A 53,985-nucleotide genomic window follows, 5' to 3' on the forward strand; every position below is an offset into this window, starting at 1 on the left:
GCTGGCCATCATCGGGCGCGAGGACGGCAGCACCATCGAACTGACGCCCGAGGAACGCGGATGACCTTTGATTTTGATTTGTTCGTGATCGGCGGCGGCTCGGGCGGGGTGCGCGCGGCCCGCATCGCCGCATCGGAATATGGCGCCAAGGTCGGCCTTGCCGAGGAAAGCCGCATGGGCGGCACCTGCGTCATTCGCGGCTGCGTGCCGAAGAAGCTGATGCTGTTCGCCTCGACCGGCGGGGCCTCGGTGGCCGAAGCGCGGGGCTATGGCTGGACCCGGGCCGAGGCCGGGCCGTTCAACTGGACCATTTTCCGGCGCAAGCTCGATGCCGAACTGAACCGGCTTGAGGGGCTTTACCGGCAGGGGCTGAGCAATGCGGGCGTCACCATCCATGATCAGCGCGCGCGGATGATCGACCCCCATACGGTCGCGCTTGCCGACGGCACGCGCCTGACCTCTCGCTATATCCTGATCGCCACCGGCGGCCGGCCCACATTGCCGGATTTCGAGGGGGCGGAGCATGCGCTGATCTCGGACGATCTGTTTCTGCTCGACACGTTGCCGGGCAAGGTTCTGATCGTGGGCGGCGGCTTTATCGCCTGCGAATTCGCCACCATCCTTGCCGGTATGGGCGCGGCCGTCATGCAGGTTCATCGCGGCCCGCATGTCCTGCGCGGTTTCGACGAGATGGGGCGCGAACTGGTCGGCCAGCAACTGCGCGAGATCGGTGTCGATCTGCGCCTGTCCCAGACCATCGCCCGGATCGAGTTGCGGGGCCAGACCCGTCACGTCACCTTTGCCGATCGCAGCACCGGCGATTTCGACGCGGTCATCGTGGCCACCGGGCGGCATCCGAACACCGCCGGTCTGGGCGCGGCCGAGGCGGGCGTGACCCTGGGTCCGTTCGGTCAGATCCTTGTGGACGAATGGTCGCAAACCAACCTGCCCTCGGTCTATGCCGTCGGGGACGTGACCGATCGCGTCAACCTGACCCCGGTCGCGATACGTGAAGGGCACGGCTTTGCCGATACCGTCTTTGGCGCCAAACCCCGCAAGGTCGATCACCGGCTGGTGGCCAGCGCGGTCTATACCCGCCCGCATGAGCTTGGCTGCGTCGGACTGACCGAGGATGAGGCGGCGAAGCACCGGGCGGTCGATGTCTACGCCACCAGTTTCCGTCCGATGCGGTCGCTTTTCGCCGGCAGCGAGGCCAAGGCGGCGATGAAGCTGGTCGTGGACAGCGAAACTCGCAAGGTTCTGGGGGGCCAGATATTCGCCCCGGAAGCGGGCGAGATGGTCCAGCTTGTCGCGGTCGCGATGGGCATGGGGGCCACGAAAGAGGATTTCGACGCCACCATCGCCGTGCATCCCACCCTGGCCGAGGAACTGGTGACGATGCGCAATGTGACCCGTCGGGTCGGCCCGCACGAATCCGTGCCGGCGGCTTGACGGAATGACGGCTTAAATCCCGACTGCGACACCGGGGCTGGTTGACTTTCAACGCTCAGCCCCCAGTTTGCAGGATGGACAATTGGACGGAAAGGCGACGGATGGCTAATCAGGGCCCTTGGGGCGGCGGAAGTAACGACAAGGAACCGCAGGGCGGCAAGAAAGGCGAGGACCCCGGCAAGAACGGGGGCAACCAGCAGCCGCCACGTCCCTGGGGGGCGCCGCAGGACCCGGATGATCAGGATCGCCCGCCGCCGCGCGGTGGCCAGCGCCGTCCCGACCAGATCCCGGAAATCGAGGAGTTGATGCGCAAGGGGCAGGATCGCCTGCGCGTGCTGATGGGCGGCCGTGGCAGCGGGCCGCAGCCGCCGCGCCGGGGCGGTGGTCTTGGCGGCATGCTGCCAAGCCGCGGGGTTCTGGGCTTGATCGCGCTGGCGCTGGTGGCGCTGTGGGTCTACGCCAGTTTCTACACCGTCCGTCAGGAAGAACGCTCGGTCGAGTTCCTGTTCGGCCGTCCCGTCGGCACCGGCGGACCGGGTCTGAACTTCGCGCCCTGGCCGGTCGTCACCGCCGAAATCGTGCAGGTCACCGGCGAACGTGTGACCGAGATCGGCAGCGGCCGCTATGCCGAGCGCGGCAACACGAACTCGGGTGGTCCGCTGGTCACCGACAGCGGGCTGATGCTGACCCGTGACCAGAATATCGTGAACATGGAATATCAGGTGGTCTGGAATATCTCGGACCCCGAGAAATACCTGCTGATGCTGGCCGACCCGGGCGATACCGTGCGGGCCGTCGCCGAATCCGCGATGCGCGACATCATCGCGCGCACCGATTTTGCCCCGGTCCTGAACCGCGACCGTGGCGCCATCGGACAGGAACTCGCCACGGCGGTCCAGCAGACGCTGGACAGCTATCAATCCGGTATACATGTGGTGCGTGTGAACCTTGACCGGGCCGAGGCGCCGGATCAGGTCATCGACAGCTTCCGCGACGTGCAGGCCGCCCAGCAGGAGCGTGACCGGCTTGAGAAAGAGGCCGACGCCTATGCCAACCGCGTATTGGCCGAAGCACGCGGCCAGGTCGCCCAGCTTGGCGAAGAGGCCGAAGCCTATCGCGCCCAGGCCGTTAACGGCGCCGAGGGCGAGGCCGCGCGGTTCAACGCGATCTACGACGAATACGCGAAGGCGCCGGATGTGACCCGCCGCCGGATGTATCTTGAAACGATGGAAAAAGTCCTTGGCGGGGTGAACAAGGTCATCCTTGACGGCGTGCCGACGACCGGGGGGCAGGGATCGGGCGTGGTGCCCTATCTGCCGCTTGACCGCCTGACCGCACCAACCCCGCAGGGAGACAAGTAAGATGGCCAGTAACCCGAACTCTCCCAATCCCGGCCGTTTTGCCCGCCTTGGCGGATGGTTGCTGCCGATTCTCGTCCTCGTGGTCTTTGCGATCATGTCCTCGGTCTTTGTGGTCGACGCGCGCGAACGTGCGCTCGTCACCCGCTTCGGACAGGTGGTGCGGGTGATCAACGAACCCGGACTGGGCTTCAAATTCCCGGTCATCGAGCAGGTGCAATATTACGACAAGCGGATCCTGTCGCTGACCACGCGCCCGCTGGAGGTGACGCCGCTTGACGACCGCCGGCTGATCGTCGACGCCTTCGCGCGCTGGCGGATCACCGATACGGTCGAGTTCCGCGAGGCCGTCGGCCCCAGCGGCGTGCAGGGGGCGCAGGACCGTATCCAGCCGATCATCGTCAACGCCATCCGCGCCGTGCTCGGCTCGGTTCCGTCAACCACGGTGCTGTCGGATGACCGGACGCCCCTGATGAACCAGATCCGCGATCAGGCCCGCGCCAGCGCCGCCGCGCTTGGAGTCGAGGTGATCGACGTGCGCCTGACCCGCACCGACCTGCCGGATCAGAACCTCGAGGCGACATTTGCCCGGATGCGCGCCGAGCGTGAACGCGAAGCGGCGGATGAACGCGCCCGTGGCGGCGAGGCCGCGCAGCGGGTGCGGGCGGCGGCCGACCGCACCGTGGTCGAGCTGACCTCGGAAGCGCGGCGCAACGCCGAGATCATTCGCGGTCAGGCCGATGCCCGGCGGAACGCGGTCTTCGCCGAAGCTTATGGGCGCGACCCCGAGTTCTTCGCCTTCGTCCGCTCGATGCAGGCCTATGAGGCGTCGATGAAGGGCGAAAACTCGTCGATGGTGATCGCGCCGGAAGGTGAGTTCTTCAGCTATATGCAGGGCGATGGCGCCGAGAACGCGCAAACCCCCGCGCCGCCGGTACCGCAGCCCACCCCGACCACGCCGGATGCGGCCATGCCGCCGGAGGCGCCGGCGAATGGCGCGGACACGACGGGGGAAGGGGCGGTGCCCGATGCACCGGCCGGGGACACGGCGCCGGATGCGGCGCCGGACGCCGCTGGCACTTCGCCGGCCGCGGGCAGCACGGCGCCGGACGCAAGCGCGCCCCCGGCCTCTGGCGATGCTTCGACGACACCGGCCGCGCCGGATGCGGCCGCGCCCGACGCCGGCGCGCCCGATGGCGCCGCCCCCGCGTCCCCCGACGCGCAGCCGGCCGCGCCGACGGCCCCGGCAAACTGATCATCGGCGGCGCGCGGGGATCATTCCGCGCGCTGCCAACCCCCGCGAAGGCAAGTCACAATCAGTTCACCGAGTGAGAGCGTGATTTATTTGCAACTCCCGTTCAATTGGCCCTAATTCCAATCCGTTGCCGGCACGTTTCTTGGTGTCCGCAGAACTTGGAGATTATCCGCATGACGACGAAGACTTCCCCCGAGGGATCAGCAATCAAGTCCCGTGGCCGTTTCCTTGCGGTCTCGGTGCTGGCCCTGTCGCTAGGACTTGGCGCGGTGCCCGCCCTTCTCAGCGCGCAGGTCGCGACGCAGACCCAGGACGGCCAGACCGCTATCGTACCGCCGCCCGGTCAGCCGGTTCAGGCGGCCCCCTCGCAAGAGGCGCCGCCCAGCTTTGCCGATCTGGTCGAACGGGTCAGCCCGGCGGTGGTCAACATCACCACCACCTCGACCGTTGCCGCGCCGACCAACCCGATGTTCCCCGATGGCAGCCCCTTCGGCGATCTGTTCCGTGACTTCCGCGGCCCCGGCGGGCCGGATGACGGTCCGGGCGACGGCATGCCGAACGGGCCCTTCGGGCGCGGCGGCCCGCAGCGTTCGAACGCTTTGGGCTCGGGCTTTGTGGTGTCGGCCGACGGCTATATCGTCACCAACAACCACGTGATCGACGGCGCGGATGAGATCGAGATCGAGTTCTACTCGGGCAAGAAGCTGCCCGCCAAGGTGGTCGGCACCGACAAGCAGACCGACATCGCGCTGCTGAAGGTGGACACTGGGTCCGATCAATTGCCCTTCGTGAAGTTCGGCGATTCGGACGTGGCCCGCGTCGGCGACTGGGTGCTGGCGCTGGGTAACCCGCTGGGTCAGGGTTTCTCGGCCTCGACCGGGATCGTCTCGGCGCGTAACCGCGAATTGTCGGGAACCTATGACGACTATCTGCAAACCGATGCGGCCATTAACCGCGGCAACTCGGGCGGTCCGCTGTTCAACATGAACGGCGACGTGGTCGGCGTGAACACCGCGATCCTGTCGCCCAACGGCGGCTCGATCGGGATCGGCTTCTCGATGGCCTCGAACGTGGTGAACAAGGTCGTCCAGCAGTTGCGCGACTATGGCGAGACGCGGCGCGGCTGGCTGGGCGTCAAGATTCAGGATGTGACCCCCGACATGGCCGACGCGCTTGGCCTGCCCAAGCCCGAGGGCGCGATGGTGACGGATGTGCCGCAAGGCCCGGCTGCGGATGCGGGCATGCGGTCCGGTGACGTGATCACCAAATTCGCCGGCGGCGATATCACCAGTTCGCGCGATCTGGTACGCCGCGTGGCCGACGCCCCGGTGGGCGAGGCGGTCGATGTGGTCGTCATGCGCAACGGCAAGCCCGAGGATCTGAAGGTCACGCTGGGGCGCCGCGAACTGGCCGAGGGCACCTCGCAGCCCGGGTCCAGCGTGGACACGACCGGCGGAAGCGAAGAGGATCTGTTGGGCATGAAGGTCGAGCCGATGACCCCGGAAATCGCTGCCGAACTGGGCGTGGGCCGCGACAGCAAGGGTCTGGTGGTGAAATCGGTCGATCCCGAAGGCGTTGCCGCCGACAAGGGGCTGAACGCGGGCGACATCATCATCGAGGCCGGGCAGTCGCCGGTGAACTCGGTCACCGAACTGCACGACCAGATCACCCAGGCCAAGGAGGCGGGGCGGAAATCGGTCCTGCTGCTCTTGCGCCGGGCGGGCGAGCCGCGCTTTGTCGCGCTGCCGATCGAATAGGCGCCCGGACCTCGCGCCGGAATTCGGTGCGACACCGATATGATCCGGGGCGGCTTTCGGGCCGCCCCTTTTCATTGCGCGGTCGTTGACCTATCTGGAATGCCGAACAAAGGACGGGCCAGATGCCGAAGATCACCTATATCGAACACAATGGCACCAAGCATGAAATCGAGGTGCGCACCGGAATGACCGTGATGGAGGGCGCGCGCGATAACGGCGTCCCGGGGATCGAGGCCGATTGCGGCGGGGCTTGCGCCTGTTCGACCTGCCACGTCTATGTCGATCCCGCATGGGTGGACCGGCTGCCGCCGAAGGACCCGATGGAAGAGGACATGCTGGATTTCGCCTGGCAGCCCGATCCCGAACGCTCGCGCCTGACCTGCCAGTTGAAGGTCACGCCGGAGCTGGACGGGCTGGTCGTGAACATGCCCGAAAAGCAGATCTGATCACCGGAAGGCCACAGCACCGTCGCGGGTCGTAGTGGCCCGTAGTGGCCCGTAGTGACCCGTCATGGGCCGTGGCGGGTCGTCGTCGTGGGGCGCCGGTCCGGCGCGGGACCTCGCGCCACCATTTCACGCCAGCATTTACAGCGCGCGCCAGCCGATGTCGCGGCGATAGAAGCCCTCGGGCCAGTCGATGGCCTCGGCTAGCGCATAGGCCTCGGCCTGCGCCTGCGCCAGGCTGTCGCCGCGCGCGGTCGCGGCCAGAACCCGGCCGCCGGTGGCGATGATCCGGCCGTCGCGTTCGCCGGTCCCGGCGTGAAACACCATATGGCGGCTGTCCTGCGGCAGCGCGTCCAGCCCCCGGATCACGCTGCCCTTGTCATAGGCGCCGGGATAGCCGCGCGCCGCCAGAACCACGGTCAGCGCATGATCGGCGGCCCATTCGACGTTATAGCCCGCCAGCCGGCCCTCGGCGCAGGCAAGCAGCAGATCAAGGATCTGGCCGCCAAGCCGCATCATCAACACCTGACATTCCGGGTCGCCGAAGCGGACGTTGTATTCGACCAGCCGGGCGCGGCCGTCCTTGATCATCAGGCCGGCATAGAGCACGCCCTGAAACGGCGTGCCGCGCCGCGCCATCTCGGCCACGGTGGGGCGGATGATCTGTTCCATGACCTGTTCCTGCAACGCGGGCGACAGGACCGGGGCGGGCGAATAGGCGCCCATGCCGCCGGTATTCGGCCCGGTGTCGCCGTCGCCGACGCGCTTGTGATCCTGCGCCGTGCCGACGGGCAGGCAGTCGGTGCCGTCGCACAGGACGAAGAAGCTGGCTTCCTCGCCATCCATGAATTCCTCGATCACCACCTCGGCGCCGGCCGCGCCGAACTCGCCGCCGAACATCAGGTCGATGGCGTCCAGCGCCTCGGGCTCGGTCATGGCGACGGTGACGCCCTTGCCGGCCGCGAGCCCGTCGGCCTTGATCACGATCGGCGCGCCCTTTTCGGCGACATGGGCGCGGGCGGCGGCGGCATCGGTGAACCGCGCCCAGCCGGCGGTCGGCGCGCCGCTTGCGTCACAAACCTCTTTGGTGAAGGCCTTGGATGCCTCCAGCCGTGCCGCCGCGGCCGAGGGACCGAAGGTCCGCACCCCCGCCGCGCGCAGCGCATCGGCCACACCGGAGGCCAAGGGCGCCTCGGGGCCGATCACCACGAAGCCGATGGCGTTCTCGCCGCAGAAATCGACCACATCCGGCCCGGACAGGATGTCCAGCTTGGCGCATTCCGCGATTTCGGCGATACCCGCGTTGCCGGGCGCCACGATCAGCCGGTCGCATTTGGGGTTCTGCCGGATCGCCCATGCCAGCGCGTGTTCCCGCCCGCCGCCGCCCAGGATCAGGATATTCATTCGCCGCCCTTTCGCTGTGATCCGGGGCGTTCTACTGTGCCCCCGGAAAGGGAACAAGACACATGGATGATCTGATCGACGAACCCGCAGCGGGCGGCAACGCGCATGAATACACCGTGTCCGAGATTTCCGGCGCGGTGAAGCGCACGCTCGAGGATCAGTTCGGCCGTATCCGGGTGCGCGGCGAGATCGGGCGGGTGTCGCGCCCGGCCTCGGGGCATCTTTACTTTGACATGAAGGACGACCGCGCGCTGATCGCCTCGGTCTGCTGGAAGGGGCAGGTCGCGCGGCTGGTCCAGATGCCCGAGGAGGGGATGGAGGTGATCGCGACCGGCCGCATCACCACCTTCGCCGGGCAATCGAAATATCAGCTTATCGTCGATCAGATCGAGCCGGCGGGCGCGGGCGCGCTGATGGCGATGCTGGACAAGCGCCGCCGCATGCTGGAGGCCGAGGGGCTTTTCGCGGCCGGGCGCAAGAAGCCGCTGCCGTTTCTGCCGGATGTGATCGGGGTGATAACCTCGCCGTCGGGGGCGGTGATCCGCGACATCCTGCACCGGCTGCGCGACCGCTTTCCCAGCCGGGTGGTGATCTGGCCGGTGGCGGTGCAGGGGGCGAAATGCGCGCCCGAGGTCACGGCGGCGATTCGCGGCTTCAACGCGCTGCCCGCGACGGGCGGCCCGGTTCCGCGTCCCGACCTGCTGATCGTCGCGCGTGGCGGCGGCAGTCTGGAGGATCTTTGGGGTTTCAACGAGGAAATCGTGGTGCGCGCCGCCGCCGACAGCGCCATCCCGCTGATCTCGGCGGTGGGGCATGAAACCGACACCACGCTGATCGACTATGCCGCCGATCTGCGCGCGCCGACGCCGACCGCGGCGGCAGAGCTGGCGGTGCCGGTGCGGCTGGATCTGGCGCAGCGGCTGGACGAGCTGGCGGCGCGGATGCTGCGGGGCATGCGGATCCGCGTCGATCAGCCGCGCCAGCGCCTGCGCGATCTGGCCCGCGCCATGGGGCGCCCGCAGACGCTGACCGAGCCCGCGCGCCAACGCCTTGACCTGTGGGCCGAGCGGCTAGAGCCTGCCTTGCGCAGCTTTGTCGCCCGGCGCCGTGACATACTGAACAGCCGCCCGGTCCGCCCGGCGCTGCTGACCGGCTATCTGTCGAACCGCCGGCAGGCGGTGCGGGCGCTGGCCGCGCGGCTGCGCCCGGCGACCGACCGCCGGATCGAGCGGCGGCAGGACCAGTTTCAAAGCCTGGCCACCCGCCTGCATCCCGCGTTCCGGCGCAATCTGGACGATCTGACCCGCCATGCCCGCCGCGACGCCGAGCGTCTGGCCGGGCTGACCGCGCGCCTTTCCGCCGCAGGCGCCCGTATCACCCCGCCCCGCCAGCAAACGCTGGACCGTCTGGACCGTCTGCGCCGGACGCTGGGCTATCCCGAGACGCTGAAGCGTGGGTTTGCCGTGGTGCACGGGCCGAAGGGGCTGATCACCTCGGCCGAGGTGGCGGCCAAAACCCCGCGGATGGAGATCGAATTCGCCGATGGCCGCACAGCGGTGACACCCGTCACGCCCGAGCCAAAGCCGGCATCGGCGCCGCGCAAACCGCCACCGGGTCAGGGCAGCCTGTTCTGATGGCGGCATTCCCGCGCTGGTCCGGGCCACCCGAGATATGGGCCTTCGCGCTCGCCGCCCTTGCTCCCGCCGTGCTGATCCTGCTGGCGGCCGCTTTCGGCGGCTGGTGGGTGTGGCTCGCGTTGGTCTGGATCAGCCTCGCCAGCCCGTCGGCCGATACGATCATCGCCCGCGCCTTTCCCGACCCCGAGGAGGGCCGCGCGACCCCCGGTGCAAACGCCCTGTCGGTAACCCTTGTCGGCGCGCATTTCATCGTCCTTGCCGCGACGCTGAGCGCGTTGACGGATGCGTGGATGGGCGGCTGGGCGGGGCCGGGCATGGGGCAGGTCCTGGGGCCGTGGCACAAGCTGGGGTTGTTTCTTGCGGCGGGCATGTTCTTTGGTCAGGTTTCCAACTCGAACGCGCATGAATTGATCCACCGTTCCACGCGCGGGCTTTTCGCCCTTGGCGCGGCGGTGTTCGTCAGCCTGCTGTTCGGGCACCATACCTCCAGCCATCGGCTGGTGCACCATCTGCATGTCGCAACCGACCGCGACCCGAACTCGGCGCGGCTGGGCGAGGGGTTCTGGCGGTTTTTTCCCCGCGCATGGTTCGGATCGTTCCGTGACGGGCTTGCGGCGGAACGCGCGCTGTCGGCGCGGCGCGCGGCGACTGGCGGTGCAACTGGGGCGGCGGGGCAGGGGCGGCTGAACCCTTATGTGATCTGGGTGGGCGGCGCGGTCGCGTGCATGGTCGGGGTGGCGCTGATCTGGGGCGGATCCGGTCTGGCGTTTTATCTGGCTCTCAGCCTTTATGCGCAGATGCAGCTTATGATGTCGGATTATGTCCAGCATTACGGGTTGCGCCGTCGCCAGCGGGCCGATGGCCGGATCGAGCCCGTCGGCCCCGCCCATAGCTGGGACGCCGGGCATCCGCTGTCATCGCTGATGATGGTGAACGCGCCGCGCCATTCGGACCATCACGCCCATCCGGGCCGGGCCTATCCCGATCTGCGTCTGGCGCGCGGGACGCCGCCGCGCCCGGTGCTGCCCTATTCCCTGCCGCTGATGGCGGCGATCGCGCTTGTCCCGCCCCTGTGGCGGCGGATCATGGACCGGCGCGTCGAACGGATGCGGCGCTTTGCCGATGTGCTGGCCGAAGCGCCGGTTTAGCCGGCCCGATGCGCGCCCGCCGCAAGATCGGCGACCTGCTTCAGGATATCCTCGACCGGCAACCCCTCACCGATCGACTTGACGATCGCCGAGCCGACGACGCAGCCATCCGCGACGCGCGCGATCGCCTCGGCGGCCTCGGGCGTGGTGATGCCGAAGCCGACGACGACGGGCAGGCCGGCGGCTTTCTGGATCCGCGCGACCTCGGGGGCGACGGCATCGGCATTCGCGGCCGGGCCGCCGGTGATGCCGGTGACCGAGACGTAATAGACAAAACCCGAGGTGTTCTTGACCACCGCCGGCAACCGCCGGTCGTCGGTCGTCGGCGTGGCAAGGCGGATGAAGTTCAGCCCGGCCTTCTGGGCGGGGATGCACAACTCATCATCCTCCTCGGGCGGCAGGTCGACCACGATCAGGCCGTCGACGCCGGCCTCGACTGCATCGGCAAGGAATTTGTCGACGCCGCGCGAATAGATCGGATTGTAATAGCCCATCAGCACGATCGGGGTCAGGTCGTCATCCTCGCGAAAGACCCGCACCATATCCAGCGTATGGGTAAGACTGCCGCCGGCGGCGAGCGAGCGTTGCCCGGCCATCTGGATGGTGGGGCCGTCGGCCATCGGGTCGGTGAAGGGCATGCCCAGCTCGATGATGTCGACACCCGCCCCCGGCAGACCCTTCATCACCGCCATCGAGGTGCCGTAATCGGGGTCCGAAGCCATGATATAGGACACGAACGCCTTTTTGCCCTGCTGGCGCAGCCGCGCGAAGGTATCGTCGATTCTGGTCATGGCTCGCCCCCGTCTGCCAGCGGATATCATTCGGCTGACAGCACTAGACCGCCAGCGGGCCGGGCGCAATCTCTCCGCGATGATGCGGCGGGCACTCCGCGATGATACGGCGGGTCAGGCTGCCGCCCCGTCCGGCTGTTCCGCAGGCGCCGCCATGATCATCCACGAGGTTCCGAAGCGGTCGGTCAGCATCCCGAATGCGGGCGAGAAGAAGGTCGGCCCCACCGGCATGCCGATGGTGGCGGCGGTGGCAAGGGCGGTGAACACGCGGTTGACCTCGGCCGCCGAGGGCAGGCTGATCGCGACCGAGGAACCGGCCATCTTGGTGCCCCCGTATTGCGACGGCATGTCCGCCCCCATCAGCACCCCGCCATCGGGCAGATCGAGCTGACCGTGCATGATCCAATCCGCCTGACCGTGTTCCAGCCGCGGCATGCCGTCGCCCGCGGGCATGTCCGAGAACGGCATGAGCTGTGTCGTGCCGCCAAAGATTTCGGCATAGGTCGTCAGCGCCTCGCGGCACTCGCCCTGGAACGACAGATATGGGGTGAACTGCATGAAAACGGTCCTTTTCCACGGGGTTTGACCGGGCCGGGCTGGACTTGCACGCGCCCCGGGCCTAATTAACCGCCGAATTGATGAAAGGTTGCAGAGATGGGTTTTCGGATGGGTATCGTCGGCTTGCCGAACGTGGGCAAATCGACGCTGTTCAATGCGCTGACGCGGACCGCCGCGGCGCAGGCGGCGAACTTTCCGTTCTGCACCATCGAGCCGAACGTGGGCGAGGTCGCCGTCCCCGACCAGCGGCTCGAGAAGCTGGCCGCGATCGCCGGCAGCAAGCAGATCATCCCGACCCGGATCACCTTCGTCGACATCGCCGGGCTGGTGAAGGGCGCCAGCAAGGGCGAGGGTCTGGGCAACCAGTTTTTGGCCAATATCCGCGAGGTCGACGCCATCGCCCATGTGCTGCGCTGCTTTGAGGATGGCGACGTGACCCATGTCGAGGGCCGCGTCGATCCCATTGCCGATGCCGAGACCATCGAGACCGAGCTGATGATCGCCGATCTGGAATCGGTCGAGCGCCGTCTGGCCAATATCCAGCGCAAGCTGAAAGGCGGCGACAAGGAAGCCGTGGCGCAGGAACGTCTGCTGAAGGCCGCGCAGGCCGCCCTTGAATCGGGGCAGCCGGCCCGGACCGTGGCCGTGGCCGAGGATGAGCGGCGGGCGTGGGACATGCTGCAACTGCTGACCGCCAAGCCGGTCCTATACGTCTGCAATGTGGCCGAGGATGAGGCCGCGACCGGCAATGCGCTGTCCGACGCGGTGGCCCGGATGGCGGCCGATCAGGGCGCCGCGCAGGTGGTGATCTCGGCCCGGATCGAGGAAGAGATCAGCCAGTTGCCCGCCGATGAGGCCGCGATGTTCCTTGAGGAGATGGGCTTGCACGAGGCCGGGCTGGACCGGCTGATCCGGGCGGCATACGGGCTTCTGGGACTGCAAACCTATTTCACCGTCGGCCCGAAAGAGGCCCGCGCATGGACCATCACCCGCGGGACGCTCGCCCCGCAGGCCGCCGGCGTCATCCACGGCGATTTCGAGCGCGGCTTCATTCGTGCCGAAACCATCGCCTATGACGATTATGTCGCCGGCAATGGCGAGGCCGGCGCCCGCGAGGCCGGCAAGTTCCGGGTCGAGGGCAAGGGCTATGAGGTCAAGGACGGCGACGTCCTGCATTTCCTGTTTAACGCCTGACACGCGCCCGGTTTGGCACGCCGGGGCTGGTGTGTCCGGGCGTGAGGCGGCCGAGTGTGGCGCGCTCTGGGCGTGACGCTTCCGGCGTGACCCGTCCGCCGATCTGATGCGCCCAAGCGTGCTGCGCTCTGGGCGTGACGCTTCGGGCTTGACGCGCCTCGAGCCCAATGGTCCCCCGATCTGATGCGCCCGAGCGTGGTGCGCTCTGCGCGTGACGCTTCGGGTCTGTCCCGCCGCCCGTGATCCCGGGCCATGATGCTTCGGGCGTGAAGCGCCGCTCCTGACGCCCGGGCGTGACGCCCGCGTGTGATGCATCGCTCCTGATGCCCCACTCCTGAAGCATCGGGCCCGATACTTGGGCCCGATGCTTGGGCCTGTCGCATCGGACCTGACGCACCATTCCTGCCGCCCGCATCCGAAACTGGTGTGACGCCCGACCGGACGGCCAGTTACCGCCTCCCGCGCCGTGAGTTGAATGCACCTTTTGAGCGGCGCTTTTCCAACCGCAGTTAGTGGGGGCCAATGCGGCGGCTTTCGCGACCCATCGCCCACCGTGACAGCCAGTCACCGCAGTTGCCATCCGCAGCGCGTTTCGACGGCATTCTTTGGCACGGGACTTTTCCAACCGCAGTTGGCGGGTCCAATGGAACGGATTTCGCAATCCACCGCACGTCGTGGCAGCTTTGCCACCGGCCGTAACGAGGTTTTGCCACGGATGGGTTTCGACCTCTTGTAGTTCCGGCATTTCAGATGCTAAAGCCGTCGGCGGAGTGGTGGCCGAGTGGTCGAAGGCACACCCCTGCTAAGGGTGCAGGCGGGAAACCGTCTCGAGGGTTCGAATCCCTTCCACTCCGCCACTTGCCCCCGCGAAAGCGTTCTCCCGATCCGGCTGCGGCCGGATTTTTCCGTTGTTTTCGAGGGTTATGCGGGTTGGGCTGAGAACTGGCCTCGTCGCCAGGAGGCCCGGAAGCGGTCTCTGAGGGCTGATATTCTCTGGACCTCATGACTGCGCCGATTTGGTGAATTTCTCATAAGCCCCTGTAGATATTGACGAAATTCAAGCCGTTGAAATTGCTTGGATTGGAGTCGCGTTTGGGGCTGCCGCGACCGGGTTCGGAAGTTCTCAGGCCATGGCCCGTTCCAGTCTCTGCTTCCGGCGCTCCCAGTCGGGCATCACCTTGTCGAGGAGATCGAAGAAGGCTGCCCCGTGATGGGGTTCGGCCACGTGGCAGAGTTCGTGGGTGATCACGTAGTCGATGGCATCGACCGGCGCCTGCACGAGGCGGCGGTTCAGTAGCAGACGTCCGGCCGGTGACATGGACCCCCATCGCTGCCGGGTCTGACGTACGATGAGACCCTTCGGCCTGAATGCCTCGGGATCCGGGAACAGACCGAGACAGAGTTCGATCCGTTCCGGAAACTTGATGTGGGCCCGGTCCCGGTACCATGCCTCGACAAGTTCGCGCGTGATCTCAGGCCGGTTAGGCCGGTGAGTCTGCACGACGATGTAGCCGCGGATCAGCTTCACGCTCTCTTGGACATGCGGGACGACCTTCAGACGATACTGCCGCCCCAGGTAGAGATGCGTCTCCCCGGCGACGAAACTGCGCTCCGGCGTCCGCGGCAGGAACTGGGAGAAGTACCGCTGCTGCCGCGTCACCCATGCCGCGCGCTTCCGCAGCTTGGCTTCTATGGCGTCGAGCGTCGCGTCCTCCGGGGCCGCGATCACCACCGACGCATCCGGCTCGACGGCGATCTCCAGTGTCTTCCTCGGGCGGCGGACGATTTCGTATCGTATCTCCTGCTCACCGTACTGCAGGCAATGCAATTCCCGCGTCATGCCGCGAACCGGGCCCGGGCGAGGTCCATGATCTTCAGTTCGAGCTCGTCGAGCACCTCCACGGGCAGGTCGACGCCCCTCTCGTCGCGCAGGACGTCGAAGAAGTAGTCATCGATGGCATTGCGCAGTTTGTTCTGGGCCACTTCGTTCGACCAGATGTCGACGATCAGGTGGGACTTGATGATGTCGATGATCTCCAGGGCGATGGATGCTGCTTCGTCGCCGGCCACCGGCTCATCGTCCTTGATCTTGAGCTGACCTTCCAGGACGCCGAAGAACGCCTGTGCATCCTCATCGCCCCGGATGCTTTCGGGAACATCCCGGCCCCGATCCTTGCGTGCCACCTTGCTCGCGAGGTCCACGACGCTGTTCAGGTACTCGCGCTCGGAGAGCCGCTTCTCGCGATAGGCGCGAATGGTCTCTTCGAGCAGCTCGGAGAACTGTTTGTAGAACGTCGGGTCCTCATCCATCTTCTCGGTGATTGCCCGCCGGGTGGCGCTGGCGATGCGGTCCGCCCTCGAGGCTTCGGAGACGCCCGTCTCCTCGACGACCGCCTTCAGCGCATCAGGATCGTTGATGTTCACCACCTCGATGATGGTTTCGGCAGGCATCGCCACGACATGGTCATCGAGCAGCTTCTGGATCTTCGGCTCGAACTCGCGGACATCGACCGTCTCCTGGTAGCGGAGCTGGACCGAGCGCTTGAGTTCGGAGAACTGTTTCCAGTCGCGTTTCAGGGCATCGACCTTGGTCTCGTCGAAGACATCGAACAGCTTGTCGGACGAGAGCGAGATGTGCAGGCACCGGCTGAATGCCTTGAGGCGCGCGTAGAACTCATGGCGCAGCGCCTCGTCGGCGAGGTGCTGCTCGAACTGCTCCATGTCCTTCTTGTTCCGGACCGGCTTGAAGAGGTCCCACAGCTGGTCGTGCAGCTGGGGCAGCTTGCGGATCTCCTCCCGGACGTCATGCACCGTCCCGGCAAGGTCGGCCGCCTCGTAACCTTCGAAGGCGCTGTACGTCGTCAGGGCGCTGTCCAGCTCGCCGAGTAGCCCCTCGTAGTCGACGATGAAGCCGAACTGCTTCTCTGTTCCGCCGTCCTCGTAGAGCCGGTTCACCCGGGCAATCGCCTGCAAGAGATTGTGTTCCTTCAGAGATTTGCAGACGTAAAGCACCGTATTCCGGGGCGCGTCGAAGCCGGTGAGGAGCTTGGAAACGACGATCAGAATCTCCGGATCGCCGGAGCCTTTGAAGGCATCGATGATCTGGCGGTTGTACTCCTCTTCGGTCTTGTGCCGCGCCATCATCTGCGACCAGAAGCGGCGCACGAGGTCCTTGGACTCCTGGTCGACCTCCTCGTTGCCCTCGTTCTCGTCGGGCGGCGAGATGACGATCGCGCTCGAGACGTGGCCGATCTCGTCGAGAACTTCCTTGAAGCGGACGGCCGCGGCCTTCGAGGGTGCAACGAGCTGTGCCTTGAAGCCAGTTCCCTGCCAGTGCTGGCGATAATGCTCGGAGATGTCGAACGCCTTGGCTCGGATGGCCTGGTCAGTCTTGGCCAGCGCGTCCATCTGGGAGAACTTGCGTTTGAGGTCGGCCTTCTGGCTGTCAGTCAGCCCCTCGCTGATCTTCTCGAACCAGCGGTCGATCACGGTGCCCGAGACCTGCTGCTCCACAAGCCGTCCCTCGTAGAGCAGCGGCACGACGGCGCCGTCGGCGACCGCCTCGTCGATGGCGTAGCGGTGGATCAGCCGCCCGAAGGTCGACAGCGTGTTTTTCTCTTTCTTCAGCAGGGGCGTGCCGGTGAAGCCGAGGTAGCAGGCCCTGGGCAGAAGGCGCCGCATCTTGGCGGCGAACTGGCTGTGGCCGCCGTAGCGCCCCGTCTGCGTTCTATGGCTCTCGTCGACCAGCACGAAGATGTTCGGATCCTCGTCCATCAGCTTGCTGTTCTTCAGCGCCGTGTCGAACTTGTTGATGATCGTGGTGACCAGCGGAGCCTTGTTCTGGACGAGCTCCAGAAGGTGAGCCCCGCTCGTCGCGCGGACCGGCTCGAGGTCGCAGGACTTGAAGGTGTCCTTGATCTGCTTGTCGAGATCGTCGCGGTCCGTGACGATGATGATCCGCGGGTTCTCGATGCTGCGCTCGAGAGCGAGCGAGCGCCCCAGCATCACCATGGTCAGTGACTTCCCTGAACCCTGCGTGTGCCAGATCACGCCGCCCTTTCGGGCGCCGCTGACATCGTGCTGCTTGACCGTCTCGACGGCGCGGCGGATCCCGAAGAACTGCTGATGGCGCGCAACCTTGCGGACGCCGCCATCGAACACGGTGAAGCGGCGGATCAGATCGAGCAGCCGCTCGGGGCGGCAGAGTGCATAAACCGTCCGGTCCTGGGCCGTGACCGCGCGCTCGCCCTCGGCGGCCATCGCGTCGAAATAGGCGCGTGCATCCGCGAAGTCGCCGGAGAAGATGGCGTCCTTCTCCGCCACGGTGAGCACGCGGTTTGAGAAGGGCGCGATGGCCTCGTCGGTGTCTTCCTCGTCCCGCCAAGTTTGCCAGAACTTTCGCGGCGTGCCGACGGTCGCATAACGCGCCTCGTTCCGGTTCATGCCGATCAGCAGCTGCGCGAAGTGGAAGAGCTGCGGGATGTTGTCCTCGTTCTGGTAGCCGATCAGCTGGCTGTCCGCCTTCTTCAGGCTTTCGGTCGGCCGCTTGTTCTCGATCACGAGGATCGGGATGCCGTTCACGAACGCGACGATGTCACAACGCTTGGTCTGGCTCGACGCTGTCCTCTCGACCGAGAACTCGGCAGTGACATGGAAGACGTTGTTCTCCGGCCGCTCCCAATCGATGTAGCGGAACGAGTAGCTCTTCGAGTCGCCGTCGATGGACTTCGTGATGGTCGTGCCGAGGACGAGCGTGTCGTAGATGTCCTGGTTCGTGCCGCGCAGCCCCTTCAAGCGGTCCGGCGTGGGCTTCAGCCGCCGCATCGCCTCGTGCGCGTCCTCGAGGTCGAAGGCGTACTCACGGCCCCGGTACGTGAAGCGGTTGATGCGCATCAGCTGCTCAGCGAGCACGTCGTCCAGCACCACGTTCCGCAGCCGCCCGCCGCGGAGGCGCAGCGCTTCCTCCTGCGAGAGCGGGATGAACCCGAGCGCCACGAGCAGCTGCAGCGCCGGAACCTGGGACTGGTGTTTCTCGCGGGTATCGAACCCATGGCCTCGATCCATCACGCCCCCCACACCTCGGCGGATCCGGCATCGAAGAAAGCAACAGACAGCGGGACACGTTCATCACGGTGAGCCGCAAGGGCGTTCGCAGCCGACCTGATCGCCTTGTTACCATCACTATTGGGATCGCCATAGAGACCGACGTAGATCTGCCCGATCTTGCCGCGAGCAATCTTTTTCAGGATGTGCTGATCGTTCTCGGCCAGGCTATGCCCAAATATGAAGAGCGCATCATTCCTCTGACCCATTTGCGAGGAGAAGCTCTTGTATGAATGGTGCAAGTAAGCGCTATGCTTGATTTTAGCCAACTTCTGATTGCTTTTTCCCTCGGCGACAAAAAGCGGGAACTTGCGCGCACCCATGGCTTCGCGAGCTTGCTCAAGCAGGGGTTTTCCAGTGTTGACCCAAGTGTATTTTTGAAGCTCCGCACCAGCATCGAACAGGTGCAAAGCGCCGTGGAGGTAGTGAACGCGCTGTCCGTGCGCCCCGCTCTCGCCCATCCAGTTCACATATTCCGGCTCCGTGTCCTCGTCGCGCCCAAAGCCATCGTTTGCAGCAAGGCTGATGGGGTCGTCGAAACCCATGTCCTCATGCATCAAGGTCCAATAGAGCAGGAGGTCGTAGTTTAGGGTGTAGACCTTTCCGTCCTTGTTCTCGTCGCCAAGGAAATGCGCCAGGAACCGGCGGCATGCCCAGAATTGCTCGTCGTTGATCTCATTCGGAATATTGGGGTGGTTGTTGGCCACCGTCTGAATGAGGATATCTTTCAGAGCTTCGGCATCCGCAGCCATTTGAGCGGCCGCCTCCGTTGCCTCCTTTGAATAGACGGGGACAACACGCGAAGCGTCCTCCAACATCTTGATGATATGCTCGAAGTCCGTCGTTCCGACTGCGTCAAATACGTCAGGCAAGCGGGGTGCCGTCGAAAAGTCGGCCTGCTCAAACAGAGAGCCGTACGTGAAGATTTTCGGACGACAGGCGATGCTGAAACCGTTTCCAAGCAACAAGTGCCGCTTCTTGAATTGCGCTGAATGCTCAATGGCTTCATCGAATGTCAGGAGGTCTGCCATGCGTCACCCTTTCGGCGGATAGGGATCTTTCCCATAGGTGTTCCGCTCACGGATCTTGCCGTCGCGGCCCTTCAGGAAGGCCTCCCCTTTGGTTTCAGCGGCCTTCTCGCGGGAATGGGCCCAGGCGCCGGACTGGGTGTCCGTGACTTTGCTGGCGCGCGTGGCGCCTTCGCGCTTGGACTCCCACTTCCCGTCCGGGCGCTGCTGGGTCCAGTAGTTCTTCTTATCCGGCATGTTCGGTCTCCTCCGTGATTGCTGAGGTTTCAGCGGGGGCGAGCGGCACGCGCCATTCTCCCGTCAGCAACTTCTGCATCAGGCCGCGCTTCTGCAGCGCAACGGCTTCGATCTCGCGCTCTGTCGCGGCAAGGTCGGCGCGCGCGGTGTTCAGGACGGCGGCGATGGCCTTCTGCTCGTCGAGTTCTGGCAGAGGCAGTTTCAGCGCGGCGAGGTCATCGTAGTAGGTCCGCTGGCGCACGCTGCCCGAACCGCCGCTGTTGATGTAGTGGGCCCACCAGGACGTCTTGCGCAGGTGGTCGAGGTAGTCGGGGTCGAGCCCGTCCGCGTTGCAGGCGAAGACGACGTAGTCGGGGCTGACCAGCACCTCCTCCTCGCGTTCGTTCATCGCGATGGAGCCGACGTTGATGCGCATCGGGTTATAGGCGAAGGCACGGGGCGGCAGGCGCTTGTAGCGGCTGATGTCGCCAGCGATGGTCTGCTCACGCATGGGGACGACGCCTTCGGCCTTCGTGACGCCCATGACCAAATCGCGGCCAAGCCCTTTGGCCCCATTCCGCCTGGTCAGTTCGTGAGTCACTGCGCCAAGGCGCGTCGGCGCCCAGTTGCGCCGCTGGCCGTTCAGGCGGAGCTCTCCGAACAAGAGGGCTGCGCGAAGGCTGACGAGGCGCTGTTCCTTCAAGGCGCGGAGGACGGCAAGCTTTTCGATTGCCTGCCCCCAAGTTTCTAGGACAAAGGCAATACGACGCTGCTCAGCAATCGGAGGAAGAAGGATTTCGATGCCTTCGAGGTCAGGGCGATTGATTTTGGGAAGCCCGGTGCGGAATGATCTCGACGTTGCTTCTGAAACAAAGCGCTCTGAGATCAGTGTGAAAAATAGGAACCCGCGATCCGTATGGTTCTCATCAACCGGCCAAAGCGGGTACATATCCGCGCTACAAATTCCAGAGAAGTCTGGAAGTGCGACCTTGTTTAGGTTTGGACGGATCTTGGAGTACAAAATTGACGCGGCATCGAAGGCGTACTTGCCTGAAATCTGACCAAGTTCGCGCGCGGTCCTGAGTCCTTCCTTGTCTATGCCTCCACCGGACAGGAGGTTGTCCGGTCCGACGCTGATCATATCAGCGAACGGCTCCTTTTTGGGGTCGACCTGTCCGGAAGCAATCGTGACAACCGATCCGAATGGCACGCGAACCCAACCATTACGCATCGCTACGGCCCTTCTTCTCCGCCTTCGCAACGTCGGCGATGCGTTTCAGCTCTTCGAGGTCGTCCACCTCGGCCGCCGCCTGCCGCGCGGCTTCCTTCCGCTTGGTGTCGAACGCGTCGTAGCGATCGTGAGCGATGCGCTTCGCGGCCTCCGCCGAGACGGAGCCGGCGCCCTGCAGCTTCGGCAGCTCGTTGGAGGTCAGGAAGGTGTCGAGCACCCCCTCCCATTCGGCCAGCCGCATGGTCTGCCGCCGTGTCGCCCGCAACTCGGCGGTGTTCAGGAAGGTCTCGACGATCAGGTTGAGCTCCCGGATCTCGGCCGCGCCGAGATAGTTCTTGGCCGTGCCGACGTCGGACTTGCGCAGGGGGCGACCCTTGTCGGCGTTCTTCCAGGTCGTCAGCCCCATGTTCGGCTGATCGGGATTGGCCCGCGCGCGGATCAGCTCTCCCGCCGTGTGGCTTGTGACGGCGTAGAGCATCTTGTTCTGGATCGTTGCATAGAAGGTATTCACGGTCGGCGATTTGGCGTCGTAGTCCTCGCTGAGCGCGAGGATGTCTCGGACCTTCTGATAGAACCGCGCCTCGGACGCCCGGATGTCGCGGATCCGCTCGAGCAGCTCGTCGAAGTAGTCCCAGGCGGGATCCTTCAGGCGCTCGTCGTTCATGACGAAGCCCTTGACGAGATACTCCTTCAGTGCCGAGGTCGCCCACCGGCGGAACTGAATTCCACGGGGACTGCGCACGCGATACCCGACCGCAAGGATCATCTCGAGCCGGTACACGGTCACCGACCGCTTCACCTGCCGTTTGCCCTCAGCCTGAACTGTCAAGTATTCCTTGACCGTTGACTCCTGGTCCAGTTCACCCTCGGCAAGGATGTTGCGCACGTGCAGGCTGATGTTCTGCTTCGTTGTCTGGAAGAGCTCCGCCATCTCCAACTGGCTGAGCCAGACAGTCCCATCGACGGCTCGGAACTGAATCTCCGCCTGACCGTCCTCGGTGTTGTAGAGGATGATTTCGCCATCAGACATCGACGCCGAGCTCCTTCAGATACCCGGCCATCTTCGCCCGGACGTCGGCAAGCTCCGCCTCGATCCGCACGATGTCCTTCTGCACGGCGGCGACGTCGATCTCCTCCTCCGGCTCGAACGTGTCGACGTAGCGGGGGATGTTGAGGTTGTAGCCGTTCTCGGCGATCTCCTCGGGGCTGGCCCGATACGAATACCGCTCGATCTCGGCGCGGGTGGCGTAGGTCTCCAGCACCTTGGCGACATGCGCGTCGTCCATCACATTCTGGGTCTTGCCCGGCGAGAACTCCTTGCTGGCGTCGATGAACAGCACGTCCCGCCTGTCCTCGTTCGCGCCGCCCTCTTCGCGCGAGCGATCGAAGATCAGGATGGCGACCGGGATCCCCGTGGTGGTGAACAGGTTGGCGGGCAGGCCGACGACGGCGTCGAGCAGGTTCTCCTCGATCAGCTGCTGCCGAATGCGCCCCTCGGCCCCGCCCCGGAACAGCACGCCATGCGGCACGATCACCGCCACGCGACCGGACTGCCGCTTGGCGATCTCGATCATGTGGGTGATGAAGGCGTAGTCGCCCTTGGACTTGGGCGGCACGCCGCGCCAGAAGCGCTTGTACTGGTCGTTGTCGGCATCCTCCGCGCCCCATTTGTCGAGCGAGAACGGCGGATTGGCGAGCACCACATCGAAGCGCATCAGGTGGTCGCCCTCGACCAGCGCGGGGCTGTTGAGCGTGTCGCACCACTCGATGCGGGCGGCGTCCTTGGCGTGCAGGAACATGTTCATCCGGGCCAGCGCCCAGGTCGCCCCGTTCACCTCCTGCCCGTAGAGGGCGAAGTTCTCGGACCCGACCTCCTGCGAGGCCTGGATCAGCAACGAGCCGGAACCGCAGGCGGGGTCGCAGATCGTGTTACCGGGCTGCGGCGCGGCCAGCTTGGCGAGCAGCCGGGAAACGGCGGTGGGCGTGTAGAACTCGCCCGCCTTCTTTCCGGCGTCCGAGGCGAAGCGCGAGATCAGGTAGATGTAGCACTCGCCGATGATGTCCTCGCTCACCCGCGATGGGCGCAGGTCGAGCGCAGGCTTGGCGAAGTCCTCGAGCATGTTCTTGAGGCGGCGGTTCCGGTCCTTCGGGCGTCCGAGATTGGCCTCGTTGTTGAAATCGACGTTCCGAAAGACCCCTTCCAGTTTGGCGCGGTTCGCATCCTCAATCTTCTCGAGAGCGATGTTGATCAATTCACCGATGTTGGGCTCATTCTGCTGCGCGTAGAGGTCGTAGAAGCTCGCGCCTTCCGGCAGGATGAAACGCTCGCGCTCAAGGCGCCGTCGAATGCGGGCTTCATCTCCACCGAACTGCTTGCGGTAAGTCTCGACATGGTCGTTCCAAAGGTCGGAAATGTACTTCAGGAACAACATCACGAGGATGTAGTCCTTGTACTGGCCGGCATCGACGGCGCCCCGGAAGGTGTCGCAAGCCGCCCACGCGGTCTGATTGATCTGCTGTTGGGTAATCTGATCGGTCATCAGGCAATTTCCTTCTGGTCGGCGGCCTTCGCGGCCTCACCGAGAATAGCGCCTACGAGTTCTTCTCTGCGCGCCGCGAGTTGGCGGAGCAGTCGCCCTTCCTCCCGGGCGAGGGCATTGAGTTCGACAATGCGTTTCTGGGTGGGAAGATCGGGCACGGCGATCTCGAGGTTCTCGAGGACCGCCATGGGGATCATCCTGAGACTTGTGCCCTGCGCCTCCGCGCCAAGCCGGCGCTGCGCGTCGGGCTGGTTGATGGCCCACGCCAGGTATTCGGGGAGCACGCGGTCCCTGTCGGGGCGAACGATCACCAGCGGGACGATGACCACGACAGGTTCCGGCAGCGGATCGCGAACGGCCGCCGCAGCGTTCGGCTCGCCGCGCGAGCGAAAGACCACCTCGCCGCCGCGGACGAAGTATCGGTCAGACAGCTTGCCCAGATCGTACCTCTGGAAGTTCGGGCCTGGCGCCTGGCCGTCCGTCCCGACGTCGCGCAGCTGCAGGGCTGGCACGCCACCCTCTGACAGTGGATCGAGCCTGCCGCGCGCCGTGTAGCCAGAGTGGATGTCGGAGAGCGCCGCAAGCCGCATCGAAGAATCCTCTGTAAAACTGATTACAGAGATTTAGGCGAGCATACGCGACGAGTCAACCCTTCACTGCGCAGTTTTGCGCCTACAGAGAAAAATGCGAAACCTGCTGCTGCCACGCGAGCGGAAATGGCTCAAGAACCCTTGCCAGCGTCACCTCCGGTCCCTGCTTCCCGTCCAGGATCGCCTCGACGATGTCGGGCCCGAGCAGTGTCAGCCGCAGGACGCGGGTCATGTAGGACGGGGCGATGCCCTCTTGTTCTGCCAGTTCGGCGATGGTGGCGAACTCGCCTGACTCGAGCATCCGCTTCCATCGGAACGCGCGGGCCAGCGCCTTGACCAGCGTGCTGTCAGTCCGCTGCGATTGCGTGGCGCCCTCGGGCAACTGCATCTCCTTCTTCCCGCCACGCTTTACGATCCGGAACGGGACGTGGAGCGTGACCGTCTCCGGGATCGGAGCCCCGCGGGTCATGCAGCTTCTCCGATGTCGCCGGCAAGCATCTCGCGGGCCAGACCGCTGAGCCCGTCGACGCGCAGTCGGACGTTGAGCCCGTCCGTGCCGATGTCCACGCGCTCGACCAACAGCGCCACGATGCGCGCCTGTTCGGCAGGGAATAGCTCGTCCCATAGCGGATCAAGCTGTTGCAGTGCCGTCCGGGCGTCGGCCTCGGTGACGTCGTCGACGTGGACGCGTGCTGCTTTCCACGTCCCCGCCACGATCTCGGGCTGGCGAAACAACGCCCGCAGCTGGTCGATGACGGCGGCCTCGATCTCGCCCGCGGGTACGCGGCCGACCGGGCAGGACCCGGCGCCGTGTTTCAGCACCGTCTGGCTGACGTAGTAGCGGTACAACCGGTCGCCCTTTCGGGTGTGCGTCGGCGAGAAGGCGGCGCCATCGGGCCCGAACAGCAGCCCCTTCAGCAGCGCGGGCGTCTCGGCGCGCGTCCGTGCGGCGCGCTTGCGGGGGCTCTCCTGCAGGATGGCATGGACGCGGTCCCACGTTTCGCGGTCGATGATGGCGTCGTGCTCGCCGGGATAGCTCTCGCCCTTGTGCACCGCTTCGCCGATATAGGCGCGGTTGTTCAGCATACGGTAGAGGTACTTCTTGTCGATCCGGTTGCCGCGCGGCGTGCAGATGCCGCGTTTCGCGACCTCGCGCGCCAGTTCCGTGCCCGACCCGATTTCGAGGAAGCGGGCGAAGATCCAGCGGACATCCTCGGCGGCTTCTTCATCGACCACCAGCTTTCGGTTCTCGACCCGGTAGCCGTAGGGCGGGACGCCTCCCATCCACATCCCCTTCTTCCGGCTGGCGGCGACCTTGTCGCGGATCCTCTCCGCCGTCACCTCGCGCTCGAACTGGGCGAAGGACAGCAGGATGTTCAGCGTCAGCCGCCCCATGGACGTGGTCGTGTTGAACGACTGCGTGACCGAGACGAAGGTCACGCCATTGCGGTCGAAAACCTCCACCAGCTTTGCGAAGTCGGCCAGCGAGCGGCTCAGGCGGTCGATCTTGTAGACCACAACCACGTCGAGCAGCCCGTCCTCGATGTCCTCAAGCAGCCGCTTCAGACCGGGTCGTTCCAGCGTGCCGCCCGAAATGCCGCCGTCGTCGTACTGATCGCGGACGAGCACCCAGCCCTCGGACCGCTGGCTGGCGATGAATGCTTCGCAGGCCTCGCGCTGGGCGTGGAGCGAGTTGAACTCCTGCTCCAACCCTTCCTCGGATGATTTCCGGGTGTAGATCGCGCAGCGTTTCTTCCGGATCATTCCTGATTTCGCCGGCGCCTTCGTCATGTCCGCCCCCGCCGGTTCTTCAGCCCGAAGAACACCCAGCCGTTCCAGCGCGTGCCGGTGATGGCGCGGGCGATGGCGGAGAGCGACTTGTAGGGTCGGCCCTGCCATTCGAAGCCGTCCGCGATGACGGTGACGACGTGCTCCACGCCCTGCCATTCGCGGATCAGCCGAGTGCCGGCGATGGGCATTGTGTCGGCGCGGACGCGGCTCTTCTTGCGATCGCCGCCGTCGAGTTCCTCGCCCAGCCTCTCCAGCCGCCGGACCGTCTCGGGCTTCAGCCCGCCATAGGCGAGTTCCTGGATGCGATAGGCCAACCGGCTCTCCAGGTAGCGGCGGTTGAACGGCGGCGGCTCGCTGTCGAACAGATCGCGCCACTGTTTCTTCAGGTCGGGCGTCGGCGTGGTCTTGAGCGCGGCCAGGCGCGCGGGGATGAGATCGGGCTTGTTCATGCATTTCTCCGGTGAGTTGGAGTTGCATGACGGCATCGGTCGGCCGGAGAGTGTAGGCGAATTTCTCCAGTATCGTCAGAAGCTTCGCCGCGCTCTCGCAGCCGCAACCGGACGAGCCCGAGCGCCAGCAGACCGCACAACTCGGTGCGGCGTTCGGCGGGGGTCATCCGGTCGGGCGGGAGGGGATTGGGGCGTTTCATTAGGGCCAGGTCCGTGAGGTCTCGCCCTTCTCCTACTCATCGCATTCGCGAACCGTCCCACGGAGTCCGGACAGGCACGGGTGGAGCCGCCTCGGACTCGACTCACGGTTGTCCGCTCGGCTAGAACATTGTCGGAACAGATTCCGCCTTCGCGCGGTGAATCGGCAGTCCCGCTTCAGCCAAATCCGGCAGCGCATCATTCCGCGCAAAACGAAGCGGACTGCCGATGTGCGTTCCGGTTTTTCTGCCGGTCCGCGCGAGGGTCTCGCGACCAAGGAGAAACCACATGGCAAAAAGGATCAGGAACTTCATCGACCGCGCATTCTCTAGAACCGTCGATCTCGAACTGCTTCACCGCCTTCTCAGCCCTCATCTCGGCCAGATCGATTTCGATTGGGATGGATTGCCGGGGGACGACTCCGAACGGCGCGAGGCGATCTTCGATCTCTTCGCAAAGGCCGACCTGCGGTTCCCGGCGAGCCTGCAGTTCGCCCTTTTCAACATCTCCACGCTGTCGACGGATGCTGGCGCCCGGATCATCCAGGAAATCGCCTCGGAGGCCGGGATCGACGTCCTGTCGGAGTACCGACTCGAGAATGCGCCCGACGACCTGCGGTTTACCCCTCGCTTCATTGCGCTGGTCACCTGGCTTGACCACCGGCCCGTCTTCGACCGCGCCCTCAGCGCGGCGGCGTTTCTCGCCCATTCGACCAAGCTCGAACGCGATGCCGATCGCGAGGACGTCGAGCCGCGTCACAACGAGGCGGGCGTGCAGGAGGCTTTCGCGGAAGCGGCGCGTCTGCATTTCGCGAGCCGCTACAACGGGCAATATTGCGACGTCCGGTGGTTAGAGGAGGAGGACCTGCTGCGGGTGCTGATCCTGCACGGCTCCAAGGCGGAGACGAAGAACGTCGACCAGGAGGGCGCCGAAGACACGCTGAAGTTCCGCGAGATCGTGCAGTCGACCATCGAGTACGATCCGCGACGGGGGTCGATCGCCGTGGGTTCGAAATCCGCAGCGGATGCGAAGAAGCTGGTCAGGCTCTTCGGAGAGCACGTTCTCGGCGACGGCGACATCTTCGAAGCGTCGGCGAAGGAAGAACTCTACACGCTCGCGCCCCTGCAAAGGCTTGGACCGGCGTTCAGGTTCCGCTTCGATCCCGAGGGGGAGATCACCCATGTCGCCCTGCGGGAGGTGCGCGTCGACGAGGCCCAGATCACCGCGACGGGGCGGCTGCGTCGCTCGCCGTGGTTCCTGACCCTCGGCGACTCCGAAAACGCCCTGAAGCGCCTGAAGGAGGTCGCGTGCGACCTCGATGTCGCCGACGTGCGGATCGTGCACGCGAAGATCGACGTGACCATCGAGGTGGACGACAGCGAGATCGTCGTGCCGGTGACGATCCGTCCGCCCCGGACGGTCAGCATGCGCGACCACTCGCACGAACGGCTCATTCTGGACATGCTGGAAGACAATGACATCCGCAAACGCCGCGGGGCTGATCAGGCTGCTGCTGCGGCAGAGTGATCGTCACCCGATCCGTTCCATCGGCGCCGCCGACCTGCAGCCCTACGCTCCTCGCATCGTCCGCGCGCTCCGCAATCTCGGCATCCTGACGGAGCGGGAAGATCTGCGCGACGACGGCGCCACGGTCTTTCAGGTCGTGGACGACGGGCTGGTCGTCGTCGATCCGGAGACCGGCGCCTGCGAGCGCTACGGGGATGCGCTGGACCTCCGGACCTTCGACATCGACATCGCCGCGCTCTGCCGCGCGATCCGCGAGCAGTCGGGGCTGGGCGGGCCCGGCCCGACGGCGCTCTCGGCCCGGGTCTGGCGGCTCGGCAGGCACGAGAGCCACGGTCGCGCTGCGGAGGTCTGCCTGGTGCGGCGGCTGCGCGAGGACACCGCGCAGGAGATCGTTGATCACGTGCGCGGCGCCATCGACAGCGAAGCCCCCGTCGCCCTGATCAGCCTCGGCGACTGCGACATGCCGACCGCGGTCGCCCGCCAGTTCGACTGTCTCCGCATGACGGTAGCCCGCGCCGAGGATCTGCTGCGCGACGATCCGGATCGTCCCTTCGCGCTCGATCTCGGCCGGATCCGCGTGCCCACGGGACCGCAAGCGCCGGATGCGCGCCTCCAGATCGACCGTATCGGCCGCCGTGCGATCTTCGAAGGCATCGAACTCGAGGTCGAACCGCGGGACTTCGACGCGTTCGTGCTGCTCGCCGAGGAGGCCGTGGCTGCTGGCGGCTGGGTGCCAAGGGACAGTCTCGCGGCCACGCTGCAGGCCAGCACGGGACGGGAGAGCAATCCCGAACAGGTCGACCGCTGCATGAACCGGCTGCGCGATGTCTTCCGCAGGAACCCACGTCTGAACGCGGTCCCGAGCAATGGGTTCATCGAGCGGAAGTCCAAGGTCGGCGCTCGTCTCACCCTCGCGCCGTCCGAGATCGCGTTCGTCGCCTAGATCCGTTCTGCGGCGCCGGGAGGTTTTCGGGAGGTTTTCGGGAGAAGTCCGAGAGATAAACGATTTCAGCATGTTGCACGGTCGGGTCGTGAACGGAAACGACCAGGACCCTTCGACATGCACCCACCGATTTCTCCCTCCGACCTTGCCACGCTGATCGACGAGGCCAACCTCGCGGCGCGACGCCTGCACCGCAAGCTGGCGCTCCCCGCCGCCGACCTCGACGATCTTCGCCAGGACCTCCTCATCGACCTGATCTGCCGGCTGCCGGGCTTCGACAAGCGCCGCGGGAGCATCGGCGCATTCGCCGGTCTCGTTCTCCGCAACCAGTGCTCGCGCATCGTGATCCGGCACCATCGCCAGCGCCGGGCGCAGGGCGGCACGGTGCTGTCGCTCGACGCGCCCGTCGCCGGCAGCGCCGAGCCGCTGGGCTGCCTGCTGGCGGAGACGGACGGGCTGGCCGCCTGGCATGGCCAGGATCGTTGCGCCGCGGCGGACGTGGAGACCCGCCACGATCTCGCCCGGGCGCTCGCCGACATGCCGGAGGATGTCCGCGGGCTCTGCGCCGCGCTCGGCACCTGCGCCGTCGCCGATCTGATCGGCCGCGACGGCATCTCCCGCTCCGCTCTCTACCGCCGCCTCGCACGCCTCCGGCTCGAGCTCGCGATGCGCGGGCTCGGGGGGCGGTGGGACGGTTCGGAAGCCGCGTGAGTAGAGGGAGGACATGGAGATGCTCGTCATGCCACCCACCGCTTTCACCCCGTCGCAGCCCCGGCCGCTGACCGACATCGAGTTCTGCGCCTGGATCGGACAGGCGATGCCCGGCGACCGGCTGGAATACCACCGTGGATTCCTCGGGATCGACACGACAGCCGTGATCTCGACGCTGGCGGAACCGGACCGCCGCAGGCTTGCCGCGCTGGCCGGCGCCGCGCACCGGGCCTTCGAGGCGGGCCTCGTCCACCTCGTGCAGGTGCGGCTCGGTCCGGACCGCTTCGCTTATCTCGCCATCGCCCGGACCAGGCCGCGCCGCACGCCGGTGCCGCTCGCCCGCCTCATCGAAGACGCGGAGGCCGCCTGATGGCCGTTCCGTTTCCCTCCATCGGAGTTCCCGCCATGCCGCACCCCAACAACACCCCCCGTTTCGACGACCTCGAAGGTCTCGCCCTCGGCGACATCGCGGCGCTGCCGCCTGAGATGCTGCTGGATCTGCAGACGACGGCGCTCGCCGAGACCGCCCGCGTGAAGCGGCTGCGGGACCGGCTCGAGGCCGGCATCGCGCAGCGCTACGAGGCCGCCGCCGCGGCCGAGCGGGCCGCGCAGGGCAAGACCAGCGGCACGGTGCGGGTCGAGGACAAGGGCGTCGTGATCGTCGCGGACCTGCCGAAGAAGGTTTCCTGGGATCAGGACCGGCTCGCCGCCATGGCCGAGCGCATCCGCGCCGCCGGCGACGAGCCGACCGAGTATCTCGAGATCGCCTACCGCGTGCCCGAGCGGCGCTTCGGCGCCTGGCCCGCGGCGATGCGCGAGGGCTTCGCGGACGCGCGCAGCGAGACCACCGGCAAACCTGTCTTCCGGCTCGAGGCTCGAGACCGGTGACGCGCGGCGGCGGGACGCCCGGTCGGCAACGCCGGGCAGGTTCCCCTTCGGCACCCGGTCACCCCCGCCGCCGCGCACCCTGAACGCAACTTCCGGAGAACCCCATGGCCTTCCGCATCATCACCGCCGACGAACGGCTCTCGGCCGCCGAGAACAAGACCTCGCTGGCGATCTTCGGCCCGCCCGGCGTCGGCAAGACGACGCTGCTGAAATCCCTGCCTGCCGAGGAGACCGTCTGCCTCGATCTCGAAGCGGGCATGAAGTCGGTGCAGGACTGGCGCGGGGACTCGATCCCGGTGCGCAGCTACACCGATTTCCGCGACCTCGCCGTACTGATCGGCGGGCACGATCCGGCCCAGCATCCGAAGTCCTGGTACGGCGCCGAGTATCACGCCTGGCTGCAGCAGCAGTATCGCGGCACCGGCATCGAGGATTTCCTTGCCCGGAAGAAGATCGTCTTCGTCGACTCGATCACCGACCTGACGCGGCAGGCCATGGCCTATGCCCGCCAGCAGCCCGAGGCCTTCTCCGAGCGGACGGGCAAGCCGGATGTCCGCGGCGCCTACGGTCTGCTCGGCCGCGAGGTGATCCAGGCGCTGAAGCACCTCCAGCACGCCCGCGGCAAGACGGTGATCTTCGTTGGCGTCCTCGAGAAGGTCACCGACGAGTTCGGCGCGACGACGTGGCAGCCGCAGATGGAGGGCACGAAGGCCGGGCGCGAGCTGCCGGGCATCGTCGACCAGGTGGTCTCGATGCAGCTCTTCGGCCGCGACGCCAAGGGCGACTGGACCCTGGATGAGACCTCCGCCGAGCGCCGGCTTGTCTGCCGCTCCGGCAACCCCTGGGGCCTTCCCGCCAAGGACCGCTCCGGTCGTCTCGATGTGACCGAGCCGCCCGATCTCGGCGCGCTGATCGCGAAGATCGACGGCCGCGCGCCGGCTCACCCAGCCAACCCCTCCTGATCCAGACGCAAAGGACAGACCCATGAGCTACGATCTCAACGACGCCCAGCCGCAGATGGCCCCCATCGGCGAGCTGATCCCCGACGGCACCTTCGCCAAGGTCCGTCTGACAGTGCGCCCCGGCGGTGTCGACGGCGCCACGCCGATGGACGCAAAGCTCCTGAAGGCCTCGCAGTCGAGCGATGCGAAGATGCTGGACTGCGAGTTCACCATCCTCGAGGGGCCGCATGCCCGCCGGAAGTTCTGGCAGAGCTTCACTGTGGCGGGCGGCAAGGTCGACGAGAAGGGCCAGTCGATCGGCTGGAAGATCTCGAAATCCACCTTTCGGGCGATGGTCGACAGCGCTCTCGGGCTCGATCCCAGGGACGAGAGCCCCGACGCCAAGGCCAAGCGGGTGCTGCCCGGGCTCAAGCATCTCGACGGCATCGTCTTCGCCGCGCGGATCATGGTGGAGCCCGCCTCCAACCCGCAATACCGCGACCAGAACCGGATCGCGAACGTCGTTCTGCCCGACGAGCCGCAGCACGGCCCGATCATGCGCGCCGAAACAGTGCCCCCGGAGCCCGTCAACGCGCCGCCGCGGAAAGCCGCGAGCGCGCCGGCGCCGGGATGGCAGGCGCCAACGCCGGCATGGGGTGCGCAACCGCAAGCCCCGGCGGCGGCTCCGGCCTGGGGCGCGCAGCCGCCCGCGCCGCAGCAGCCCACGCAGCAGCCGCCCGCGCCGCAATCGCCCGCATCCCCGCCGTCCGCGCCGGGCGGAGCGCCGGCGACCGGCATGCCCGCCTGGCTCAATGGGTGAGGCGCGGTCGGCAGCGCGGCGGCGGAGGTCCGACCGGTCTTCGCCGCTGCCCGAGGCCCGGCGCGATCCTGCCGGGCCGATGACCCCGGATGAATGGCAGGCGCATGTAACGCGCGAGGCGGCGCTGGAGATCGGACGATGGCTCGAGGCCCGAGGAAGACTGCACGCCCCCATCGCAAGCCTCGGCCTCGGCGACCTCGAAGCCATGGCCAGCAACGCGATCTCGCGCTGGATCGTGCTCCAGTCCGAAAAGCTCCAGAGGGCGGGCTGGCCGCCCGAGGACCCGATCGGGACCTTCTTGCTCGGGTAGCGCTCTGCGCCGTCTGCGCCCGCGAGGCGCGCGGCTTCGGCTACTGCCACGGCCTCCGCTGGGATCGCCACCCCTACCACCGCTTCTGCTCGCGCCGCTGTCAGGACGTGGGCAGCGCCATCGCCCAAAGGAACAACGGCATGATCGACAAGACCGCGCGCGAGGCCCGTGCGATCCGCGATGCGCGGACGCACTTCGCCGAAGCGCTCACCGACCTCGGGCTCATGGAGCCCTTCTTCCATCGCAGCGCCGAGGACATCGACCGCCTCATCGAGGCGGCGGTCACCGGCTACATCGACAGCATGCAGGAGCAGGCCGCGCGCAAGGAGCGCACCGGCACGGCCCTCGACGACCCGATCCCATTTTAGGAGCGCGGTGATGATCGACCTGAACGACGACACCGCGTCCTGCAGTTGGAAACCTCTGCTCGAGGCGGCCACCGAGAACGCCGTCACCGATTTCGAGATCGAGTTCTGCGACAGCCTCCGCGAGAAGCTCGCGCGGTTCGGCGACAGCGCCCGGCTGACGGACGCGCAGTTCCACAAGCTGACCTGCATCGCGCAGGCCGGCGGGTTCTGGGAGCGCGAGCGATGATCGACCTGAACCACAAATCCGGCTTCCTCTACGGCGCCGACGCGCCGCGTCCGCCCATCGCGGAAGCCGTGTCGGCCGCCATCGACACGGCGCTGTCCGCGCGCAACCGCGCCGAACGCCCGCGCACCTATGTCAGCTCCTCGGGTCTCGGCCGCGATTGCCTGCGCCAGATCCAGTACGACTTCCTCGCGGTACCCAAGGACGAGGGCCAGGAGTTCGCGCCGCGCACGCTACGCATCTTCGAGGCGGGCCACCGGGCCGAGGGCAACGTCGCCGGCTGGTTCCGGATCGCCGGCTTCGACCTGCGGACCGAGCGCCCTGACGGCCGCCAGTTCGGGTTTGAGGCCCTCGGCGGTCGCTTCAAGGGCCACATCGATGGCTGTTTCGTCTCGGGCCCCGTCGCGATGGACTATCCCGCGCTCTGGGAGAACAAGGCGCTCGGTGCGGCCAGCTGGAAGGATGTCGTCAAGCGTGGCGTCAGCCTCGCCCGGCCGGTCTATGCGGCCCAGATCGCGCTCTACCAGGCCTACATGGAGCTGCCGGCCCCGGCGCTCTTCACCGCGCTCAACCGCGACACGATGGAGTTGCACGCCGAGCTTGTGCCGTTCGACGCGCACCTCGCGCAGGAAATGTCGGATCGCGCCGTCGCAGTGGTGCGGGGCTCCGAGGCCGGGGAATGGCTGCCGCGCGCCGCGGCTGAGCCCACGGCAGTCCTCTGCCGCGGCGGCATGGCGGCCGGCAAGTGGCACGCCCCCTGTGCCTGGGCGAAAAGGTGCTGGGGTGAGCGGCGATGATCCCCGATGCGTATGAGCTCAAACGGATCGTGCGCGCGCATCGCGAGCGGTTCTGGATGCCCGATCTGCTCGACGGGTTCGAGTTTGCGCCTGTCTGGCGCTTCGCCGATCAGGAGCGGTTCGACTCCGACGAGGTCGATGCGCTGGCACGTCGCCTGGCGGCAGGACCGCAGCGCCTTCCGCACCCCGACACGATATTCGAGTTGCGCGACCGTGGACCACAGATCCGCAGCCAGATCGTGTACGCGAGGCAGCGCCCTGACGGCATAGAGGCTCTCTGGCTTTCTCTCTGGCGCTCCCCGCGGCGATGGACGGACGTCCATGCCTACGTGTGGATCGCGGACGGCGGTGTCGCCGAGTTCGCCGCCAATCCGGCGCTTGAAGACGTGGAGATGGCGGAGCAGTGCGGTCAAGCTGCGGCTGCCATCGTCTGGCGCGGCCTCGCGATACTCTCCCAGGCTGCGGACGTCCGGGAGCGCCGCGTGCCCTCGACACGGCGCAAGCCTTTCGCGCGCGCCGGGGTCCAGGGATGGGTCTGGCGCCAGGTCGCCATCGATCCGGCGCGCCTGCGGGCGGCGACGCCGCCGCAGGGCGGCAGTCACGCCAGCCCGCGCTGGCACATCCGCCGCGGTCACTGGCGGCAGCTCGCCGACGGGCGCCGGATCTTCGTGCGCCAGTGCGAGGTGGGCGATCCGACCCGCGGCGGGATCGTCAAGGATTATGCAGTGGAGATGCCCCAGCCATGACCGAGTTCACCCCATCCGCCACGCAGGCCGCCGCGATCCGCGAGATAAAGGAGTGGTTCGAGACCCGAACCGAGCAGCAGCAGGTGTTCCGCCTCTTCGGCTATGCCGGGTCCGGCAAGACCACCGTGCTGAAGTTCGCGCTCGACGAACTCGGCCTCTCGCCCCACCGCAGCGCGCGGGACGGCCGGTGCGTGCCCGGCGTGGTCACCGCCACCTTCACCGGCAAGGCCGCGCTGGTGCTGACCCGCAAGGGCACGCCCGCGCGCACCATCCACAGCCTGATCTACTCGGTGATCGAGGCGACCGAGGAGGAGATCGAGGAAGCCGCCCGCAAGATCGCGCTGGCCGAGCGCGACGCGCTCCGTCTCACCGGGTTCGCGCGCACCACGGCCGATGCCGCGACCGAGGCGATGCGCCAGGGGCTCTCGGCGATGAAGCATCCGCGCTTCGCCCTGAACCCGCAGAGCGACGCCGCGGACGCCCGGCTCATCGTGCTCGACGAGGTGTCGATGGTCGGCGAGGAGATGGCGCGCGACCTCATGAGCTTCGGCAAGCCGATCCTCGTGCTCGGCGATCCCGGCCAGCTGCCGCCGATCCGGGGCGAAGGCGCCTTCACCCGCGACGAGCCCGACGTGATGCTGACCGAGATCCACCGCCAGGCGGCCGAGAGCGCGATCATCCGCCTCGCCACCATGGCGCGCGAAGGCCGGCCCATCGGCTTCGGCGTCTACGACGATCATGTCGCCAAGCTCCGCAAGGGCGACATCACGCCCGAACAAGCACTCCGCGGCGGCCAGCTGATCTGCGGGCTGAACGCCACGCGGCTGCAGATCAACAACGCCATGCGCGCGGCGGCCGGTCTCGGAGGGACCTGGCTGCCCACGGGGCCGGCCGAGAAGATCATATGCCTGAAGAACCAGAACGATCTGGGGCTCATCAACGGGATGTTCGTGACGCTCGAGGACATCGTCGACGAGGGCAGCCTCTACTTCTCCGCCGTCGTCCATGACGAGGACGGGCGCCACATCGGCGAGCCCTATGAGGACGGGCGTCCGGGCCGGCTGCGCATCTACAAGGGACATTTCGAGGACCATGTCGCATACGACGACAAGCGCCATGACCGCGACTACAAGGAGAAGCGCCTGCTGACCGAGGCGACCTTCGGCTGGGCGATCACTGCGCACAAGGCGCAGGGCTCCCAGTGGGAGAACGTGATCGTCTGGGACGACGGGCTGGGCCGTAGCGAGATCGACCGGCGCCGCTGGCTCTACACGGCGATCACCCGGGCCGAGCGCGGGCTCGTGCTGCTGGCCTGAGGGGCGCGATGATCGACCTCAACGACATCGCGGTTCCGAAGACCCGGCACGATCTGGCGGCGGTGAAAGAGCGGCTCGCCAGTACGGCCGCCGACTGGCTGCCGGGGCTCTTCCCCGAGGCCCGGCTGGCGCGCGACCGCCGTTCCTTGCGCTGCGCGGACCTTTCCGGGCGCCCGCCGCGCAAGGAGGGATCCTGCACCATCCATCTCGACGGGCCCTATGCCGGCTGGGGCTTCGATTACGCCACCGGCGAACGGGCCGGTCCCATCGACCTGATCGCGCTGGCGACCGGCCTCTGCAATGGCGCGCTCTTTGACGAGGCGGCGCGGCTTGCGGGGATCGATCACACTGCGCCGCAGCCCGCGCCGAAGTCGTCCATGCGCGCGCGGCCCGACCACTCGGCCGAGATCGCGCGGCTGGTCGACGGGGCCGTGCCGATCGCGGGTACGCCTGGCGAGACCTATCTGCGCGCGCGCGGGCTGTCGGATCCCGGCTCGCCCGACCTTCTGTTCCATGCCGACCTTCCGGACTTCGACAGCTGCCGCGGCTGGCCCGGCCTGATCGCGATCCTGCGGCTGCCGGACAGGGAGCGCGCGCCGGGCATCCACCGCACCTTCCTGCTCGACGACGGCAGCGCCAAGGCGCCTCCCGGCAAGAAGATGCTGGGTAGCGTGAAGGACGCCGTGGTTCGCCTGTTCCCGATGCCGGAGGACGGACACATCGGAATCGCCGAGGGCATCGAGACGGCGCTCGCCGCGCACGCGCTCTTCGGCATGTCGGTCTGGGCGGCGCTGTCGGCCGACGGTCTGGCGCGGTTCCAGTGGCCCGAAGGCACACAACGCGTCACCATCTACGCCGATGCCGGGGACGCAGGTCGTCAGGCGGCCGCGACGCTCTCCGATCGTCTGAACCGGGTCGACATCCCGAACGAAGTCGTCGCGCCGCTTCATGGCGACGATTTCAACGACGACTTGCTGCGCGGCGCCCGCGCCGAGGATTATGCGCGCGAGGCAGACTGCACAGCAGAACCGCAGGGCGCGGATCCGGTCGAGCCCGAGACGGCCACGCCCATCGTCGCCTCCGCCGACGATCCCGCGACGCTGATCGCCGCGGCGGAGGCGCTGACCAATCCGCCCGAGTTCGAAGCCCTGTCCACGCTGCTCGGGCGCATCGCGCTGGCGAAGCTCGACCCGCTTCCCGAACGGCAGGTCGTCGCACGGATCAAGGCCGCGACCGGCATCGGCATGTCGGTGCTGACCCAGCAGCTGGCCGAGCTCCGCCGCCGCGTGAACGCCACTGGCGATCCAAACGCGCCGATCCCGAAACCCGCCTGGTTCAGGCGCCTCCGGCTCGACCTCGCAGGCGCGCCCGAACGCAACGAGGCCAACGTCATTGTCGCGCTGACCTCCGATCCCGCTTTCGCCGGCGTTCTCGCCTTCGACGAATTCGGGCAGGAGATCGTGGTCCGCCAGCCGCTGCCGTGGGATTGTGCAGCCGTGTCCCTCCCGCGCCCCTGGGAGGACGCCGACGACATCCGCACCGCCGAATGGCTCCAGCTCCGCGGGATCAACGTGGCGCCGGTCGTCGTGAGCCGCGCCGTCGGCGCCGTCGCCCGCGAGCTGCGCATCCATCCCGTCCGCGACTGGCTCGACACCCTGAAATGGGACGGCACGCCCCGGATCGAGACCTGGACCAGTACCTATCTCGGCGCCGACCCCACCGCGTTCAACCACACCATCGGCGCGCTCTGGCTGATCTCGGCCGTCGCCCGCATCTATCGCCCCGGTGTGAAGGCCGACCACATGCTGATCCTCGAAGGGCCGCAGGGTGCGCGCAAGTCCACTGCGATCAAGGTGCTCGCCGGCGAGGAGTGGTTCACCGACGAACTGCCCGAGCTCGGGTCGAAGGACGCGGCTTTGCACATGCAGGGCGTCTGGATCGTCGAGATCGCCGAACTCGACGCCATCGGCCGCGCCGAGGTCTCGCGCATCAAGGCGTTCCTGACCCGCACCACCGACCGCTTCCGCCCGCCCTATGGCCGCTACACGGTCGAGGTGCCGCGCCAGTGCGTGTTCTCCGGCACCGTGAACCCCGACACCTATCTGCGCGACGAGACCGGCAACCGTCGCTTCTGGCCGCTCCGCTGCAGCACCATCGACATCGCGGCGCTTGCGCGCGACCGGGACCAGCTTTGGGCCGAAGCCGTCCACCGTTTCCGTGCCGGCGCGATCTGGTGGATCGACGACCCGGCGCTGCTGGCCGAAGCCCGCGAGGAACAGGACCGCCGCTACCATTCCGACGCCTGGGACGACCTGATCGAGCACTGGCTGACGCACGAAATCCGGACCGTCTCCGACGGCTTCCCCGACTACGGCAACTCCCGCACCGAGAGCGTGCCGCGTCCGGAGCCGTTGAGGGATGTGGCGGTCGGCGAGATCCTCGAGGAGGCCATCGGGCTCGAACCCGCCCGCTGGACGCGCGGCGACCAGATGCGCGTCTCCGCTTACCTCAAGGCGAACGGCTGGGAGCGCTACCGGCGGCGCGACGAGGGCGGGCGCGAGGCGCCGCGGGAGTGGCGGTATCGGCGAGACGGCTGAGGGCGCTTTGGACTGCGGAGAAATGAAACGATCAATTTCTGAATATGCGTGCCCCGAAAGCCGATACTAATCACTTCCCTCATCTTCCGGGTCCGAAGGGCTATTTGTTGCATTGTCATCCTCACCCTCGACGATGCCTTCAAGATATTTTGCGTAGGTCGTCTTGAGGTATTTGAGAGCCGCATCTCCCTCTACGTTGGCCTTCAGATGGTCTTGTACAAACCGCATACGACCTTTGCTGTCCGCGAGGATTTCCGACCATGGCCGAACCCATATTTCGATCAGGCCCTCCTTGAAAACGCGCCCTGGCGGACTGCCCTCCTGACGGGTCCGCCGCCGGGCGTGCTCATCAAGGTCGTTCGAGACCGCCCAGAAGGTCCATCTGGTTTTCAGGTCGCGAAATCTCTCATCTCCAGCGATCGCGAAGGCGTAGCTTTCAATCTGCGTTAGCTCTTTCGCTCCAATCACTACGGATGGGCGCTTTAATTCAACGATCAGATGCTCACGCTCTTCCGACCGGCTGAGAGGCACTGCTCTCGATAGCATCAAATCAACAATGCCTGTTTTCCCGTCAATGCGCTTAACGGGCTCGTCAATGACGGTTTCTGCGCCGATCATTTCGCGATGCTTGCGTAGAACTTCCCTCAGACCCTTATCGTCTACGGTCAGGGCAAACTCTTCGCCAAAAATCCAGGTATTGCCTTCGGCAATCATCCGGTGAAGTTGGCTGCGTTCCTTTAGTAGTCCGCGAGTTTCCGGATCGTAGAGTAGATGCTCGATACCCGACAGGAATTTGAGCCGGTCGGAGACAAGTCGTGAGGCGCTGATAACATTTGCCAAGTCAGCCTCCTCAAGGAGGCGAGAAAACTCATTTCGCGTCTTCTTGGGTAGATCAAGAACCTGCGTAAGAATGTTCTGAAGCTCGTCTGGCCCCCTTTCGATTGCCTGCCGAAGCATCCGCATTTGGAGGGCGCGACTCTTGGTGCTTTGCTCCGAAAAATCCGAGAGGTGCTTGCTCACGGTCAATGCTACGATGTCGAAGACTTGGCGCTCGGCAGCCTCGACTGGGGTCTGCGGTTCAGTGTCGTAAGGGTAGCTCCGCTCAGCCTTCCAGCGATCAATCTCAGTGCGAGCGGCCGCTGCACCGGCCTGCTTGAAGTGTGCCTGGATAGCTTCTGCTGCTTCGTCGTAGGCTTCTGCCATCGCCGAATCCATTTCGGCCAGGTCGATGGCTCCGCGTTCCTGAAGGCGGTCGACATACCGGGATTTCAGATAGGCCGAGAACACATATCCAGTCGTGTGGAATTTTGGCGCAATCCTCGCGAACGGAAATCCGTCTTCACCGCAGAAGAACACTGATCGCTCTGGCGCCGAACTCCACTGGATCAGCTCCAACGCCACAGGGTATTCCTCGCCATCAGCCTCAATGGGTGACAACGAGATCTTGTTCCTTTCAACGATGTTCGCTTCTGGATCGAGCTTTTGGTGGTCGAAATAAACCGCGGCGTCTCGATAGTCGGTGAGATAAACCGCGAATACCGCCGATAGGTCGGGCACGGCTCGTTCCGGATCAAGCGACCGGAACTGTCGGTCGAGTTCGGAAATCCTCACCTCGACGCCCGTTCCAAGCGCGGCATCCGCCTCCGTCGCCTCTGTGATGCGCACATCCACGAGTGCATCGCGGATCAACGTCATACGAAACGCCATGAGGCGATTGCCCTCGCGATATCGGACGCTCCAATCCGCCACACGACCGAGGCCGAGCGCTCTGAACCGGCCTTTTCCCTCCTTGCCGTGCAAAGCGCGGCCCTTGCTCTTGGATCGCGCGCCATGCCGTTTCCATGACCCACCGACCTTCCCGAACAGCGCTTCGGCCTCTTGGCGTGAGAAGCCGTGACCGTTGTCCGTCACCGTGATGGAGCGCATGCCGAGCTCGCCCACGTCGACGTCAACATCGACACGCGTGGCGTCCGCGTCTAGGGCATTCCAAACCAGTTCGGCGACCGCCTGCACCGGCGTCGCATTCGCGAGCTTGCGCAGATGGTCGTGCTCGACCTGCACTCTGAAAGTGCCATCTGCCATCTAAGCCCCTCGAATAAAGATTGTTTCACCCGTCCAGAATCGGCTGGAAGGTAAGCCGGTGTCAAGGAAATCGACACTGTTCTAGCCGGCGCTGATGTGAAGCGCGCGGCGTCCCAACCTCCCGTTGGTCCCAACCCTGTCCCAACCTACCGAGGGGGTTGGGGACACGAAAAGCCGTTCAAAAACAACGGTGTCCCCAACCTCACCCCGTGGTCCCAACCTTTTGCTACACAGTCATGTGGGAGAACGGAAAAGGTCGGGAACATGTTTTTCTATACGAAAAGAGAAGGACCCCCGTTGGGGACACCGAGGTTGGGACCACATCCATGCAAGCCATTGGAGTGAAACGATAAAGGGCTGTCCCAACCCCCCTCGAAGGTTGGGACCACGCGTTCGGAGGTTGGGACCGGGGCGTTCAGAGCGTTGAGCGTCGTCCGTCGCCGCGTCGACGGTCGTTTTCGCTTTGGCCGAGGACCGCCGGATGCTAATTCTTGCGGCGACCGAAGCCGAAGGCCCACAGCTTGTGAGCCTTCACGATGAACACACCGATCTCCGCGCAGAACGTCCGCCCCGAACCGGGCGCGATCAATAGTTCCTGCATCCTCGCCCTCGACCTCGGCACCACGACTGGCTGGGCGCTCCGCAGCCATGACGGACTGATCACCAGCGGCATGGTCAGCTTCCGGCCCGGACGATTCGACGGCGGCGGCATGCGCTACCTGCGTTTCACCAACTGGCTGACCGAACTCGACCGGTTGTCGGGGCCCATCGCCGCGATCTGGTTCGAAGAGGTAAGAGCTCACAGGGGCGTGGACGCGAGCCACGTTTATGGCGGGCTGATGGCCACGCTGACGGCATGGGCGGAGCTGCGTGGCGTGCCATACGAGGGCGTCGCCGTTGGATCGATCAAACGCCACGCCACCGGCAAGGGCAACGCGCCCAAGGAGGCGATGATCGCCGCGGCGCGAGCACGAGGGTTCTCGCCCGTCGACGACAACGAGGCCGACGCGATCGCCATCCTGCACTGGGCGATCGAGACGAACGGAGGCCTGAGATGAGGTGGTACCCGAAAGGCTACGGCGGCACGCGCCGGGATCCCGACCAGGTGAAGCGCGATGGCTGGCATGACGAGGGTGTGCTCGCCGTCTCCGTCGACGACGACCGGCTGACCTGGCCGGAGCGCGAGCTGGTGCGTCAGCTCGCGGAGAAGCTCTACGGAAAGCGGCAGGAGGACGGGTCTCGTGCGTGAATGGACAACTGCCCGCGTTCAGGACCGCCTCGAACTGGCCGCCGACGTGTTTGCGCAACTGCCGGCCGTGAAGCCGCAGGGCTACTTCAATGCCTGGCCGGAGTATTTCCACACCTTCGCGGATCAAGTCGGTCAGGAGCCTCAGATGCGTCGGCCGCGGCCGAGCCCGCGGCAGATTACAGAAGCCGAGGAAGCGATGCTCTGGCTGCGGTGGCTCGAGAAGGACGACGCACGGATCGTCTGGCTGCGCGCGAACCGGACACCGTGGAAGAAGATCGGCTGGGAGATCGGGCTAAGCCGCCCGGCCGCCAATCGCCACTGGCAGTACGGCATCGCCCTGATCACTTGGCGGCTCAACGGACGGGTGCCATCCCCCAAGCGATCAAGGCGCTTCGTGGTCGAGAATGCCGACCGGCTGTCAAGACAAATCGTCATGTGAGACGATTTTCGGGGAGACACCGGAAAGGGTTCACCGCGCCCCGGCTGAGACCTACAAACGGGATATACTCGGGAGAGGCGCGCGCGGGACGCTCCGCCGTCGCTGGCTTCCCGGGGTCCAAAGCGGGGTCCAGCAGGGGTCCAGGCCGTCAAGCCTTTGTTTTCCGGTTCCTTTTCGGGCCGGAACGTATGCTGGCGGGCTTGGCGCGAAACATCGCCAGCGACAGGGCCGATTTTTTGGGAAGCCACCGGAGTCCGGGGTCCACCCGCGACGCCTGAAACCCTCTTGAGTTCAAAGACCTGACCGGCCGCCCGGGGTGGATGCCCAGCGGATACCGGAGTCCAGCCGGAAGCCGGTGGACCCTGCCGCGCCGGAGTCCACCCTGCGGATACCGATCGACCATCGACAGGAACCTGCATGACCCTCGCCTTCGCCCCCGAGCGGATCGAGATGTGGCCGCTGGCCAAGCTCCAGCCCTACGCGAAGAACGCGAAGGTGCACGGGGCCGACCAGGTCGCGAAGATCGCCGCCAGCATGGCCGAGTTCGGCTGGACCGTGCCGTGCCTCGTCGGTGAGGACGGGGAGCTGATCGCCGGCCACGGGCGCGTGCTGGCGGCGACGCAGCTCGGGCTGACCGAGGCGCCGGTGATCGTGCTGGGCCACCTGACCGAGGCGCAGCGCCGGGCCTATCGGATCGCGGACAACAAGCTGACGGAACTCGGCAGCTGGGACGAGGCGCTGCTGTCGGCTGAACTGCAGGACCTGCTCGCGGACGACTACGACCTGTCACTGGTCGGTTTCTCGGACGGCGAACTCGACAAGCTTCTGGCCTTCGATCCGGACGGGGGCGGTGAAGAAGAGGGTGGCGCCGGAGGCTCCGTGCCTCCGGTGACCATCCCCGAGACGCCGCGCAATCCGGCCTCGCGCACCGGCGATCTCTGGGTCCTCGGCGATCATCGCTTGCTCTGCGGAGACTCTACCAGCCACGACGATGTGCGCCGCCTGATGAACGGCGAGCGGGCGGTGCTGTTCGCGACCGATCCGCCGTACCTCGTCGATTACGACGGCTCGAACCACCCGACGCGGAACAAGGATTGGAGCCAGTCCTACGGCGTCACCTGGGACGACAGCTCGCAGGGCGCGGACCTCTACGACGGGTTCATCGCCGCGGCCGTGGCCGAAGCCATCACTGAGGATGCGGCTTGGTACTGCTGGCACGCGTCGCGCCGTCAGGCGATGCTCGAAGCCTGCTGGGAGAAGGCCGGCGCCTTCGTCCACCAGCAGATCATCTGGGTGAAGGACCGCGGGGTTCTGACCCGGTCCCACTACCTCTGGAAACACGAGCCCTGCTTCATGGGCTGGCGGCGTCCGAACCGCCCGCCAAAGGTGGCGGAGCAGACGCTGCCGTCGACCTGGGAGATGCCCAGCTTTGCCAAGGACGAGCGGCCCGACCACCCGACGCCCAAACCGCTCGACGCCTTCGGCATCCCAATGCGCCAGCACGTCGCGCGCGGCGGGCTCTGTTACGAGCCCTTCTCGGGGTCCGGCTCGCAGATCATGGCAGGCGAGGCCAACGGCCGACGCGTTTTCGCGATGGAGATCAGCCCGGCATATGTCGATGTCGCCATTGAACGCTGGCAAGGGCAGACCGGCCGCGAGGCGATCCTCGACGATGACGGCCGGAGCTTCGCCGCGATCAAAGCGTGCCGACTGGAGGACGGACAACAAGACACTCAGCATCAAGGACACTGAGATCGGTTGCCCAGCCTGTACGAAGCATCATTGCGCCAAGCAAATTCAGGCACTCGGGTTCACAGATAGCGCTCTCCAAAGGCCTCCGTCCGTCCGACATGTGCAGAAGATGCATTGCGGCAAGCTCAGCGTCTTCCACGTGGCGGGCATCGTGCGATTTCTTCTGATTTGTCACGAACGCCTCGAAAAAAAGAACACCCGCCGGCGCGGAGAAGAAGCTACGATAGTCCATAGTGGCAATGCATGTCGGCGTTGCCGAGCGAAGAGCGCGCAGGATGTACGGCACGACAACAGTGGCAATCACCAGCACAGTGCTTCCCGCACTTGCTGAATAGGGTCGATTGACACCACCGACACACTCACCCGAACGCGCTTTCGTGAGGTCACCGGCAGCGCTGCGCATTGGGACATACATCGGGGCTTCGAAGCCGAGAGCTACCGGGCCCCGCGAAATACGGTCCGAGATCTGGTTGATCGCCTCATCAAGGTCTGTCCCTGAAGCGGGGTTGGAGCCGACAATTGCCCAGCCAAGGTTCTTGCCCGGCTTTCCGATGTCAATCACAGCAACATGCATAGCCTCTCCAATGTCTCGCGCCGAGTGTAGTACTGAGCCAGTAAACACCAGAAGCCAGTCGCGAACCATGTCGCTGGTCGAGGCGGTTGCGAACGTGGCGGTCGGCTACGGCGTCGCCGTCGTAACGCAGATCCTGATCTTCCCGGTCTTCGGGCTGCACACGACGCTGGCGCAGAACCTGAAGATTAGCGCGTTGTTCACGGTGGTGAGCATCGCGCGGTCCTTCGCCCTGAGGCGGCTCTTCGAGGCGATAAGGGTGCGCGGGGCACGATGAGAGACCGCCGCCCCGGTGGGACGGCGGTCATCAAGTTGTCGGGGTCGGGTGCGTCAGGCGGCAGGGAGTTTGTACACGCGCCCCCGGTTCTCGACCTTCTCCGAGGTCACCTCGAGCCCGAGTTTCTTCTTCAGCGCCCCGGCCATCGCGCCGCGCACCGTATGCGACTGCCAGCCCGTCGCGGCCATGATCTCCTCGATTGTCGCGCCGTCCGGCGCACGCAGCATGGCGATCAGGGTGGCCTGCTTGGTGCCCTCGCGCGGCGTGCGCGTCTTGGGCGCAGCTTTCGGTTCGGTGGGGGTGTCCGGCGCAGGCTTCTTGGTTGCCGCGTTCGGCGCGCCCGCAGGCGCGGGGTTCGCGTCCTTGGGCTCGATCCCGATGGCGGCGAGGCCTGCGTTGCTGGCGACCAGCGTGACGCCGTGGCCGTCGCCGGTCTCGCGCCAGACGGGCTCGCCCTTGCGCGTGTCGGCGTCGACTTCTTCGAGGAGGCCGTTGGCGAGCATCGCGCCGACCACCTTGGCGGCGGCGCCACCCCGCAGGCTCTCGGGCAGCGGCAGGGCGACGCGGTCCTCGCGCTGTGCCGCGGCGCTGAGGATGATGGCTTGGGTATCGGAAAGCTTGGTCATGGGGTCGTCTCCGTATTCGGGCCCGCGTCATGCGGCGCCTTCTACGACCCCGAGCCGCGCCTCGGCGCGGCAGGAGTTCCGGCACTGCCGGAGATCAGCGGGCGTGTTCGCCTTCGCCGAACACGCTGTCGGCGATGCGCTTGAGGAGGCTGGCGTAGTGTTCGAGGGTGCCGACCATGGCCCAGCCCACCTCGTCGGGGTGGCAGTTGAAATGGTCATCGCTGAGCGCCTGCAGGCGGGCGAGCATCTCGTCGATCTCGGTCTTCTTGCCGATGAATGCCGCGAGCGCGGCTTCCTTGTTGCGCCGCGCTTTCTCGGCGCGGAGTTCGTGACGCGGGGTGGTGATCGGGTTCAGGCGGGTGGTCATCGTCGTGGCTCCAGGTGATTTGCATCGTCCTTGTGGGATGGACGTTCGCTCCGGCGGCCCGGCTTATCAACTCGATAAGCAATGGACTTTGAATGATAATCTGAGGCGTCGATGCAGGGCATGAGCGAGCGCCAGTACGCCGCCCATGTCGGGCTGTCGCGCGGCGCGATCCAGAAGGGTAAGGCCGCCGGCCGGCTCGTCCTGCACGAGGATGGCAGCATCGACGCCGCGGCTTCGGACAAGCGGCGTGCAGAGACGACCGACCCGTCGAAGACCCGCAAACCGCCCGCGCCGAAGCTGAAACCCGTGCCCGAGGCCGCCGTCGCCGCCGTCGGCGACACGCTACGGGAACAGGGGCTGTCCGCCCCAGCTGTCGGCGGCGGCACGACCTTCCTGCAGGCCAAGACCGCGAACGAGGTGCTGAAGGCGCAGGAGCGGCGCATCCGGCTCCAGAAGCTGAAGGGGGAACTGGTCGACCGCGCGCGGGCAGAGACGCTGATGTTCCGGCTCGCGCGCGACGAGCGCGACGCATGGGTGACCTGGCCGGCGCGGGTTGCCGCGCTGATGGCCTCGGAGCTCACCGCGGCGCTGGGCGACGGGTGCGATGTGGAGGCGGCGCTGATGCAGAAGGTTCTGGAGGCCCATGTCCGCGCCCAGCTCGACAGCCTCGCCGAGATCCGACCCGGGCTTGGATGACGATCTTGTCGGGTTCGACGGGTCCGCCGCGCTGATCTATGCCTGGTCGCGAGGCCTGCGGCCCGACCCGAACCTGACCGTCTCGAGCTGGGCGGACCGCCACCGGAAACTCGCCTCGCGCGCCTCGGCCGAGCCCGGGCAGTACCGGACCGCGCGCACGCCCTACATGCGCGAGATCATGGACCGGCTGAGCCCCGGCGATCCCACGCAGCGCGTTGTATTCATGAAGGCCGCGCAGGTCGGCGCAACCGAGGCCGGCAACAACTGGATCGGCTTCGTGATCCACCAGGCGCCGGGCCCGATGCTGGCGGTCCAGCCGACGGTGGAACTGGCCAAGCGCAACTCGCGGCAGCGGATCGACCCGCTGATCGATGAAAGCCCGGACCTGCGGGAGCGGGTCAAACCGGCCCGGTCGCGCGACGCGGGCAACACGATGCTGTCGAAGGAATTTGCGGGCGGCATCCTGATCATGACCGGCGCGAACTCGGCGGTGGGGCTGCGCTCGACCCCCGCACGCTACATCTTCCTCGACGAGGTCGATGCCTATCCGGCCTCGGCCGACGAGGAAGGCGACCCGGTCACGCTGGCGGAAGCCCGTTCGCTGACCTTCGCCCACCGGCGCAAGGTGTTCCTGGTATCAACGCCGACGATCCGGGGGCTGAGCCGGATCGAGCGCGAGTTCGAGGCGTCCGACCAGCGCCGGTTCTTCGTGCCGTGTCCGCATTGCGACGCGATGCAGTGGCTGAAGTTCGACCGGCTGCGGTGGCAGACGGGCCGTCCGGAGACGGCCGAGTATCTCTGCGAGGGCTGCGAGCGGCCCATCGCCGAGCACCACAAGACGAGGATGCTCGAGCGCGGCGAGTGGCGCGCGACCGCCACCGCCACCGATCCGACGACGGTCGGCTATCACCTCTCGGCGCTCTATTCGCCGGTGGGCTGGCTCAGCTGGCAGCGGATCGCGCGGGCGCATGAGGCGGCACGGGGCAGCGACGAGGCGATGCGGGCGTTCCGGAACACCATCCTCGGCGAGACCTGGATGGAGACCGGCGAAGCGCCCGACTGGCAGCGGCTGGCCGACCGGCGCGAGGCATGGACGCCGGGCACGGTCCCGGAGCGCGGCCTGTTCCTGACCGCGGGCGTCGACGTGCAGAAGGACCGGATCGAGGTCGATGTCTGGGCCTGGGGTCGGGGTCTGGAAAGCTGGCTCGTCGATCACCTCGTGCTCGAGGGCGGCCCCGGCGATCCGGCCTGCTGGCAGCAGCTGACGGATCTGCTCGGGCGGACATGGACGCATGCTTCGGGTCAGCGAATGACGCTCGCCCGGCTCGCGATCGATACGGGCTACGAGACCAGCGCAGTCTATGCCTGGTCGCGCCAGGTGGGGTTCGCGCAAGTCGCGCCGGTGAAGGGCGTCGAGGGGTTCTCCCGGACGAGCCCGGTGACCGGGCCGACCTATGTCGACGCGACCGTTGCGGGCAAACGGCTCCGGCGCGGCGCCCGGCTCTGGACCGTGGCCACCTCGACCTTCAAGGCCGAAACCTATCGCTTCCTGCGGCAGGACCGGCCGACGAGGGAGGAACAGGCGGCGGGCGCGCTGTGCCCGCCCGGCACGATCCATCTGCCGGACTGGGCGGACGGTGAATGGCTCAAGCAGCTGACCGCCGAGCAGCTGGTGACCGTGCGGACGAAACGCGGCTTCGCGCGGCTCGAATGGCAGAAGCTGCGCGAGCGCAACGAGGCGCTGGACACACGGGTCTATGCCCGTGCGGCGGCGTGGATCATCGGGGCGGATCGCTGGCCCGAGGCGCGGTGGGCCGATCTGGAAGCGCAGCTCGGGGTGGCGAAGCAGGACGGATCCGAAGCCGGTCCGGCAACGGCGCCGGCCGTCCCGACACGAACGATGCAGCGCCGGCGCACGGTGCGCTCGAGCTACATGAGGTGATCCATGGCCACGGCCGCCGAGCTCCGCGCACGCCGCGACGCGCTGACCGCGCAGCGGTCCTCGGGTGTCGCGCGGGTGAGCTATGACGGCAAGACCGTGGACTATCGGAGCGTGGCCGAGATCGATCGGGCCATCGAGGCACTGGACCGCGAGATCGCCGCGGCCGAGGGGCGTCGGCTCGTGCGGCAAGTGCGCGTGACGACGGCGAAGGGGCTCTGATCCCATGAAGCTGTTCGACCGCTTTCGCCGTCGGACCACCGGCGGCCCCGCTGCCGTGCGCGCCCGTCTCGAAGGCGCCATGGCGAAGCGGCGGCTGCGCGGATGGAACCCGCCGCTCGAGAACATCAACGCGCTGGTTGCCTCGGGCGGTCCTCGGCTCTTGGCGCGGTCCCGCGAGCTGGTGGTGACCAACGGCTATGCCGCCAACGCTTGCGAGGCCTTCGCCGCGAACCTTGTCGGCGACGGGATCAAGCCATCCTCGCTGATCGGGGACGGCGATCTGCGCGACCGGGTTCAGCAGCTCTGGCTCGCCTGGACGGACGAGGCTGACGCGGACGGGCTGACCGACTTCTACGGCCTGCAGGCCATGGTCGCGCGGGAGATGTTCGTCGCGGGCGAGTGCTTCGTCCGGCTCCGACCCCGTCGCGCGGAGGACGGACTGCTCGTCCCGCTGCAGCTGCAACTCCTGCAGTCCGAGATGCTGCCATTCGAGAAGACTGAGACGGCGGGAAACGGCAACCGCATCCGATGCGGGATCGAGTTCGATGGGATCGGCCGGCGCGTGGCCTACCACTTCCGCCGCCGCCATCCGGGCGACAGCACCGACCAGGGAGTGGTGATCCCGGAGACGGTGCGCGTGCCGGCGGCCGACGTGCTGCACATCTACCGGCCCATCGACGCGGGCCAGATCCGGGGACTGCCGCATATCGCACCCGCGATGGTGCGGCTGTTCCTGCTCGACCAGTACGACGACGCCGAACTCGACCGGAAGAAGACCGCGGCGATGTTCGCGGGCTTCATCACCAAGACCGCGCCGGAAGAGCCCATGATGGGCGAGGCGGAGGCGGATCTCGACGGGGCTGCCATCGCGAGCCTCGAGCCCGGCACGATGCAGGTGCTGCTGCCGGGCGAGGACGTGAAATTCTCGTCGCCCGCGGATGTCGGCGGCGGCTATGAGGCGTTCCAGTACCGCACGCTGCTGGCGGTCTCCGCCTCGCTGGGGCTGCCCTATCACCTCGTCACCGGCGATGTCCGGCAGGCGAATTACTCGAGCCTCAGGGCGGAGCTCGTGGAGTTCCGTCGCCGCATCGGCCAGCTGCAGCATGGCGTGATCGTGCACCAGCTCTGCCGCGCGGTCTGGCGGCGCTGGCTGGAGACGGCGGTGCTGTCGGGCGCGCTCGATGCCGATCCCGCGACGGCGCGGCCGGTGCAGTGGATTCCGCCGCGCTGGGACTGGGTCGATCCGCTGAAGGACATCCAGGCGCAGGTGCTGGCGATGGAGGCGGGCATCACCTCGCGGCGCAAGGTGGTCGAGGCCACCGGCTACGACATCGAGGAAGTCGATCGCGAGAACGCGGCCGACGCCGTGCGCGCGACGGGTCTCGGCCTGCGCTACCGCACGAGCCCCGGCGAGACGCAGGGCGCCCGCGCGACACCGGCGACCCGGGCGGAGCCAGGCGACGGCGCCGGCAACGACACGGATGGCGGCGCCGTCGCGACCGATCCGGCCACCGAACAGGAGTGACGACATGGCAAGCTGGTATGCGATCCGTGCCCGGGGGACGGGTGCGGAAGTGGCGATCTATGACGAGATCGGCGCCTACGGGGTCTCGGCTAAGGGCTTCCTCGCCGAACTGGGCGCACTGCCCGAGGGCACGCCCGTCGATCTGCGGCTGAACAGCCCCGGCGGCTCGGTCTTCGACGCCGTCGCGATCCACAACGCGCTGAAGCGCCACGAGGGCACCATCACCGTCTGGATCGACGGCATTGCCGCCTCGGCTGCCTCCTACATCGCCATGGCGGGCGACGAGATCGTCATGCCCGAGAACGCCTTCCTGATGATCCACGATCCCGCCGGCCTCGTGATGGGCACGGCCGAAGACATGCGCGCCATGGCCGAGGCGCTGGACAAGGTGAAGGGCAGCCTCGTCTCGGGCTACGCCGCGAAATCCGGTCGGTCGGCGGAGGAGGTCTCCGCGCTCATGGCGGCAGAGACCTGGTTCGGCGCCGCGGATGCGGTGGCGCAGGGCTTCGCCGACCGGCTGATCGAACCTGTCCGGATCGCAGCAGCCTTCGACATCGGTCGTTTCCGCAATGCGCCGCTGGTACTGGTCGAAGCCATCGAAGCCGAGCCGGAGCCCGACAGCGAGAGCGACGGCGGTGAGATCGAAGCGGACGAGGACACTGACGCCGCTGCCGAAGGCGACGAGGTCGCGGACGCCGAGTACCAGCCGGCCGCCGCTTCCGACACCTCGGAGCCGCCCGCCGAAACCCCGCCACCGAGCGGTTCGCCGCCCGATCCCGCCGCGATCCGGGCAGAGGCCATCAGGCATGCCCGGGCCGTCGTCGATCTCTGCCGCCTCGCGGGCCAGCCGCAGATGGCCGGCCGCTTCCTCGAAACGGACGCCAGCCTCGACGAGGTCCGCGCGGCGCTCCTCGCCGCCAAGGCCGAGGCAGAGCCCGAGATCGCGCCCCATCACCCGCAGCCCGGCCGGTCCTCGGCCGCGCGCCCCTGGGGCGAGATCGTCGCCCGCACCTTCAAGCTGAAAGGATGACATCATGACCACGCTGGTCGAAGGGAAACACCCCGGCGGCTTCCTCGTCTGGGAAGCCCATCCCGATTACACCCGCGAGACGATCACCGTCTCCGCGGGCACGCTCGAATCCGGCACGGTGCTCGGCAAGATCACCGCGTCGGGCAAGTACGCCGCCCACGATCCGGCCGCCGTCGACGGCACCGAGACCGCCGTCGCCGTGCTCTGGGGCAAGGCGGATGCGTCCGGTGGCGATGCTCCGGCCGTCGCGCTCATTCGCGGTCCTGCAATCGTCAACCGCCATGACCTCGTATTCGCCGGCACGTCCAGCGAGGGGGAGATCACGGCCGCCCATACCGCGCTCCTCGCCGCGGGCATCCTCGTCCGCTGATCCAATCCCCTTTTCCACGCGCGCCCGGACGCAAAACCGGCGTCCACTTTTGCTGGGCGCACTCACGACAGGAGGCATCCTCATGGCCACCATGGACATCTTCGAAGGCGATGCCTTCACCATCGTCGAGCTCACCCGCGCGCTCGAGAACATCCCTTACAAGCCCGCGCTGCTCTCCGGCTCGAACCTCTTCAGCCCGCACGGCGTGCGCTCGCGCACCGTCGTGATCGAGAGCCGCGACGGGACCCTGTCGCTGATCCCGTTCTCGGAGCGCGGCTCGGCCTACGAGCAGCAGGTGCCCGACCGGCGCGAGATGCGCGCCTTCGTCTGCCGGCAGTTCAAGAAGCAGGACGTGCTCTGGGCCTCCGAGATCCAGTCCGTTCGCGACTTCGGCTCGGAGAGCGCCACCCAGCAGGTGCAGACCGAGGTGGCCTATCGGCTCAGGAAGCTACGGCAGGACGCCGAGACCACCTTCGAATACCACCTCCTGAACGGTATCCAGGGGCTGGTGAAGGACCCGAAGGACCACGCCACTGTCGTGAACTACTTCACCGAGTTCGGTATCTCGCCCGCGGCCGAGATCGACTTCGACCTCGACAATGCGAACCCGGCCTCGGGAGCACTTCGAAAGCGCTGCCAGGCGCTGATCGAGAGCGTCGAGGACTCGATGGGCGGGCTTTCGGCCGGCGCCGTGCAGATCCGGGCCGAATGCGGCTCGGCCTTCTTCGCCGATCTCGTGGCCCACAAGGAGGTACGGGAGACTTACCTCAACACCGCCGCCGCGGCCGATCTGCGCGGTCGCGTCGCCGACGAGGTCAGCTTCGGTGGCATCACCTTCCGCCGCTACCGGGGCGGCGTCGGCTTCACGGTCCCGACCGACAAAGCGTTCTTCTATCCCGAAGGCATCGAGGGGCTCTTCGAGATCTACTATGCGCCCGCCGACACCTTCGAGACGGTCAACACGCTCGGCCAGCCGCTCTACGCCCGAACGATCCCCGACCGGGACCGCGATGAATGGGTGCGGCTCGAGATCGAGAGCAACCCGCTCCCGATCTGCACCCGGCCGCAGGTGCTGCGATCGGCGCGGCGGACCTGATGACCGGCCTCAAAGCCGCCCTCGACGCGCTCTTCGCGGACGCGCATCTCGCGCGCGACGTGGTCTACACGTCCGAGGGCGGCGCGCCATCGCTGGTCCGCGCCATCCTCCGCCGGCCGGACGACGTGACCGGCTTCGGCGAGGCGCGCATCTGGTCGGAGACAACCCGGCTGGATCTGCGCCTCGCCGAGGTCGCCAACCCGCGTCCCGGCGATCGGATCGAGATCGACGGCGAGGCCTTCCTTATTCAGGGTGAGCCCGTCCGCGACCGCGAACGGCTCGTCTGGACCGTGGATCTGCGCCCAGCATGAAGCTGAAACTCGACATCACGCCCGATCTCGTCGCCGCCATGGCCGCGGAGGTGAAGGCCGGCGAGAAGGCGGTGACCGCCGCCATGCGCGAGGCCGGCAACGGCCTCAAGACTGCCTGGCGCAGCCAGATCACCGGCGCGGGGCTCGGACCGCGGCTCGCCAACTCCATCCGGAGCCAGGCCTATCCGAAGGCCGGAGAGAGCCTGAACGCCGCGGCGCTCATCTGGTCGAAAGCCCCGGTCATCGTCGGCGCCCACGACACCGGCCCTCTGATCCGCTCGAAGGCTGGGTTCTGGCTGGCGATCCCGACCGAAGCCGCCGGCCGTGGCCTTCGAGGTTCCAAGCTCACCCCCGGCGAATGGGAGCGCCGCCGTGGCCTACGCCTGCGCTTCGTCTATCGCCGGCGCGGCCCGAGCCTGCTCGTCGCCGACCGGGCCCGCCTCAACACCCGTGGCCAGGCGGTGGCATCGCGCTCGAAGACCGGCCGCAACCAGGTCACCGCGCCGATCTTCCTGCTGGTGCCGCAGGTGAAGCTGCCTAAGCGGCTGGATCTCGGTCGGGACGCCGGGCGTGCGCATGACAGCGTGCCGGGGCTGATCGTGGCTAACTGGGTGGACGAGAGGTATTGATTTCGGTCATCTGCAGACTGCTCGGCGAGTTTGTGTCGAAGTGCAGGGTCTTCACTCTACAATCGCTTGCACGAACGGCTCAGCTGCCTATGGTCGCGACGGCAAAATAGGAAATAGGCGGGCATGGAGCAGAACCAAGACGTTTTGAAGCGATTCCTCAGCCAAACGGCTACAGATTCTGCCGACACTTGGCTGGAAAACTTTCGCGTCCTTGAGAAGGTCAGTGTGGAACACTTCAATGATTACCGTTCTACGCCAAAAGATGGCTCAGTTAGGCGTGGAATTATTCTCGACGTGGAAACTACTGGCCGCACGTCAAAAGCTGAGAGCGTTATCCAACTTGCCTTGATCGAGTTCTTCTTCCACGACGATGGAATAAAATCACTCGGCGAATTTGACTCGGCGCTCCATGATCCAGGTGTCCCGATTGAGCCAAGAGCAACAAACGTCCACGGCCTGAACGGTGGGGACATT

At 66.5% G+C, this 53,985-nt stretch carries 57 protein-coding genes and 1 tRNA gene (2 of these 58 running past the window's edge); 39 read left to right on the forward strand and 19 right to left on the reverse strand.

What is annotated here, in order from left to right:
* The 6 genes from rpiA to ACFSCT_RS17360 form a co-directional block, all read left to right on the forward strand.
* Positions 1-64, forward strand: partial view of a ribose-5-phosphate isomerase RpiA gene (gene rpiA, locus ACFSCT_RS17335; protein ID WP_379144893.1) — the 3' end only. 662 nt of this gene lie to the left of the window's left edge; 64 of the gene's 726 nt are visible here — the last part of the coding sequence; the start codon falls outside the window, past its left edge; the stop codon is at positions 62-64.
* Entirely contained in the window at positions 61-1,452 is a 1,392-nt protein-coding gene (gorA, locus tag ACFSCT_RS17340) for a glutathione-disulfide reductase (protein ID WP_379144894.1), read from the forward strand. Before rpiA ends, gorA begins: the two co-directional genes overlap by 4 nt.
* Before the next feature lie 101 nt (positions 1,453-1,553).
* Entirely contained in the window at positions 1,554-2,813 is a 1,260-nt protein-coding gene (gene hflK, locus ACFSCT_RS17345) for an FtsH protease activity modulator HflK (RefSeq protein WP_379144897.1), read from the forward strand.
* A gap of 1 nt (position 2,814) precedes the next feature.
* A complete protein-coding gene (gene hflC, locus ACFSCT_RS17350) occupies positions 2,815-4,065 on the forward strand; it encodes a protease modulator HflC (RefSeq protein ID WP_379144899.1) in 1,251 nt (416 codons plus the stop codon).
* 173 nt (positions 4,066-4,238) lie between these two features.
* The gene (locus ACFSCT_RS17355; RefSeq protein ID WP_379144901.1) at positions 4,239-5,822 is read left to right on the forward strand and encodes a DegQ family serine endoprotease; all 1,584 of its coding nucleotides are present in this window, start codon (positions 4,239-4,241) and stop codon (positions 5,820-5,822) included.
* Between the two features lie 122 nt (positions 5,823-5,944).
* Complete coding sequence (locus ACFSCT_RS17360) at positions 5,945-6,268, forward strand: 2Fe-2S iron-sulfur cluster-binding protein (RefSeq protein WP_379144902.1); 324 nt, start codon at positions 5,945-5,947, stop codon at positions 6,266-6,268.
* A gap of 138 nt (positions 6,269-6,406) precedes the next feature.
* Here the strand turns inward: ACFSCT_RS17360 and purD are convergent, their stop codons facing one another.
* The gene (gene purD / locus ACFSCT_RS17365) at positions 6,407-7,669 is read right to left on the reverse strand and encodes a phosphoribosylamine--glycine ligase (RefSeq protein WP_379144905.1); all 1,263 of its coding nucleotides are present in this window, start codon (positions 7,667-7,669) and stop codon (positions 6,407-6,409) included.
* A gap of 62 nt (positions 7,670-7,731) precedes the next feature.
* Here purD and xseA point away from each other — a divergent pair, with 62 nt between their 5' ends.
* Positions 7,732-9,303 (forward strand): exodeoxyribonuclease VII large subunit, encoded by a 1,572-nt coding sequence (xseA, locus tag ACFSCT_RS17370; RefSeq protein ID WP_379144907.1) that lies wholly within the window; start codon positions 7,732-7,734, stop codon positions 9,301-9,303.
* Entirely contained in the window at positions 9,303-10,454 is a 1,152-nt protein-coding gene (locus ACFSCT_RS17375) for an alkane 1-monooxygenase (protein WP_379144909.1), read from the forward strand. The genes xseA and ACFSCT_RS17375 overlap by 1 nt, the downstream gene beginning before the upstream one ends.
* Here ACFSCT_RS17375 and trpA read toward each other — a convergent pair.
* Together trpA and ACFSCT_RS17385 are read right to left on the reverse strand one after the other, a co-directional pair.
* Complete coding sequence (trpA, locus tag ACFSCT_RS17380) at positions 10,451-11,245, reverse strand: tryptophan synthase subunit alpha (protein WP_379144911.1); 795 nt, start codon at positions 11,243-11,245, stop codon at positions 10,451-10,453. The genes ACFSCT_RS17375 and trpA overlap by 4 nt on opposite strands.
* Before the next feature lie 114 nt (positions 11,246-11,359).
* The gene (locus ACFSCT_RS17385) at positions 11,360-11,803 is read right to left on the reverse strand and encodes a VOC family protein (protein ID WP_379144912.1); all 444 of its coding nucleotides are present in this window, start codon (positions 11,801-11,803) and stop codon (positions 11,360-11,362) included.
* 96 nt (positions 11,804-11,899) lie between these two features.
* Here ACFSCT_RS17385 and ychF point away from each other — a divergent pair, with 96 nt between their 5' ends.
* Complete coding sequence (ychF, locus tag ACFSCT_RS17390) at positions 11,900-12,997, forward strand: redox-regulated ATPase YchF (RefSeq protein ID WP_379144914.1); 1,098 nt, start codon at positions 11,900-11,902, stop codon at positions 12,995-12,997.
* A gap of 767 nt (positions 12,998-13,764) precedes the next feature.
* Positions 13,765-13,854: transfer RNA gene (locus ACFSCT_RS17395), tRNA-Ser, on the forward strand.
* 266 nt (positions 13,855-14,120) lie between these two features.
* On the opposite strand, the gene ACFSCT_RS17400 is transcribed toward ACFSCT_RS17395, so the two are convergent.
* From ACFSCT_RS17400 to ACFSCT_RS17455, 12 genes are all read right to left on the reverse strand, one after another.
* The gene (locus ACFSCT_RS17400; RefSeq protein WP_379144915.1) at positions 14,121-14,837 is read right to left on the reverse strand and encodes a M48 family metallopeptidase; all 717 of its coding nucleotides are present in this window, start codon (positions 14,835-14,837) and stop codon (positions 14,121-14,123) included.
* A complete protein-coding gene (locus tag ACFSCT_RS17405; protein ID WP_379144917.1) occupies positions 14,834-18,061 on the reverse strand; it encodes a type I restriction endonuclease subunit R in 3,228 nt (1,075 codons plus the stop codon). The genes ACFSCT_RS17400 and ACFSCT_RS17405 overlap by 4 nt, the downstream gene beginning before the upstream one ends.
* Positions 18,061-19,131 (reverse strand): DUF4917 family protein, encoded by a 1,071-nt coding sequence (locus ACFSCT_RS17410; protein ID WP_379144920.1) that lies wholly within the window; start codon positions 19,129-19,131, stop codon positions 18,061-18,063. The genes ACFSCT_RS17405 and ACFSCT_RS17410 overlap by 1 nt, the downstream gene beginning before the upstream one ends.
* A gap of 3 nt (positions 19,132-19,134) precedes the next feature.
* Positions 19,135-19,365: a DUF2188 domain-containing protein gene (locus ACFSCT_RS17415; RefSeq protein WP_379144922.1), complete on the reverse strand. Its 231-nt coding sequence runs from the start codon at positions 19,363-19,365 to the stop codon at positions 19,135-19,137.
* Positions 19,355-20,575 (reverse strand): restriction endonuclease subunit S, encoded by a 1,221-nt coding sequence (locus tag ACFSCT_RS17420; RefSeq protein WP_379144925.1) that lies wholly within the window; start codon positions 20,573-20,575, stop codon positions 19,355-19,357. The genes ACFSCT_RS17415 and ACFSCT_RS17420 overlap by 11 nt, the downstream gene beginning before the upstream one ends.
* Positions 20,568-21,605: a virulence RhuM family protein gene (locus tag ACFSCT_RS17425; RefSeq protein WP_379144928.1), complete on the reverse strand. Its 1,038-nt coding sequence runs from the start codon at positions 21,603-21,605 to the stop codon at positions 20,568-20,570. Before ACFSCT_RS17425 ends, ACFSCT_RS17420 begins: the two co-directional genes overlap by 8 nt.
* A complete protein-coding gene (locus ACFSCT_RS17430) occupies positions 21,598-23,115 on the reverse strand; it encodes a type I restriction-modification system subunit M (RefSeq protein ID WP_379144929.1) in 1,518 nt (505 codons plus the stop codon). Before ACFSCT_RS17430 ends, ACFSCT_RS17425 begins: the two co-directional genes overlap by 8 nt.
* Positions 23,115-23,705: a restriction endonuclease subunit S domain-containing protein gene (locus tag ACFSCT_RS17435; RefSeq protein ID WP_379144931.1), complete on the reverse strand. Its 591-nt coding sequence runs from the start codon at positions 23,703-23,705 to the stop codon at positions 23,115-23,117. Before ACFSCT_RS17435 ends, ACFSCT_RS17430 begins: the two co-directional genes overlap by 1 nt.
* An 82-nt stretch (positions 23,706-23,787) precedes the next feature.
* On the reverse strand, positions 23,788-24,093 hold the full coding sequence (locus ACFSCT_RS17440) for a hypothetical protein (RefSeq protein ID WP_465263187.1): 306 nt from the start codon (positions 24,091-24,093) through the stop codon (positions 23,788-23,790).
* A 77-nt stretch (positions 24,094-24,170) separates the two neighbouring features.
* Entirely contained in the window at positions 24,171-25,496 is a 1,326-nt protein-coding gene (locus ACFSCT_RS17445; protein ID WP_379144936.1) for a recombinase family protein, read from the reverse strand.
* Complete coding sequence (locus tag ACFSCT_RS17450) at positions 25,493-25,945, reverse strand: DUF2924 domain-containing protein (RefSeq protein WP_379144938.1); 453 nt, start codon at positions 25,943-25,945, stop codon at positions 25,493-25,495. Before ACFSCT_RS17450 ends, ACFSCT_RS17445 begins: the two co-directional genes overlap by 4 nt.
* A 320-nt stretch (positions 25,946-26,265) precedes the next feature.
* Positions 26,266-26,457 (reverse strand): hypothetical protein, encoded by a 192-nt coding sequence (locus ACFSCT_RS17455; protein WP_379144940.1) that lies wholly within the window; start codon positions 26,455-26,457, stop codon positions 26,266-26,268.
* Between ACFSCT_RS17455 and ACFSCT_RS17460 the strand changes: the two genes are divergently transcribed.
* The 14 genes from ACFSCT_RS17460 (at position 26,432) to ACFSCT_RS17525 (ending at position 38,330) form a co-directional block, all read left to right on the forward strand.
* Positions 26,432-27,670 (forward strand): hypothetical protein, encoded by a 1,239-nt coding sequence (locus tag ACFSCT_RS17460; protein ID WP_379144942.1) that lies wholly within the window; start codon positions 26,432-26,434, stop codon positions 27,668-27,670. The genes ACFSCT_RS17455 and ACFSCT_RS17460 overlap by 26 nt on opposite strands.
* Positions 27,618-28,613 carry a hypothetical protein gene (locus ACFSCT_RS17465; RefSeq protein WP_379144945.1) on the forward strand — a complete coding sequence of 332 codons (996 nt, stop codon included), beginning with the start codon at positions 27,618-27,620 and terminating at the stop codon, positions 28,611-28,613. Before ACFSCT_RS17460 ends, ACFSCT_RS17465 begins: the two co-directional genes overlap by 53 nt.
* A gap of 117 nt (positions 28,614-28,730) precedes the next feature.
* Positions 28,731-29,324, forward strand: coding sequence for a hypothetical protein (locus tag ACFSCT_RS17470; RefSeq protein ID WP_379144947.1), 594 nt, complete (start codon positions 28,731-28,733; stop codon positions 29,322-29,324).
* Between the two features lie 13 nt (positions 29,325-29,337).
* Positions 29,338-29,694 carry a hypothetical protein gene (locus ACFSCT_RS17475; RefSeq protein ID WP_379144950.1) on the forward strand — a complete coding sequence of 119 codons (357 nt, stop codon included), beginning with the start codon at positions 29,338-29,340 and terminating at the stop codon, positions 29,692-29,694.
* Complete coding sequence (locus ACFSCT_RS17480) at positions 29,694-30,212, forward strand: hypothetical protein (protein ID WP_379144951.1); 519 nt, start codon at positions 29,694-29,696, stop codon at positions 30,210-30,212. Before ACFSCT_RS17475 ends, ACFSCT_RS17480 begins: the two co-directional genes overlap by 1 nt.
* Positions 30,213-30,316: 104 nt before the next feature.
* A complete protein-coding gene (locus ACFSCT_RS17485) occupies positions 30,317-31,174 on the forward strand; it encodes an ATP-binding protein (protein ID WP_379144954.1) in 858 nt (285 codons plus the stop codon).
* 22 nt (positions 31,175-31,196) lie between these two features.
* On the forward strand, positions 31,197-31,973 hold the full coding sequence (locus tag ACFSCT_RS17490) for a hypothetical protein (protein ID WP_379144957.1): 777 nt from the start codon (positions 31,197-31,199) through the stop codon (positions 31,971-31,973).
* A gap of 79 nt (positions 31,974-32,052) precedes the next feature.
* Positions 32,053-32,283 (forward strand): hypothetical protein, encoded by a 231-nt coding sequence (locus ACFSCT_RS17495; RefSeq protein ID WP_094022087.1) that lies wholly within the window; start codon positions 32,053-32,055, stop codon positions 32,281-32,283.
* 140 nt (positions 32,284-32,423) lie between these two features.
* Positions 32,424-32,651 (forward strand): DUF6511 domain-containing protein, encoded by a 228-nt coding sequence (locus ACFSCT_RS17500; RefSeq protein ID WP_379144959.1) that lies wholly within the window; start codon positions 32,424-32,426, stop codon positions 32,649-32,651.
* A gap of 10 nt (positions 32,652-32,661) precedes the next feature.
* Positions 32,662-32,877 carry a hypothetical protein gene (locus ACFSCT_RS17505; RefSeq protein ID WP_379144960.1) on the forward strand — a complete coding sequence of 72 codons (216 nt, stop codon included), beginning with the start codon at positions 32,662-32,664 and terminating at the stop codon, positions 32,875-32,877.
* Positions 32,874-33,671 (forward strand): hypothetical protein, encoded by a 798-nt coding sequence (locus ACFSCT_RS17510; RefSeq protein ID WP_379144961.1) that lies wholly within the window; start codon positions 32,874-32,876, stop codon positions 33,669-33,671. Before ACFSCT_RS17505 ends, ACFSCT_RS17510 begins: the two co-directional genes overlap by 4 nt.
* A complete protein-coding gene (locus tag ACFSCT_RS17515; protein ID WP_379144963.1) occupies positions 33,668-34,417 on the forward strand; it encodes a hypothetical protein in 750 nt (249 codons plus the stop codon). The genes ACFSCT_RS17510 and ACFSCT_RS17515 overlap by 4 nt, the downstream gene beginning before the upstream one ends.
* The gene (locus tag ACFSCT_RS17520; RefSeq protein ID WP_379144964.1) at positions 34,414-35,733 is read left to right on the forward strand and encodes an ATP-dependent DNA helicase; all 1,320 of its coding nucleotides are present in this window, start codon (positions 34,414-34,416) and stop codon (positions 35,731-35,733) included. Before ACFSCT_RS17515 ends, ACFSCT_RS17520 begins: the two co-directional genes overlap by 4 nt.
* An 8-nt stretch (positions 35,734-35,741) precedes the next feature.
* Complete coding sequence (locus ACFSCT_RS17525; protein WP_379144966.1) at positions 35,742-38,330, forward strand: VapE domain-containing protein; 2,589 nt, start codon at positions 35,742-35,744, stop codon at positions 38,328-38,330.
* Positions 38,331-38,396: 66 nt separating this feature from the next.
* On the opposite strand, the gene ACFSCT_RS17530 is transcribed toward ACFSCT_RS17525, so the two are convergent.
* On the reverse strand, positions 38,397-40,412 hold the full coding sequence (locus ACFSCT_RS17530) for an ATP-binding protein (RefSeq protein WP_379144968.1): 2,016 nt from the start codon (positions 40,410-40,412) through the stop codon (positions 38,397-38,399).
* A 536-nt stretch (positions 40,413-40,948) separates the two neighbouring features.
* Here ACFSCT_RS17530 and ACFSCT_RS17535 point away from each other — a divergent pair.
* The 4 genes from ACFSCT_RS17535 (at position 40,949) to ACFSCT_RS17550 (ending at position 43,852) form a co-directional block, all read left to right on the forward strand.
* Positions 40,949-41,470: a crossover junction endodeoxyribonuclease RuvC gene (locus tag ACFSCT_RS17535; protein ID WP_379144970.1), complete on the forward strand. Its 522-nt coding sequence runs from the start codon at positions 40,949-40,951 to the stop codon at positions 41,468-41,470.
* Positions 41,467-41,661, forward strand: coding sequence for a hypothetical protein (locus ACFSCT_RS17540; protein WP_379144973.1), 195 nt, complete (start codon positions 41,467-41,469; stop codon positions 41,659-41,661). The genes ACFSCT_RS17535 and ACFSCT_RS17540 overlap by 4 nt, the downstream gene beginning before the upstream one ends.
* The gene (locus tag ACFSCT_RS17545; protein ID WP_379144975.1) at positions 41,654-42,100 is read left to right on the forward strand and encodes a DUF6362 family protein; all 447 of its coding nucleotides are present in this window, start codon (positions 41,654-41,656) and stop codon (positions 42,098-42,100) included. The genes ACFSCT_RS17540 and ACFSCT_RS17545 overlap by 8 nt, the downstream gene beginning before the upstream one ends.
* Before the next feature lie 417 nt (positions 42,101-42,517).
* A complete protein-coding gene (locus tag ACFSCT_RS17550) occupies positions 42,518-43,852 on the forward strand; it encodes a site-specific DNA-methyltransferase (RefSeq protein ID WP_379144977.1) in 1,335 nt (444 codons plus the stop codon).
* Here ACFSCT_RS17550 and ACFSCT_RS17555 read toward each other — a convergent pair.
* Positions 43,797-44,426 carry a hypothetical protein gene (locus tag ACFSCT_RS17555; protein WP_379144978.1) on the reverse strand — a complete coding sequence of 210 codons (630 nt, stop codon included), beginning with the start codon at positions 44,424-44,426 and terminating at the stop codon, positions 43,797-43,799. The genes ACFSCT_RS17550 and ACFSCT_RS17555 overlap by 56 nt on opposite strands.
* A gap of 10 nt (positions 44,427-44,436) precedes the next feature.
* On the opposite strand from ACFSCT_RS17555, the gene ACFSCT_RS17560 reads away from it, so the two are divergent.
* Positions 44,437-44,700 carry a DUF7220 family protein gene (locus ACFSCT_RS17560; RefSeq protein ID WP_465263188.1) on the forward strand — a complete coding sequence of 88 codons (264 nt, stop codon included), beginning with the start codon at positions 44,437-44,439 and terminating at the stop codon, positions 44,698-44,700.
* A 53-nt stretch (positions 44,701-44,753) separates the two neighbouring features.
* Here the strand turns inward: ACFSCT_RS17560 and ACFSCT_RS17565 are convergent, their stop codons facing one another.
* Both ACFSCT_RS17565 and ACFSCT_RS17570 read right to left on the reverse strand, forming a co-directional pair.
* Complete coding sequence (locus ACFSCT_RS17565) at positions 44,754-45,326, reverse strand: DUF3489 domain-containing protein (protein ID WP_379144981.1); 573 nt, start codon at positions 45,324-45,326, stop codon at positions 44,754-44,756.
* Positions 45,327-45,420: 94 nt separating this feature from the next.
* Positions 45,421-45,693: a hypothetical protein gene (locus ACFSCT_RS17570; RefSeq protein WP_379144983.1), complete on the reverse strand. Its 273-nt coding sequence runs from the start codon at positions 45,691-45,693 to the stop codon at positions 45,421-45,423.
* Between the two features lie 111 nt (positions 45,694-45,804).
* Here ACFSCT_RS17570 and ACFSCT_RS17575 point away from each other — a divergent pair, with 111 nt between their 5' ends.
* The 10 genes from ACFSCT_RS17575 to ACFSCT_RS17620 all read left to right on the forward strand — a co-directional run.
* Positions 45,805-46,389, forward strand: coding sequence for a hypothetical protein (locus ACFSCT_RS17575; protein WP_379144985.1), 585 nt, complete (start codon positions 45,805-45,807; stop codon positions 46,387-46,389).
* Positions 46,337-48,331 (forward strand): phage terminase large subunit family protein, encoded by a 1,995-nt coding sequence (locus ACFSCT_RS17580; protein ID WP_379144986.1) that lies wholly within the window; start codon positions 46,337-46,339, stop codon positions 48,329-48,331. The genes ACFSCT_RS17575 and ACFSCT_RS17580 overlap by 53 nt, the downstream gene beginning before the upstream one ends.
* A 3-nt stretch (positions 48,332-48,334) precedes the next feature.
* Positions 48,335-48,550, forward strand: a complete 216-nt coding sequence (locus ACFSCT_RS17585; RefSeq protein WP_379144988.1) for a phage head-tail joining protein — start codon at positions 48,335-48,337, stop codon at positions 48,548-48,550.
* A 4-nt stretch (positions 48,551-48,554) separates the two neighbouring features.
* On the forward strand, positions 48,555-50,075 hold the full coding sequence (locus ACFSCT_RS17590; RefSeq protein WP_379144990.1) for a phage portal protein: 1,521 nt from the start codon (positions 48,555-48,557) through the stop codon (positions 50,073-50,075).
* A 4-nt stretch (positions 50,076-50,079) separates the two neighbouring features.
* Positions 50,080-51,105 (forward strand): head maturation protease, ClpP-related, encoded by a 1,026-nt coding sequence (locus ACFSCT_RS17595; protein ID WP_379144991.1) that lies wholly within the window; start codon positions 50,080-50,082, stop codon positions 51,103-51,105.
* A 4-nt stretch (positions 51,106-51,109) separates the two neighbouring features.
* The gene (locus ACFSCT_RS17600) at positions 51,110-51,475 is read left to right on the forward strand and encodes a head decoration protein (RefSeq protein ID WP_379144992.1); all 366 of its coding nucleotides are present in this window, start codon (positions 51,110-51,112) and stop codon (positions 51,473-51,475) included.
* Positions 51,476-51,557: 82 nt separating this feature from the next.
* Entirely contained in the window at positions 51,558-52,571 is a 1,014-nt protein-coding gene (locus ACFSCT_RS17605; RefSeq protein ID WP_379144994.1) for a major capsid protein, read from the forward strand.
* Positions 52,571-52,882 (forward strand): head-tail joining protein, encoded by a 312-nt coding sequence (locus ACFSCT_RS17610; RefSeq protein WP_379144995.1) that lies wholly within the window; start codon positions 52,571-52,573, stop codon positions 52,880-52,882. The genes ACFSCT_RS17605 and ACFSCT_RS17610 overlap by 1 nt, the downstream gene beginning before the upstream one ends.
* Positions 52,879-53,511 carry a DUF6441 family protein gene (locus tag ACFSCT_RS17615; protein ID WP_074971231.1) on the forward strand — a complete coding sequence of 211 codons (633 nt, stop codon included), beginning with the start codon at positions 52,879-52,881 and terminating at the stop codon, positions 53,509-53,511. The genes ACFSCT_RS17610 and ACFSCT_RS17615 overlap by 4 nt, the downstream gene beginning before the upstream one ends.
* A 123-nt stretch (positions 53,512-53,634) precedes the next feature.
* On the forward strand, positions 53,635-53,985 hold the 5' portion of the coding sequence (locus tag ACFSCT_RS17620; protein ID WP_379144997.1) for an exonuclease domain-containing protein. The gene runs 618 nt beyond the window's last position; only the first 351 of its 969 coding nucleotides appear in the window; its start codon is at positions 53,635-53,637; its stop codon lies beyond the right edge, outside the window.

It is taken from the genome of Paracoccus pacificus (assembly GCF_042680785.1).
GTDB classification, from domain to species: domain Bacteria; phylum Pseudomonadota; class Alphaproteobacteria; order Rhodobacterales; family Rhodobacteraceae; genus Paracoccus; species Paracoccus pacificus.

Excerpts from the sequence above, each read along its gene's own strand:
- ACFSCT_RS17535 (WP_379144970.1), top strand. The coding sequence starts at position 40,949 with ATGAACACACCGATCTCCGCGCAGAACGTCCGCCCCGAACCGGGCGCG.
- purD (WP_379144905.1), bottom strand. The coding sequence starts at position 7,669 with ATGAATATCCTGATCCTGGGCGGCGGCGGGCGGGAACACGCGCTGGCA.
- ACFSCT_RS17385 (WP_379144912.1), bottom strand. The coding sequence starts at position 11,803 with ATGCAGTTCACCCCATATCTGTCGTTCCAGGGCGAGTGCCGCGAGGCG.
- ACFSCT_RS17525 (WP_379144966.1), top strand. The coding sequence starts at position 35,742 with ATGATCGACCTCAACGACATCGCGGTTCCGAAGACCCGGCACGATCTG.
- ACFSCT_RS17435 (WP_379144931.1), bottom strand. The coding sequence starts at position 23,705 with ATGCGGCTTGCGGCGCTCTCCGACATCCACTCTGGCTACACGGCGCGC.
- ACFSCT_RS17415 (WP_379144922.1), bottom strand. The coding sequence starts at position 19,365 with ATGCCGGATAAGAAGAACTACTGGACCCAGCAGCGCCCGGACGGGAAG.
- ACFSCT_RS17510 (WP_379144961.1), top strand. The coding sequence starts at position 32,874 with ATGATCGACCTGAACCACAAATCCGGCTTCCTCTACGGCGCCGACGCG.
- ACFSCT_RS17610 (WP_379144995.1), top strand. The coding sequence starts at position 52,571 with ATGACCGGCCTCAAAGCCGCCCTCGACGCGCTCTTCGCGGACGCGCAT.
- ACFSCT_RS17480 (WP_379144951.1), top strand. The coding sequence starts at position 29,694 with ATGGCCGTTCCGTTTCCCTCCATCGGAGTTCCCGCCATGCCGCACCCC.
- ACFSCT_RS17410 (WP_379144920.1), bottom strand. The coding sequence starts at position 19,131 with ATGGCAGACCTCCTGACATTCGATGAAGCCATTGAGCATTCAGCGCAA.
- ACFSCT_RS17470 (WP_379144947.1), top strand. The coding sequence starts at position 28,731 with ATGCACCCACCGATTTCTCCCTCCGACCTTGCCACGCTGATCGACGAG.
- ACFSCT_RS17495 (WP_094022087.1), top strand. The coding sequence starts at position 32,053 with ATGACCCCGGATGAATGGCAGGCGCATGTAACGCGCGAGGCGGCGCTG.
- ACFSCT_RS17425 (WP_379144928.1), bottom strand. The coding sequence starts at position 21,605 with ATGTCTGATGGCGAAATCATCCTCTACAACACCGAGGACGGTCAGGCG.
- ACFSCT_RS17585 (WP_379144988.1), top strand. The coding sequence starts at position 48,335 with ATGGCCACGGCCGCCGAGCTCCGCGCACGCCGCGACGCGCTGACCGCG.
- ACFSCT_RS17500 (WP_379144959.1), top strand. The coding sequence starts at position 32,424 with ATGATCGACAAGACCGCGCGCGAGGCCCGTGCGATCCGCGATGCGCGG.
- ACFSCT_RS17595 (WP_379144991.1), top strand. The coding sequence starts at position 50,080 with ATGGCAAGCTGGTATGCGATCCGTGCCCGGGGGACGGGTGCGGAAGTG.
- ACFSCT_RS17475 (WP_379144950.1), top strand. The coding sequence starts at position 29,338 with ATGGAGATGCTCGTCATGCCACCCACCGCTTTCACCCCGTCGCAGCCC.
- ACFSCT_RS17375 (WP_379144909.1), top strand. The coding sequence starts at position 9,303 with ATGGCGGCATTCCCGCGCTGGTCCGGGCCACCCGAGATATGGGCCTTC.
- ACFSCT_RS17580 (WP_379144986.1), top strand. The coding sequence starts at position 46,337 with ATGTCCGCGCCCAGCTCGACAGCCTCGCCGAGATCCGACCCGGGCTTG.
- ACFSCT_RS17485 (WP_379144954.1), top strand. The coding sequence starts at position 30,317 with ATGGCCTTCCGCATCATCACCGCCGACGAACGGCTCTCGGCCGCCGAG.
- ACFSCT_RS17430 (WP_379144929.1), bottom strand. The coding sequence starts at position 23,115 with ATGACCGATCAGATTACCCAACAGCAGATCAATCAGACCGCGTGGGCG.
- ACFSCT_RS17490 (WP_379144957.1), top strand. The coding sequence starts at position 31,197 with ATGAGCTACGATCTCAACGACGCCCAGCCGCAGATGGCCCCCATCGGC.
- ACFSCT_RS17515 (WP_379144963.1), top strand. The coding sequence starts at position 33,668 with ATGATCCCCGATGCGTATGAGCTCAAACGGATCGTGCGCGCGCATCGC.
- ACFSCT_RS17520 (WP_379144964.1), top strand. The coding sequence starts at position 34,414 with ATGACCGAGTTCACCCCATCCGCCACGCAGGCCGCCGCGATCCGCGAG.
- ACFSCT_RS17445 (WP_379144936.1), bottom strand. The coding sequence starts at position 25,496 with ATGACGAAGGCGCCGGCGAAATCAGGAATGATCCGGAAGAAACGCTGC.
- hflC (WP_379144899.1), top strand. The coding sequence starts at position 2,815 with ATGGCCAGTAACCCGAACTCTCCCAATCCCGGCCGTTTTGCCCGCCTT.
- ACFSCT_RS17550 (WP_379144977.1), top strand. The coding sequence starts at position 42,518 with ATGACCCTCGCCTTCGCCCCCGAGCGGATCGAGATGTGGCCGCTGGCC.
- ACFSCT_RS17420 (WP_379144925.1), bottom strand. The coding sequence starts at position 20,575 with ATGCGTAATGGTTGGGTTCGCGTGCCATTCGGATCGGTTGTCACGATT.
- ACFSCT_RS17570 (WP_379144983.1), bottom strand. The coding sequence starts at position 45,693 with ATGACCACCCGCCTGAACCCGATCACCACCCCGCGTCACGAACTCCGC.
- ACFSCT_RS17590 (WP_379144990.1), top strand. The coding sequence starts at position 48,555 with ATGAAGCTGTTCGACCGCTTTCGCCGTCGGACCACCGGCGGCCCCGCT.
- ACFSCT_RS17605 (WP_379144994.1), top strand. The coding sequence starts at position 51,558 with ATGGCCACCATGGACATCTTCGAAGGCGATGCCTTCACCATCGTCGAG.
- ACFSCT_RS17560 (WP_465263188.1), top strand. The coding sequence starts at position 44,437 with ATGTCTCGCGCCGAGTGTAGTACTGAGCCAGTAAACACCAGAAGCCAG.
- ACFSCT_RS17565 (WP_379144981.1), bottom strand. The coding sequence starts at position 45,326 with ATGACCAAGCTTTCCGATACCCAAGCCATCATCCTCAGCGCCGCGGCA.
- ACFSCT_RS17465 (WP_379144945.1), top strand. The coding sequence starts at position 27,618 with ATGACATCCGCAAACGCCGCGGGGCTGATCAGGCTGCTGCTGCGGCAG.
- ACFSCT_RS17460 (WP_379144942.1), top strand. The coding sequence starts at position 26,432 with ATGGCAAAAAGGATCAGGAACTTCATCGACCGCGCATTCTCTAGAACC.
- gorA (WP_379144894.1), top strand. The coding sequence starts at position 61 with ATGACCTTTGATTTTGATTTGTTCGTGATCGGCGGCGGCTCGGGCGGG.
- ACFSCT_RS17450 (WP_379144938.1), bottom strand. The coding sequence starts at position 25,945 with ATGAACAAGCCCGATCTCATCCCCGCGCGCCTGGCCGCGCTCAAGACC.
- ACFSCT_RS17360 (WP_379144902.1), top strand. The coding sequence starts at position 5,945 with ATGCCGAAGATCACCTATATCGAACACAATGGCACCAAGCATGAAATC.
- ACFSCT_RS17355 (WP_379144901.1), top strand. The coding sequence starts at position 4,239 with ATGACGACGAAGACTTCCCCCGAGGGATCAGCAATCAAGTCCCGTGGC.
- hflK (WP_379144897.1), top strand. The coding sequence starts at position 1,554 with ATGGCTAATCAGGGCCCTTGGGGCGGCGGAAGTAACGACAAGGAACCG.
- ACFSCT_RS17440 (WP_465263187.1), bottom strand. The coding sequence starts at position 24,093 with ATGCAGTTGCCCGAGGGCGCCACGCAATCGCAGCGGACTGACAGCACG.
- ACFSCT_RS17455 (WP_379144940.1), bottom strand. The coding sequence starts at position 26,457 with ATGAAGTTCCTGATCCTTTTTGCCATGTGGTTTCTCCTTGGTCGCGAG.
- trpA (WP_379144911.1), bottom strand. The coding sequence starts at position 11,245 with ATGACCAGAATCGACGATACCTTCGCGCGGCTGCGCCAGCAGGGCAAA.
- ychF (WP_379144914.1), top strand. The coding sequence starts at position 11,900 with ATGGGTTTTCGGATGGGTATCGTCGGCTTGCCGAACGTGGGCAAATCG.
- xseA (WP_379144907.1), top strand. The coding sequence starts at position 7,732 with ATGGATGATCTGATCGACGAACCCGCAGCGGGCGGCAACGCGCATGAA.
- ACFSCT_RS17575 (WP_379144985.1), top strand. The coding sequence starts at position 45,805 with ATGCAGGGCATGAGCGAGCGCCAGTACGCCGCCCATGTCGGGCTGTCG.
- ACFSCT_RS17405 (WP_379144917.1), bottom strand. The coding sequence starts at position 18,061 with ATGGATCGAGGCCATGGGTTCGATACCCGCGAGAAACACCAGTCCCAG.
- ACFSCT_RS17400 (WP_379144915.1), bottom strand. The coding sequence starts at position 14,837 with ATGACGCGGGAATTGCATTGCCTGCAGTACGGTGAGCAGGAGATACGA.
- ACFSCT_RS17505 (WP_379144960.1), top strand. The coding sequence starts at position 32,662 with ATGATCGACCTGAACGACGACACCGCGTCCTGCAGTTGGAAACCTCTG.
- ACFSCT_RS17540 (WP_379144973.1), top strand. The coding sequence starts at position 41,467 with ATGAGGTGGTACCCGAAAGGCTACGGCGGCACGCGCCGGGATCCCGAC.
- ACFSCT_RS17615 (WP_074971231.1), top strand. The coding sequence starts at position 52,879 with ATGAAGCTGAAACTCGACATCACGCCCGATCTCGTCGCCGCCATGGCC.
- ACFSCT_RS17600 (WP_379144992.1), top strand. The coding sequence starts at position 51,110 with ATGACCACGCTGGTCGAAGGGAAACACCCCGGCGGCTTCCTCGTCTGG.
- ACFSCT_RS17555 (WP_379144978.1), bottom strand. The coding sequence starts at position 44,426 with ATGCATGTTGCTGTGATTGACATCGGAAAGCCGGGCAAGAACCTTGGC.
- ACFSCT_RS17530 (WP_379144968.1), bottom strand. The coding sequence starts at position 40,412 with ATGGCAGATGGCACTTTCAGAGTGCAGGTCGAGCACGACCATCTGCGC.